Raw genomic sequence first — 57,671 nt, forward strand, 5'->3', positions numbered from 1 at the left:
GTGTATAGAATAATATATAACAATATCGGCATACAATTTGCTTTAATATAATTAATATTAAAAAGAGCGGCAAAGATTGCCGCTCCCTTTTGAAAATAGGATTGAAAATGAAAAAGACACTTTTAGCGTTAGTTCTAGCGAGCGTTTCTACAACAGCGGCTGCTGATTCTTGGATTTACGCTGGTGCACAAGTGGGTTCAGCTGATTACAGAGGCGAAAGTTCAACAGTATACGGTGCGCACGTTGGTACTGGTATTTTGCCTTTCATCGGTGTTGAAATGGGTGCTTGGAACCTAGGTTCTTACGATTACGGTAGCCAATCAACAGATGTAACGTCTGTAAACTTTGCAATTAAGCCAAGTATCGATTTCGGTCCTTTACATGTTTACGGTAAAGCAGGCATGCACAGCTGGGAAGCTGATGGTTACCGTAAAGATGACGGTGTTGATCCATTCTTTGGTTTAGGTGTTGAATACAATATCTTCCCAATGTTCACTGTTGGTGCTGGTTATAACAACTTCACAGTAGGTGACGAAAACATTGATTTCGCTTCACTTAACCTAACGGTTCATTTCCTATAATCACAACATTGTTTGTTTTTATTTGAAATAGAGAGATACAAAAATGGCGACCAATGCGGTCGCCATTTTTATTAGTAATCAATAGAATCGTTAGTTATGATTATTGTTATTAATCAACCAGTTGATACTGCTCTTTTAATACTTTAATTATTTCTGCTTTTGGATTATCACTTAACATAATTGGCGCACCAGTGATTTTAGCGGCAATGTCTAAGTATGTTTTTGATAAGTCCATCATTGCTTCGAGTGGCAATGAGTTCTCAGTTGCTAACGCAAAGCGCTCATCCATACGGTTCTTATTCAAAAGAATGTCAGGTTCAGGGAAGTGGTTCAACAAGAACTGACGGAAACCTTCTTTTGAATTTTCAATAATATGACCAGAACGGTAGGCGTTTTTATCCCAAATACGTGATGAATCAGGCGTACCAACTTCATCCATGTAAATTAATTTTTCGTTGCCTTGTGCGTCATTAACATAACCAAACTCAAATTTTGTATCAACAAAAATTTGGTCAATGTCATTTAAGGCTTTAGAGATAACCGCAAAACCTTCTTTTAACAGTTTTTCGTATAAGGCGATATCTTCAATCGAAGAGAAGTTGAAAGCACTAAAATTGTTTTCAATGTCCTTACGGGTAATGTTTACATCATCAACTTCAGGAACGCCTTCAATGCCTTTTAAAACGCCTTTTGTTGATGGCGTTAATAAAAGATCAGCCAGTTCTTCGTCTTTTTCTAGGCGTTCAGGGATCTGAATACCACAGAATTCACGTTCACCATTGGTGTAAGCGCGCCACATTGAACCCGTAATGTATTGACGGCAAATCGCTTCAATCATGACTGGTTTTGCTTTTTGAACAATCCAAACAAATGGATGAGGAATATCTAAAATATGGCTATCCGCTAAATTATTATCTTTAAATAATTGGAACCAATGGTTCGAGATAGCATTTAGAGCCGCGCCTTTCCCCGGAATCCCTTTAAGTCCGCCTTCACCGTGCCAAATACAATCAAATGCTGAGATGCGGTCACTGATCACCATAATAGCAAGAGGGGCGTCAGGTGCCACGTTATAGCCTTTCTCTTTGATAAGACGACGGCTATCTTCCTCTGTTAACCAATAAACTGAACGGACTTTACCGCTATGCACCGGCTTGTCCGTACGGATTGGTAAATCATCATTCACGGCAAGTACTTGTTCGGAAAGGCTCATTATAGAATTCCTATATAAACTTATGTGTAAAAACAGAGAGCATCATACCAGAACTCGGGAGCTCTGCCAGTATAAAAAGCAAACGATTGCTTTTTATGTTTGTTTTTTTCTATTGTCGAAAGGATGTTGAGCAATAGAGTCGGTATCAGTTACACTGTCTGATTAAGAAAAAAGAGTTCAAAAGAGGCTAAAATGTCATCAAATAAATTACTAGCAATGGCGATGCTATTCGTATCAAACAGCAGTTTCGCTAGCATGTGTCCAGTGACGATCGAAAACGATGTTTTGTTAACTCCTAAAGGAGAAATAAAAGTCGAAAAAGCGCAAGATAAATTACGCATTGATGGCAATGGCAACGTATTTGTTAATGGTGATAAGTTAGCGCTTTCTTCAGAGCAAAAACAAGCGATCGAAGAATATCAGAAGCAGGTGTCTGGCTATATTCCAGAAGTGGTTGATTTTACAGATAAAGGCATTCTTGCTGCTCAAGATTTTGATAGCGAAATTGAAACGTCATTTAATGCAGAAGGATCATTTGATTCTGTTAAAACGAAAATTAATGATTACGGTGATGTTGCAAAACAAAAATTCTATCGTGGCAAAGATATGATGCTAGAGCATGACTTCTTTAAAGAAGTAGATACGTCATGGAAGCAAGATTTTGAAGTCATGATTAAGAGCCTAGACAAAGAATTGTTTGCAAGTGTGTTTAACTCTTTGTCAGATAAAATGCAGAATGGCGAACTTAATTTCACAGAGTTACAGCAACAATTTGTTGATGTTCAATCGTCAATTAAGATGAAGATGGAAGAACATAAAGTCGATATTAAGAAAGATGCTCAACATTTATGTGATTCTGCAAAAGACATTGCGATGGACGAAGAACAACTACATAAAATTGTTCCTGAGCTACAGTTGTATCCAATGTTTTCTATTTAGTGTTAATTCATCGAATAAATAGTGATGAATGACGGCCCCTTATTTATATAAAAAGACGAGTAAACACATGTTAACTACCTATCAAAATATTATGTTCTCTAAAACAGTATGCCCATTTTGTGTTAAAGCCAAAGCGATTTTGGACGATAAAGGCATTAAGTATAAAGTATTAACCGTTGGTGTTGATTTAAGCAAAGAAGAAATGGTTGGCTTGATTCAAGATAAAGAGGGCATTTTAGTTAATACTGTGCCTCAGATCTTCCTTGATGGTAAATTTGTTGGTGGTCATGACGATTTAGTGGCGCTTTTTGAACGTCAAGACACCGACATGGATTTAGATGATTTTGAACTGTAGAATGTCGTTCAATTAAATACGAAATAAAGTCACAACAAGATTTTTTGTTGTGACGATATAATATATAAGAGTGATGAATATGTGGGCTTCTCTTTTAACTTTAATACAGGATGACGGCACAGTAGTGTTATGTTTTCCTGATAGCTTTCAGCCGGATGCTGAACCCACCTTAAAAGGGTTTAAAGATTCTTTAGAAGAGATTGGGGCATTGGATTTTTTCTTTGATGAAAAAATCATAATGACGATCATTAACGATGTTAAAAGTGGCATCGTTGCTCATCACCAAAATAGAAAAATTGCAGAACGTCGTAATGCCGAAGTGTTCCTTGCTGTAGAAGAGCGCGATATGAAAGCAACGATGTCTGTTATTGGTGCCTATGGTGGTCGAGATGTACAAAGTACGGACATCATAGCGGCATTAACCAGCATGGAAGTGACTCGCGGTATCAGTCGAAATGCCTTAAAGAAAATAATGGTACTAGGTCGAAACTTAGCTGCTGGAGAGCGAATTTCTCAATTGGTCGCAAAAGGCAAAGAGCCTATTGATGGTTCTAACGCTATTTTTACTGCACTGGTTGAAGATTTTCGTGAACAAGCTTTACAGCCTCAAGAGAAAGAGGGTGAAGAAGATAAAGTTGATATGCGCGATCTTGGTGAGACAATCACGGTGGTTGAAGGTGATGAATTAATCCGTCGAACGCCTCCCACAAAAGGCATTGATGGTTTTACTGTAAAAGGTGAAGTGATTCATGCGACGGCAGGAAAAAACAGTAAATTACGAGCAGGAAAAGGTGCGGGGATTTCTCCTCAAGATCCTGAATTGTTAATTGCAACAACCTCTGGCATGCCTTGGGTAAATGCAGAAGGTGCTGAAGTTGATAATGCGCTTTGTTTAAATGCGGTTGATATCTCAACGGGCCATGTCAAGTTTAAAGGGTGCGTGATTATCAGTGGTGATATTGCACCGGAGATGATTGTTAGAGCGACAGGCAGTATTACCGTTGGCGGGTTTATTGAATCTGCAGATGTGCAAGCTCATGGTGATATTATTGCGATGAAAGGGATCATTGGTCATCAAGTAGAAGCTGGTGAGGACTACTCTTGTTTTGTTAAAGCCGGTGGTAAAATAACGGCTAAGTTTGTTCAATCGGCTAATTTACAAGCGTCTGGCGATATTGAGTTAGGTTTACACGCCATTCAGAGTTTTATAAAAAGTAAAAATGCAGTTTCCGTAATGGATAGCTCTGGGCGTAATGGCTCTATTGTTGGTGGAGAGATTTATGCAGGTTCTACAATTACAACTGTGAATCTTGGGGCTACCGCTGGCACTGAAACGTTAGTAAAAGCATTTACACGTTTTGATAAATACAAAGAAAACATTGCAGATTTAAATGCGAAATATAAAGCAGCGCAAGAAAACACAATGAAAGTCGTTCGTGCTGAAATGGAGCTAGCAAAGATCCCTAAATCAGAAAGAACAGAAGAACAGACAACGCGTGTTAAAACGATGAAAGAAGAATCAAGTAAAGAGATAACACAATCAATGACTCGATTCCAATCAGCAGAAGAAGAGCTAAGAAAGCAATTAGCAGAGAACGTTGTTAAAGTTACTGAGCGAGTGTACCCAAGAGTGACCATTCAATACTCAGATGAACAAGTCACAACGAAACGTGAACATAGTCCATGTAAAATATATTTTAATGAATATGAAATTAAGATAGATCCGATTATCTCAAAAAATCCCCATTTAATGGACAGTTAATTCAATATTAACGATAAAAATAATAATAAAGTCGCTCATTGTAGCGGCTTTTTTGTTGCCAAAATGTATGTGTGTAAACCATGTGTTATCACTATGATAACGATAAGAGTTGATAATTCCTAACTGTGATCTGCATCGATTTTTCTACTTGCGATAGGCTTAATATTGGGGATACTTATAATAGTTAGTTTGAAAATCGTGCTTTTCAATAGGATGTTGAAGGTCGATGTTGGAATATATCGAGGGCAATTATGAGTAATGTTATTGAGTTTAATTATGGTTCATTTCTCGTTGACTCAAGTAATCAAAAATGGACGTTTTCTCAAGCGTTAAAAAGTATTATTCCCACGTTCGGAACAGTTTGGAATGCATCTGTACATGACAAAACACCATTAAAAGAACGATTACGTTTAGAAGCATTAAACGTACTCTCGACACACATAAATGATGAATCGAATATTATTCGGTTAATCCGTTTAGCTCGAATTGAAGGTATTTCTGATTTGAGAGTCATGCTTCCTTATTCTTTAGATGAAGAGCAGATCAACTATATCCTTGCAAATACACACACGACTATTTCCCAGAAGGGAGAAGGGATTGATCTTCTTATCATTCATCTTAAAGAAAAAGAATAAAGGTTAATGTAAAATTGTTAATTTTCGATTTAATGTTAACCATTGTTCATCTGTAAAATAATAGCAATTATTGTTTGATATAATGGCACTTGCGGTGCCTAATTGTTGAGCTTTATTGATTGTTTCTTGCTCTGTTAAATTACTTGAAGCCTTTAAGCGGATGAGTCTGTTTAACTCAACCCCATTTTGTAATAACACATCACAGCTCGGCATCATCGTATTTGCTGTAATAAAGATCCATTTCTTCTGTTTAGATAAACTTTTAAGTAATTGAATGAAGTGCTGCTCGCATTGTTCATTAGTCTCTTGCGCGATGTGAGAAATACGCTGTGCAATATGTTGCGCGTATGAGTTTGATCGAGTTGTGAATGCCATCGTTACGTTCATAATATTTACCTGTTTATCCATACAGTGTGTATTTATACAGTACTTTTATTTTGATTAACGATCAAGCTATTTTTGATTTTTTAATCGATTTATACACTCGTAAAGTAGAGCTAAGCCAAAGAAAATAGCCAATAGCTAAGCAGGGTAGGCTTTTAATCAAACAGAATGTGTTTCATTTGGTATCATAGAAAGCATACGAGTTTAAAACTGATAGAAACTAAATTATGTATGAGACGTCATTGCTAGAACCCATTTATGCATTTCTACACTGTGAAACGCCTGATGAATGGATTGATGAAGCGAAGAAGCCAGAGAATTTATCGATTATTCTTCGTGATCATTTATTGTGTGAATTGAAAGCGGCACAAAGTGCGATGTATTTAATTCGTAAATACGCAGTAGATAAAGAAAGTGCAGCCACGTTATTGGAATGGTTTAAACCTTATGAAGAATTCGTTTATAAGAAAGTAGGATCATTAGAGAGCTTGAAAGGCAAAAGTAATATATCAAAACGTATTACGGCACGAGCAGATGCAGTTTATAGCCAAGAGCTTATTGATAAAATGGTGTTATTGATAAAAGAAGAATTGCATCATTTTTATCAAGTGCTAGAGATAATGGAAGAACGGAATATCCCCTATGAAGCAATTACAGCCAGTCGTTATGCTAAAGGGATGCTAAGTAATATTATTACTCATGAACCGCACACGCTTATCGACAAGCTTATTATTGGTGCTTTTATAGAGGCACGTTCATGTGAACGTTTTGCTAAGTTGGCACCTTATTTAGAAGATGATTTGGCTAAATTTTATATTTCACTATTACGTTCAGAATCTCGCCATTATCAAGATTACCTTTCCTTGGCAGAAGAAATTTCAGGGGGGGATATCAGTAAGAGAGTTGCTGTTTTTGCAAAAGCTGAAGCCGATTTAATTCAGTCACCAGATCATGATTTTAAATTTCATAGCGGAAAACCAATAACAATAAATTAATAATCTTAGTGTTTTTAATAAATAACAGATAATAAAAAAGGTCGCATTGTGCGACCTTTTTTATTTGATGTATGTTTCGGCCATTAGCGTGTGGTTATTACCATTTCTTTTTCGGTTGAAATAAGACATCAATCTCATCATCTTTATTTTTATCTAATTGGTCTTGAAGTTCTTTATCTTGTTTTCTCTTTGTTTTGTTATTCAATTCATCAAGCATATCTTGCAGTTGAGTTCGTGCTTTATTTGAATAACCATCATTTTTACTTGATAGGGCATCAATCCCTTTTTTAAGTAATTGACGAGCAGTACCTGCTTGGCCACGTTGAGTTGCTTCTTTGGCTCGCTTTACTACGTTTTCGATATTAATTCGAACTTGAATTGATTCAAGACGCGCGTTTTCAGCAACAAAGACTTGGGTATTTACACGGCCTTTTTTATGTTCCGCACGAAGCGTATCTCGTAAACGTTTAACTAATTTCAACATAACGATGGCTTGTTTATCATTGCTTGGCACTTTGAAATTCGTGCTGTCGCCGCCAGTATAATTTGTTTTTAGCTGTTGAAGTTGTTGTTCCATGTTTTCAATGCGCGCAGGGTACGAACGATCAGTGGGTGATAATTCAGCGATTGAGCGTAAAGCGTCTAGAATTCGTTGATTTAAGCAGACTAATAACTCTTTACTGTAAGGTAAATGGTGGGCATTACTGATTAACTCTTCGGTAGAATCAATAATCATCATGTGTTTTGCAGATTCTTGTTTTTTAGCGGATTCAATTTTTGTTCTGTACTGAACAATAACATTATAGCCAATAATCAAGGTTAGTAGAATTGCAAACAGTCCAACAATAAGAGCAATATTCATAGTTTAATCATACATCCAGTAGTAATAGTTGCCAGTGTAACACCTTGTAAACTAAATGAATAGAAGGCGGCTAACTCCAAATAACAAATTAGCGCAAAGGGCTTTTAGATACTAGGAGTACATTAAGATTTATCGACATGGGATGGTATTTCTTTAATGAATTGTTATTAAACAAAAATTAAAGTTGATAAGGCTTTGAAAATAGGACTAAATAAGGATATAACTATATCGAATAAGTGACATAATTTTCGATGTAAAGGATTACAGGAATAAAATAATGAAATTACAACAACTGAAATACATTGTTGAAGTGGTTAATCACAGCCTTAATGTGTCTTCAACCGCAGAGTCTTTGTATACCTCTCAGCCTGGTATTAGTAAGCAAGTTCGATTGTTAGAAGATGAACTGGGTGTGCAAATCTTTGAACGAAGTGGCAAGCACCTTACTCGAGTTACGCCGTCGGGTGAAGAGATCGTAAAAATATCTCGCGAGATTTTATCCCGAGTTGACAGTATCAAAGCGGTGGCTGGTGAGCATACTCACCCAGAGAAAGGGTTGTTGAACATTACGACGACGCATACTCAGGCTCGTTATGCTTTGCCGGATGTGATTAAAGGTTTTACTTCTCGTTATCCTCAAGTTTCTTTGCATATGCACCAAGGCACGCCAACGCAAATGTCAGATGCAATTGCAAAAGGCACGGCGGATTTTGCAATTGCAACAGAAGCGCTTCATTTATATCACGATGCCATTATGTTGCCTTGTTATCACTGGAACCGCTCGATAGTAGTAAATAAAGATCATCCACTGGCACAGAAAAAACACGTGACAGTTCAAGATCTTGCTGCTTATGAATTGGTTACTTATGTGTTTGGTTTTACTGGACGCTCGGAGTTAGACAGTGCGTTTAATAAAGCAGGGTTAACACCTAAAATTGTCTTTACGGCTACCGATGCTGATGTCATTAAAACTTATGTTCGTTTAGGTATTGGTGTTGGTGTTATAGCAAGCATGGCAATGGATCCTGAAAGAGATTCAGATCTAGTTGCTATAGATGCAAGTCATATATTTGATGCAAGTACAACAACGATTGGCTTTAAGCGTGGTTCATTCCTAAAGAGTTATATGTATGACTTTATGGAACGTTTTGCACCACATCTCACTCGCCCAATCGTAGAACAAGCAACCATGCTTAAAAATAATTATGAAATAGAAGAGATGTTTAAAGACATTAACCTTCCTGTCCGTTAAGATCGCCTCGATTTAATTTCTAGGGTGTCATCGGATGCAATCTCAGTTTTTACATATCGACCGTTTGTTAACTCAGACGGTCTTTTTTTGGCAATTTTCTGCGTTTCATTGCGCTGATTATCCATGGAGAGAATCACACCCAACACTTGTTGAATGGTTAGAGTCACTTTCTTTAGAAGAAATACGACACCTAAAAAACACCCCCTTAGCGCTTGCGCTTGCATTATCTCACTATATTCCTGAAGTAACGGAATTATCTCATTTTACTCAATTTCCTCTTTTGGCTGCGCCATCACAATGCATACCTAAAGGATTTAATTCAGGAATAAATGGTCGTAAGTGGCAGCAAATAACCAATTTAAGTGCGTTAAGTTCTGATTTTTACTCTCCAGAGTCTGAATGGCTAGAGTGGTGCGGTGGTAAAGGCTATTTAGGTAGAGTATTAAGCTCTACAACGAATAAAAAAGTAACTACATTAGAATGGCAACAAGAGCTCTGTGATAGCGGCCAACATTATGCAGACAATCATTCCCTTTCTATGCGTTTTATTCAAGGGGATGCGTTATCTAAACAAGCATATTCATTGATTAAACCTCAACAACATGCGGTTGCTTTGCATGCTTGTGGTGATTTGCATTTGAGTTTAATCGAAGCAGGCATAGAGAATAACATTGAGGCATTGACGATTGCGCCTTGCTGCTTTCATTTAACTGAAAATGAAGAATACCGCCCATTATCTTTCTCTGCTCAAGATTCATTATTACGATTAAGCCGTGTTGATTTGCGTTTACCATTGCAAGAAACGGTGGTTGCAGGGAAGCGAACGCAACATCATCGTGAACAAGAGATGTGTTTTCGTTTAGGGTTTAATGAATTACAAAAATGGGTAACAGGAAGTTCGGAATATATTACGGTTCCGAGTATTAAAAAATCACTACTTGCCGAAGGGTTTGAAGCGTTTTGCCATTGGGCTGTGGCGCACAAAGGCATTAAGCTAGTAGATAATATTGATTATTCAATCTGGTTAGAGAAAGGAGAGGCTGCTTTTATTCTGATGGAAAAATGTGACCTTGTTCAGCATCTTTTTAAAAGACCATTAGAAATGTGGTTGTGTTTTGATAGAGCGTTGTATTTAGAAGAGTCAGGTTATGAAGTAAGAATTGGGGAGTTTTGTTTGAAAGAAGAAACGCCAAGAAATATCGTGATCCAAGCAAAGTTAGGATGAGAGCCACTCCTGTCATTATCTATTCATTTTTATTGGTTGAATGATAATAAAAAAAGGCGCTAAATACCTTGTTTACACAAACGTATTTAGCGCCTTTTTTGATATTTACTCATCGTTAGACTTAAAGAACAGCAGCAATGCCTTTACATAATGGCAGCATGTTGTCTTTCGTCATACCAGCAACACTGATTCGACCTGAACCAACGATGTAAATTGCAAACTCATCTTTTAGGCGATTCACTTGTTCTTTAGATAGACCAGAGAAAGAGAACATGCCATTTTGACGTTCAATAAAGCTGAAATCAGCGTCTACGCCTTGCTCTTTTAGAGTCGTAACAAACAGAGTTCGCATCTCTTGAATACGAGCTCGCATTTCTTGTACTTCTTGCTCCCACTCAGTACGCAACGCATCATCATTTAAGATGTAAGTAACGACAGCGGCACCATGAGCTGGTGGGTTAGAGTAAATAGAGCGAATAATTGCTTTCACTTGTGAGAACGCAGTAACAGAAACTTCAGGGTCTTTAGCTACCAGCGTAAATGCACCGACACGTTCATTGTATAAACCGAAGTTTTTAGAGAACGAACTCGCAACAAGTAATTCTGGGCAGTATTGAGCAAAAGTACGAAGACCAGAAGCATCTTCTTCAACGCCTTTAGCAAAACCTTGGTACGCAAAATCAAACAGTGGTAATAATCCTTTATTTGCACATAATTTTGCTAGTTCTTCCCATTCAGCATCTGTTGGATCAATACCTGTTGGGTTGTGACAACATCCGTGCAGTAATACAACATCACCAGATTCTGCTTGTTGTAAATCTGCCATCATTGCAGCAAAATCTTTCGATTTAGTTTCTGCGTTGTAGTAGCTGTATTGTGCAGTTTCGATACCAGCAGCAGTAAATACACCAATGTGGTTTGCCCATGTTGGGTTACTGATCCAAATTTTCACATCGCCTAATTGGCGTTTAATAAATTCACCAGCTACACGAAGTGCACCAGTACCACCAGGCGCTTGTGCTGTTTGAGTGCGTTTTTCTGTAATGACATCAGCGTTATTGCCAAACAACAGTTTTTGAACAGCTAGGCCGTATTCTGCAGTACCTTGGATGGTTAAATATGACTTTGTTTTTTCAGTATCAAGCAATACAGCTTCTGCTTTTTTTACTGTTTTCAATACTGGAGTCTGACCCGCTTCGTTCTTATAAATACCAACACCTAAGTTGATTTTTTCAGCACGAGGGTCATTTTTAAATTCATCAGTTAGGCCAAGAATTGGATCAGCTGGAGCGGCAGAGATTTTTTCAAACATAGTCATCATCCATGGTGAGATTAAAATAAAAAGTTTAAGAACGGTTTAGTTATTTATACCCGTTTACCTTGTAAGTTTGCAACGATTAGATAACGAAAAAAGTGATTTTTAATCGTAAAAAGGAAAAAGAGAGGCAGAATGGTAATAAATGACAACAGAACGGCATTTAAATACCGTTCTGCTGAATGAAAGAAAGGTTAGTAATTGATTTTAATTTTGTTTGACGCTGCGATAGCATCTTCAATTGCCGACTCAAGATTGTCTCTGCGTGTTATGGCGACCCCTAAGCGACGACGCCCATCAATTTCAGGTTTACCAAATAATTTTATTTGAGTTTGTGGTTGGCTCAATGCCTCTGCCAGTCCATAAAAACGAATATTTGTAGAGGTACCTTGGCCTAAGATCACAGAAGAAGCAGAAGGACCATATTGAACGATGTTATTGATGGGCATTCCCGTAAACGCACGAACATGCAGAGCAAATTCAGACATTTCTTGAGAGATTAACGTTACTAATCCAGTATCGTGTGGGCGAGGTGAGACTTCATTGAAATAAATATCATCGCCTTTAATGAAGAGCTCTACACCAAATAAACCATAACCGCCTAATGCGTTAACGACTTTTTCTGCCGCGTCTTGTGCTTGTTGTAATGCCGCTTCCGTCATTACTTGAGGTTGCCAAGACTCGCGGTAATCACCATCTTCTTGGCGATGACCGATAGGATCACAGAAATGAATGCCATCAACCGCACGGATAGTTAACAGTGAAATTTCGTAATCAAAATCCACAAAACCTTCAACAATAACGCGACCTGCTCCCGTTCGTCCGCCATCTTGCGCGTAGTCCCATGAGGTTTTAATATCATCCTCGGTCTTGATAACGCTTTGTCCTTTGCCTGATGAACTCATTACCGGCTTAATTACACACGGCATACCTACAAATTTAACGGCGTCGACCAGTTCTTCATAGCTGTCTACAAAACGATAAGGAGACGTCGGTAATTTTAATTCTTCAGCGGCTAATCGACGAATGCCTTCACGGTTCATGGTCAATTTAGTCGCGTTAGCGGTTGGAACAACGTTAAGGCCTCGTTTTTCTAATTCAACGAGTTTGTCTGTGGCAATGGCTTCAATTTCAGGCACGACATAATCTGGTTTTTCTTTTTCAATGACTTCTTGAAGTGCATCAGCATCTAACATATCAATGGCATAGCTACGGTGTGCGACTTGCATTGCTGGGGCATTTAAATAGCGATCAACCGCAATAACTTCCAAACCAAGGCGTTGGCATTCAATAGCCACTTCTTTGCCTAATTCACCGGAACCAAGCAATAATACTTTTGTAGCTGAAGACGATAGAGCAGTACCAAACATAATGAATTCTCATGATAGATAGTGAAATATGCCGCTATCATACTAAAATTAGATAGATACGCAAACGATTGCTTTTGATTTTTTATGGGTCTTTTATGCATCAATGTGGAAGAGAGCTCACACTACTGATTTGTTTATTGATACTGTGAATACCTTGGGTTGTATTCACTACCTCTACTGGTATGCTATTTTTTTTATATTAGCAGCAGTACTTCATTATGGATGTTCAAACCACTTATGTGCCTCACTCAGGACCTGTACAGCAATGGGCTTTTTATGGACTTTTAGAAAATAAGAAATTTGTTGTAAGCGATTGTATTGATATTAAAGATACGCCAAATGGCTTAGGTAATCCGGTATGGTTAGCGCAACAGAAAGTGGCCAAAGATAACGCGCCAGTGGTGGATCTTTTATTAAAGAAAGGGGCAATATTTGTGGGTAAAACTCAAATGGATGAGTTTGGTTTTGGACTTCATGGTAATAACCCACATTACGCTGCGATTAAAAATCCAAACAGTGAAGGGCGATTAATTGGTGGATCATCTTGCGGAGCCATTGCGGCGGTCGCGAATGGCTTGGCTGATATCGGCTTAGGCACGGATTTAAGTGGTGGAATACGAGTCCCTGCGGTATACGCTGGTTTATATGGTTTTAAATCGTCTTCTTGTGCCGCTAATATGAAGGGGGTTTATTGCATTGCAAAAGAAGAAACCTCTTTAGGCTGGGTTGCGAAGAGTTTGTCGGACATTAGAAAAGTCGCAACGACATTAACTCCGATGTCTCCATTAATGACGGTCGATCGTATTGTCGTGCTAGACAGCTTGTTTCTTGATGTTCCAGAAGAAGCAAAGGCAAAACTAGAACAATTACTTGAGGCATCCCCTTATAAAGTCGTTCGTAGTAAAGCGATCAGTAAAATAATAACCATGAAAGCTGCCGAAAGTTTTAAAGTCATTACCGCGACAAGAGGGCTACGTAACATAGAACCGTGGGTTGAAAAAAACCACCCAATGCTCAGTAATGAAATTAAAATGCAACTTAAATGGTTATCTTCATTAAAGTACAAAGATGAGCGAATTGCCCTAGAGCAAAGGGATCTTGTTAAATCGGTTTTAGAGTCACTTTTAGATGAAAAAACACTGTTGCTACTGCCAACGACCGCTAACATTGCCCCACCAGAAACGGCAACGGATGAGCAGTTATACAAACTTAACTCATTGATATTAAAATACACATCACTAGCCAGTTTAGCTGATTTACCTCAATTGCATCTTCCGTGGTTTACTGTGAATAATTCACCTTGGGGAGTGTCATTAATCGGTAAAAAAGGAATGGATAGACAATTAATTGATGCGGCTATTCGATGGAAAGGGAACCAATAAACAGAGATAAAAATAGAGGAGGCTGATGCATCCTCTATTTTTTTAAGTCAAAATCTATAAAGACACGTATTCTAATATCATGTTTGGACTCAGATCTTTAAGAGTACAGGTCGTAATCGCTAAATGACTGATTGCCCCTTTGTGATCTTCAACCAATGCCGCTTTTTTGATTTCAGACAAGGCTTCGCGAGACATATTCGCGTGAACTAATGCCACTTGAAGTGGGGGTAAACTCGGGTTAAATGCTGCGTTTTCCGCGTACATACCGTGGTAGATATTACCGTTATTCATTTCTAAAGCGACACCACTAAAGTTTTTTGAATAAGGGGCGTGGCTACGATTTGCAGCATCGAATGCTTGCATTAGTAATGGAGATGTCGATTCAAAGCTCAGTTGATGTGATGTTGTGGCTAACAAACCACCTTCAACACCTAAGTCTTTAGGACCAAACGATTCTGGTAAATACGCTTGCAGAGATTTTTCATCACGTTCTGGTAATTGCACCATTAATGAATCGGCCGTTGTTAGCTCATTCATAAATTGACGACAATGCCCACATGGGCTGAAGTTGATCGTGATGTCTGAAATCCCTGTTTCACCATGAATCCATGCATGACTGATTGCAGATTGCTCAGCATGAATGGTTTGGCCTAATTGAACATTACTGAATTCCATGTTGGCACCAAAATATAAGTGTCCAGAGGTGCCGCGAGCAATCGCTCCAACATAGAAATTAGAAATAGGAGCAACAGAAAATGCCGCGGCTAAGGGAAGCAGCGCCAATCTTAATTCTTTATCCGTTAATTGACTTTGAGCCAATAATGCTTGGAATTTATCTTTAGTGATAACACCAGTGAATTGGTCATTAACTAAAGGGGTGATCGCTGTATTGAGAGAAGAAGGAAGGGCATCCATGGCTTCTTGTAAGCGTTGTTGTAGGGCGTTCTTATGTAGAGTGGTCATTTGTATGATCCTTCTTAAGTTTTATGGGATCATTTTAGAGGGAATAAGAAATGAAACATAGATCAATCTCACACTCAATGATGCAATTTTTCATTAATTACATCATTGAGAGAGAGGTCACACCATATTTGGTGATATTTTACTCAGTAGTTACTGCATCATTAGCATTAATGAGTAAATGATTGGAGCCACAAGCGAAGTAATTATCCCGCAGATAACCAAGGCCAACGAGCTAAATGCCGCATCTTGAGGGTTGACTTCAGCCGCTTGAGCCGTGCCTAGCGCGTGAGACACGTTACCCATGGTAAGGCCACGGGCCAGTGAACTTTTTATGCCAATTAAGTTGTAAATTGGGTAAGCGAATATAGCGCCCATTAAACCTGCTAACAAAACCAAAATAGCAGCAATAGCGGCTTCACCTTGAAGTTGAGATGAAATAGCCATCGCAATCGGTGTAGTCACCGATTTAGGAAGAATACTTGCCACTAGCTGCATATCAGCGCCCATCCATACTGCCAAAAATGCACCAGACAGCATAGAAAAAAGAGAACCAACACTACAAGCAAGTAGAATGATTTTCCAATTTTCGCGTATGTGCGGAAGCTGCTCATACAATGGATAAGCGAGCGCGACAACAGCAGGTTGAAGCAAATAACTTAAAAACGCATTATCAGCATAGTAAGTTTCATAAGGCACTTTTAATGCCATTAAAATGGGAATAACAATCATAACACTCAACAATAGAGGGTTATTTAATGGGTGAGGGTAGCGCTTTGCAAACCAACGAGCAGAATAGAAAACAATAACAGTCAGAATTACCCACATTAGTGCTTACCTCTTTCAAGGCGATCAATAAATAATGAAAGACAAACGAGCACTAATAGCGAACCACCAGCAGTGCTGACAATAATGGGTATTGCATTGGTCAGCAGTAAATCGAAATGCGTCATTAAACCAACCGAAATTGGAATAAATAAGATTAACATATTACGCATAAAGAACTGACAGCCAGTGGCCGTCCAATCTGGCTTACAGACACCAACCACCATGGCGGTAAATAATATCAGCATCCCAATAATGCTGCCGGGTACCGATATGGATAACCAAGATTGAATGCCATTTCCTGCAAACAAAGAAGCAAAGATCCAAGCAAAAGAGTAAATATATTTAATCATGATACTAACTGTTGTACGTAATTATAAACGGCGCGAAGAATCGCAGTCTTTTTCTCATTACCTTCAGACTCAAGGTATAAGCTTTCAAAGCGTGTTTCGTAATCAGACATGTGCGTCTCAAAATAATCTTGTAGATGCGCTTGCCAACGTAGTTGTTCTGATTCATTTAACGTGTGCGGGAAGTTACGAGCACGATAGCGGAACAATAATGGCTTGATACGAGGATCACTCACATTCGGTTCAAAATCAATAAGCTGTTCAGGCGTTGATTGACGGATCATATCAATGGCTGTTTTATCTGCATGAGAGAAAAAGCCATCATAAAGTAAAGTATCTACATTTGACGATTTCTCATAGCCAGGATCAATACTGTATAAGTCGATCAACTTTTGGCGAATTTCTGGGTTTTCACGAATCACTTTCAAGTTTCGCAAACACGCTTCACGATCAACATTAAGCGCGATAGCATTTTCAGCCGTTAACGTTTTTGCTGGGGCAAGAATAGGGCATTTGTTAAGATGAACAAGCTTAACAGGGACCGGTAATTCATCAGGACCCAATTCAGAACGCTTGGTATACATACGTTGGTGTAATTGTTCTGCATCTAGTTCAAGAAAAACCGCAGGGTCTAACGCTAAATCAATCGTGATCACCGCATTGTTGTTGGTTGGATGCCAAGCAACAGGCACAATCCAACTGATGTTTCCTCTATCGACGCCGAACATACCAGATACGTGCATCAATGGCGTCATTTCAATAATGTCGATTAATGTCGCCGCTTTCTTTTTATGGCGCATAGAAAGTAGGTAGTTAAACATTTTAGGCTGTGCTTTTTTCACAACTTTAGCGAGCTCAATTGTCGCAATAACATCGGCCATCGCATCATGGGCGTTTTCATGCTCAATGCCGTTTGCTTGAGAGAGTTTTTCTAATCTAAAGCTTGGCTTGCCTTCTTCGTCTTTTGGCCATTCAATACCTTCAGGACGTAGCGCATAAACAGCACGCATCACATCAAGTAAATCCCAACGTGAATTACCATTTTGCCAGCTCCAACCATACGGTTCGAAGAAGTTGCGATATAAGGTGTAGCGAGAAACTTCATCATCAAAACGAATGTTGTTATAACCTAAAGAACAGGTGTTTGGTTTTGATAGCTCGTTATGGATTTGAGCAATAAACTCAGGCTCAGACAGACCTTTACTGACCGCCGTTTGCGGAGTAATGCCAGTAATCAAACACGCTTCAGGAGAAGGTAAGTAATCGATAGGAGGGCGACAATAAATGACTAATGGCTCACCAATAATATTAAAGTCTTCATCGGTTCGCACACCTGCAAATTGGCAAGGGCGATCTAAAGAGGGACTTGTTCCCCACGTTTCATAATCAAAGAAGAAGAAACTTGGTGCGTTATCCTGCGGCATAAATGTGTCCAATTAATAGCAATGCATTAATTATCAGAGATCTATCACATAATCGCAAGGCATTAGAAGAATAAGCGAGATGAAAATTTACAGAGGGCTTTGTTTGATTGATGTTCTATTTATTGAATAGATAGTATTGCGATATAAAACCACAGAAAGACTGTCATTTAACGCTTTGAATCCGCATGCAATCGCAAGGCATTCGAAAAATAAACTAAATAAAAGGGATTATTGAATTGATATCGAGGCGAGATCATAATCCTCGTAGGTTAATGATTAAGCAAATTGTTGTAATTTAAAGGTAATTTCTGTTCCATCTTTAAAAATTATGTCTTAAAAATGCAAATTTGAAATAATTTGAAATATTTAGGTGTCTAATTTGCAAATCATAACCTATATTTATGTTGAACAAGAACTTGGTTCGAGATAAAAATTTTCATTTAAATCAAGTAATAATAAGGATATAGGGATAATTATGAATAAATATATGGCAGAATTTATAGGCACGTTTTGGCTCGTGCTAGGTGGTTGTGGTAGTGCAGTATTGGCGGCGGGCTTTCCTGAGCTAGGTATTGGCTTTGTCGGTGTCGCACTTGCGTTTGGTCTAACAGTATTAACGATGGCGTTTGCTATTGGACATATTTCTGGTTGCCATTTAAACCCTGCCGTTTCTATAGGCCTTTGGGTTGGTGGACGTTTTGATGCAAAAGACCTCGTTCCTTACATTATCTCACAAGTTTTAGGCGGGATTGCAGCGGGTGGTATTTTATACTTAATCGCAAGTGGTCAAGCTGGCTTTGATTTGGCGGGTGGTTTTGCATCAAATGGTTTTGGTGAACATTCTCCTGGTGGCTACACAATGATGTCAGCACTGATTATCGAAGTTGTCTTAACTGCGATGTTCCTAATTGTGATTATGGGTGCGACAGATAGCCGTGCTCCAGCAGGTTTTGCTCCTATTGCGATTGGTTTATGTCTAACACTTATTCACTTAATCAGTATCCCTGTAACAAACACTTCTGTTAACCCTGCGCGTAGTACTGCTGTTGCAGTTTATGTTGGTGATTGGGCTACATCTCAACTTTGGTTGTTCTGGGTTGCTCCAATTGTAGGTGCCATACTGGGTGCGTTAATCTACAAAGTAATCGCTAAAGAAGAAGCATAATCTAGAACGTATTTTTTAGATGTAATATGTAAACACAAAAATGCCGATGTTTATCATCGGCATTTTTATATCTACTGCTTTATTTTCTGCACGTTACTTTTGATTCATCTGTTCCATTTCAGCTAAATCGTATTCTCGAATATCGATTTTAGCGTAATCATTGCAGTCCACACACGCGTAGTATTTCGCACCGTCACAATATTGATGCTGTAAAACCATTGCTGGCTTTTTACACCAGTCACAGTGACCTTCTAAGTTAAACATAATACCTTCTCTTTTTTATTCTTTGAATTTCACATGAATTATATTTTACATTTATTTAACATGTGAAAGTGTGGTGAATTATATAGAGAACTTATTGTTTGTAAAGGAACCTATGTGTTTATCGTCGGTTTCATTTCTTAATCTTTTTATACGCTTTGTTAATTTCGGTAAGCATCACACCATCGGTTCCGTGATCGGGGTGGTGGAGTTGAGCTAATTTTCGGTATTGTTTTTTAAGATCATCAAGAGAGCTTGAAGAAACAACCCCTAATAATTGAAAAGGAGTAAAGTGGGGGAATGAAGCTTGCTTTGAGGCATCAAGTTCAATGCTTAATCGTTTTATGGTGACTTCTTGTGCTTCAGCTCGGATTTTAAGGTTGTCGTTGCTGTCTTGCAGATGTTTGATTTTTTCATTATGGAGCGTTTTTTCAAATGTGCTGTTGGTAGGTACATTCTTTTTTTGTAATAGGAATGTTCGTCTTAGTTTTATGAGTAAAAATCCAAGAATAACGAGCATGATTGAAATTAACAGATAACCGGCCAACATGATCAATCTGGTTGGTTTTTCCATTTGTGTGATGATAATTGTTTTTGGTTCTGGAGTAGGTTCGGCAACTTTAGGTGCTATTGGCTCTGCGAGTGTCGGATCTGCAATTTCTTTAGTGGTCTTAGGATTATGCTGTTGTGCGGCTAATTCGGCTAGCACACGTTTATAGCCAAGCATGGCTTCACCGTGACCATTATGAGAGGCAATTTGGTACCACAGAGAGGCATTATATAAATCGACTTTGCCTGCTAAGCCGTATTCGTAAATCTCACCTAAATAGAATTGAGAAGGCGGGTGATTTTGTGTGGCTGCACGAGTAAACCAATAAATTGCTTGTTTGGAATCTTGAGCAATGCCATAGCCGTTCTTATAGATCTGACCAAGGTTAAACTGCGCTGTGGTGTTATCTTGCATCGCCGCTTGTTTATACCATTGAATGGCGTGATCAATATTGATAGGGCGGTTTGTTCCTGCTTCATATTCCATAGCCAATTTTACTTGTGCGCGAGCATCACCTAATTCAGCTTTTTCTTCGAGAGAGTCAGCATGGGCGGTAAAACTAAGCAGTAAAACAACAGTAAGTAGAATTGAACGGATCATAAATATAAAATTATTAACAATAAAAAGACGGCAACAGTGTAGCTATAGGGTGATAGGAAAGTAAAGATAAAAGGGTAAGTGAAGAGGCATGTCATTTATCGCTTTAGGATTATCAGCCATTGATGAAAGGCTATGGTAATGTATTTCTTTAAGAAAAATACAATCTAACGGCAATGTAGAGGTAGAGTAAATATGGATGAGCAGACAATAGAGCAGGGATTAAAAGCACTCTGTCTGATAGATAAGGATCTTGAAGCCGCAGTAAAAACTCAAGGTTACCCATCGCCAAGAGTGAATCCTCATGGATTTGAGGCTTTTTTATCTATTATTGTCAGCCAACAACTGTCAACTAAAGTGGCGGCGGTGATAATGGGTCGTTTGGTTGCGTTATTAAAAGAAGTCACTCCAGAAAAGCTCTTGAGTATTGAAGATCAAAACCTTCGTGATGTTGGTTTATCTTGGCGCAAGATTGAATATGCAAAAGGGCTAGCCTTAGCCGTTCAATCGGGAAACCTTGATATTGATGGCTTAGAGTCATTAAGTGATGAAGATGCTATCAGTGTTATAACCAGTTTAAAGGGATTTGGTCGTTGGAGTGCTGAGATTTATTTGATGTTTTCATTAGGACGACAAGATATTTTCCCTGCGGATGACTTAGGGGTATTGATTGCATTAGGAAGACTGAAAGGACTTACTGGTAAACCAACACCAAAACAAGCGAGAGAAATGGTAGGGCATTGGCAACCATGGAGAAGTGTCGGTTCGTTATTTCTTTGGCAGTATTATCATCAAGATGCTTAAATCTCCAAGCAAATAATAGGACGGCTAAGTGTAGGCGTTTTTTGTGGGGAGAGTAGGTTGAGCGGTAAGAAAAAGGGCGTATGAGTTTCCTCTATACGCCCTAAATTCACTTCTTGTTTAGTGAGCCTTTATGTTGAGTTAAGGTATTATTTTACCTCTTCAAACTCAGCATCAATGACATCATCTTCTTGCTTGGGTTGTGCTCCTGCGTCAGCACTTTGTTGTGCTTGGGCTTTTTGCTGAGCGATTTCCATTAGCTTTTGTGCTGCTTGACCTAGCTCTTGAGTTTTCGTATCGATTGCGTCTTTATCATCACCAGATTTAACGCTTTCTAGTGCTTTGATTGCCGCGTCGATTTTTTCTTTCTCGTCAGCTGGAAGTGCATCGCCTGCTTCTTCAACTTGTTTCTTAGTACCGTGGATCATCTGATCCGCTTGGTTGCGAGCAACAACTAATTCTTCGAACTTTTTGTCCGCGTCTTTATTCGCTTCGGCTTCTTGTACCATTGCTTCGATTTCTTCAGGTGTTAGACCGCCAGACGCTTGGATAGTGATCTTTTGTTCTTTACCCGTTGTTTTATCTTTTGCTGATACGTTTAAGATACCATCTGCATCTAGATCGAAAGTGACTTCGATTTGTGCCATGCCACGCGGTGCTGCTTGGATCCCTTCTAGGTTAAATTGACCCAGAGATTTGTTGTAGGTCGCCTGCTTACGCTCACCTTGAAGTACGTGAATAGTTACCGCACTTTGGTTATCTTCAGCCGTTGAGAACGTTTGATCCGCTTTCGTTGGGATCGTTGTGTTTTTCTCAATAAGCTTCGTCATAACACCACCCATCGTTTCGATACCGAAAGACAGAGGAGTTACATCTAGAAGAAGTACATCCTTAACATCACCAGACAATACGCCAGCTTGAACGGCTGCACCCATTGCGACGGCTTCATCAGGGTTTACATCACGACGCGCTTCTTTACCAAAGAATTCAGCCACTTTAGCTTGAACCATAGGCATACGTGTTTGCCCGCCAACGAGAATAACATCAGTGATCCCATCGATTGATAAACCCGCATCTGCTAGAGCCACTTTTAGCGGTTCAAGCGTACGAACCACTAAGTCTTCAACTAGAGATTCGAGTTTTGCACGAGTCACTTTAACATTCATGTGCTTAGGACCCGTTGCATCAGCCGTAACATAAGGAAGGTTTACGTCCGTTTGTTGAGCTGAAGACAATTCAATCTTCGCTTTTTCTGCCGCTTCTTTCACTCGTTGCATAGCCAGCGGATCAGTTTTAAGGTTGATACCTTGTTCTTTTTTGAACTCGTCAACTAAGAAATTGATCATACGGTTATCGAAATCTTCACCACCTAGGTGAGTATCGCCGTTTGTCGCTAACACTTCGAAAGTTTGCTCGCCATCAACATTATCGATTTCAATAATTGAAATATCGAAGGTACCACCACCAAGGTCGTATACCGCGATAGTGCGATCTCCGCCTTTTTTGTCTAGACCGTAAGCTAATGCTGCTGCTGTTGGTTCATTGATGATACGTTTCACTTCAAGACCGGCAATACGACCTGCATCTTTCGTTGCTTGACGCTGAGCATCGTTAAAGTAAGCAGGAACCGTTATTACGGCACCAGTGACTTCTTCACCTAGGAAATCTTCGGCTGTTTTCTTCATTTTCTTCAGAATTTCAGCAGACACTTGAGGAGCCGCCATTTTTTGGCCTCGCGCTTCAACCCAAGCATCACCGTTATCAGCTTTAACGATTTTGTACGGCATGATTTCGATATCGCGTTGTACTTCTTCGTCTTCAAAACGACGACCGATAAGACGCTTAATCGCAAATAATGTATTTTGTGGGTTAGTAATTGCTTGACGTTTTGCAGGTTGGCCTACAAGTGTTTCGCCATCTGTGTAGGCAACTACCGATGCAGTTGTGCGTTCGCCTTCCGCATTTTCTAAGATACGTGGAGTGTCGCCATCTAAAACCGCAACACAAGAATTCGTTGTACCTAGGTCGATACCAATGATTTTACCCATAATAATTTTTCCTTTTGATTCGCATTAGTTATTTTAATGCAAATAATTTAAATTTGATGTTTTTAATAAGCGTAAACCGAGTGTGTATTTACAGGTTTACGCTATTCTCAATGAAATATGATGATACTAATTACCGTTAATCAATAGGTGAGGGCTGTATTTTTAATTGTAAATACAACGCGTTATTACTGCCTACGATTAACGGAAATAGGTGTTATTGATTGATTAAAATCTTACGTGCTTGCACGGCTTCTGGTACTTCTCGAACAAGATCGATATGAAGCAATCCATTTTCCATGCTTGCGGCAGAAACAGTCATATAATCAGCAAGTTGAAATTTTCGTTCAAAGTTGCGCTCTGCAATGCCTTGATAGACGTAAGTGGGTTTTATTTCAGATGAGGTAATTTCACCTGACACAATCAGCATATGTTCATTTTGAGAAATCGTTAACGAATCTTCAGAGAAACCAGCAACAGCCATTGTAATACGGTAGTTGTTCTCGTCTTTCTGTTCGATGTTATAGGGTGGGTAACCACTTTGAGATGGTTTGTTAGCGCTGTTCTCTACAAGATTAAACAGGCGATCAAAACCAATGGCATGACGGTATAGGGGAGAGAAATCGATATTACGCATAATACTATCCTTTTAAATAAGCAATAGTTCTCGACGCATTAAGCGAGGAGAAAGAACTCATATTCAGAGTCTGTATATGACTCATTAATGACATATGGTTCAACAGTTAAATTGTAGAAACCTCATCTCTGTTTTATCAGTATGAGTGTTTCAATCTGATAACGTTTTGTTCCCTGTATAAGGCGAACCAGTTACCAATGAACTCCAAATGGCAATTCATGTAATCAATATATGCTTCCGAAACTTCGGTGTCAATACTTAGATTAGAAAATTTAATGATTATTTTAAAGTAAATTATCGGTTAAGTTCGGAGGGCAGGGTAGGAAGAGGTATTTATAAGTAGAAAACGGGACTTGAATAGGCCCGTTTGTGATTTAGTTGACGTCATGACTAAATAAAAAATATTATGATTCATACGCCTAACTCAAGTAAGTCATTTTATCTGTGTGTTTTAAATACCAACGCTTTAAAAGAGCATTAAGATTAACGACAAACTGGACTGTTTTTATCCCCCATAAACCAAGAGATCCATCTTCTCTTTGAGTTTAGAACAAAGCCCTCTTTCGGTGCGACTCCATTGATAATCAGGCCATCGATGCTATCATCGTTTTTTTGTGTTGTGAGATGCCAATCTTCACTGGTTATACGTTTCCCTTGTATAAGGGCGTCATTAAGTTGCTGGCTTACAACAACGATAGTTAATCCTTTCGTTTCACTAATGCCTAAATTGGACTCTGAAATACTGCCTACGGCAACGGCAACGGCAACGGCAACGTTAATGGTACACGTTCTTTTGTCTTGGTGAATGAAAGTATAGCGACCTTCTCCGACTCTGCCTTTAAGCCAAAGGAATTCTCCTTGCATCATATTATCGACAGTGAGAGTTCCAAGCGTCTCTGACGGTGATGCTATTGAGGGATAACTGAATATTGAGATAAAGAAGGAAAAGAACAGATTAATACATAGTCTCTTCTTCATGCAAACCCCGCCTCATTTTCGAGGCTATTACTCGATTGGGCCAATAAATACAGCAACCAAAACTGGCCGATTATCGGAATAAAAAAGATAAATCCCCAATAACCAGACTTATTGATATCGTGTAGTCGACGAACAATGGCTGAAAGCATCGGAATGAAACTGATAACACCATAAATGGCATCAAACCAAGTGGTCATATCCATCATAATATCTGCCACAATACAGCCAATAGTCACGAATGTATGAATTAGTATAAAGAGCCAGAATGCTTTTTTAGATGAACGTCCCGAAAAGTGTAAGCTTTGTTTCCACGCGAGAAAATAGAACTGCATAAATGTAACCTCTGTAATTAATTAGAGGTATATTTTGCTATCAATAATAGGAATAAACGTCCTTAAACCTGTTTTAGGGCGCCCTCAAACTGGTATTTGTCTATATTTAGGTTTGAATTATATTTCATAGAGTTATCCTTACTAATACTCAATAACATACCACTTTCTTAATTTTGGATCAGATATGCTTGCGATTCCCGTTCCGTTTATTGTCTCTATGCTAATTGGATTATTGGCGATAACACTTTATGTCCGATTCTCACAGCAAGTGAAAGCCACTTGTTTATTTTTAGGGTTATGCTCTGCGACAACAGCAATGGTCGGTTTGCGTTGGACATTTGATCTTGGAGTTTTTAGTATCGTACCGCTTATTTTGGCGTCTATTATTCCTATTGTTGCGTGGTATACGTTTGTACACACAAGTCGAGACCAAGGTTTTTTGTCAATAAAACATTTTGTTGTTCCATTATTTGTTGTTGGTAGTGCTGTTACTCAGCCTTGGTTCGCGCTTCCTCTTGATGAAGTCCTAACCTTAATGTATGTCGGTTATGGAGTTGCACTGATTCGTTTTTCGACGAAAGAAACAACACTGATAAATATTTCATTAGGAAATTGGGAAGCGGTTCAGAAGGCGGAGTGTATTGCTGGATGGACACTGATCTTTTCAGCATTGGTCGATACATTTATATCTTTGGATTTTACGTTTAATCAAGGTGAGTTTTCAGTTTACATACTCACAGCCACACACTTGATTCTTTTACCTGTATTATCGGTCGCGGTTGTCGTGGTAGGTATTAATACGCCGGTTTCTGAGGCGTCATCATCGGTCAAAATAGAGAAAAGCAGTGAAGACACAGTTAACCCCTCTGCCATGACGAAGGAGCGAGCTCAAGACATTACATCGATGCTAGATGTTTTAATTCGCCGCCATTCACTTTACCTTGACCCTGAATTAACCCTTTCTAAATTGACTCGTAAATTGGGTGTGCCAGCTAAACAGATTTCGATAGCTGTTAACCAAATCCATGAAAAGAATATTTCTAAGTTGATTAATGAGTATCGTATTGAGCATGCCAAGCATTCGTTGATTACATCACAAGACAGCATTACTCAAATATTTATGAACTCAGGCTTTCAAACTAAGTCTAATTTCAATCGTGAATTTTTAAGAATAACGGGAATGGTGCCGAGTGAATATAGAAAGAGTAACTTGGATCATTCTAAATCATTAAGTTCAGCTCTGTAGAGCCTATAAATATTGCTCATATAGTTGTACCGATATTACTTTTAAAACGTAAGGATAATTTATGACAAGAAAAATAGTATTGGTGATTTTAACTGTTATTTTGTTAGTTGTAGCGGCTGGGATTTATCGTTTTAATTTCACTAATGATGATATTTATGTAGTGCAAGCTGATGATCAAGTTGTTCCTTTTGATACAACAAATAACGTAGATCCGGAGAATAACGTCATGCTAATGTTATTTAGCTTTGATATCGATCGCTACTGGCAGATCCAATTGCCTGATTCTGAAGCGAAAGCGCCTTTAACCGACCTCAGAGAGTATGACGATGTTCACCTTGCTACAGGGAAATACCAAGATGGTGATGAGCATGGCTTAGTCAGTTTAGATTACTATAACATCACCCCTTTACATCTTGGTAATATTGGCTATGAGATGGTTTTCTCTGCGCCATTTTCTGTTTCAAACCAAGGTTCTGGAATATTTTGGTACTTGGGGCTATTTAACTTAAATACGAATACAGGCGAGATTGAGCAAATAGACACCTTCTTTCTTGGAGACAGAATAAAAGTGAATGAATTGAAAACAGATGAACCGTTTGATGTGACTTCGAGCCTTTATGTCTCCTATTTTAAGCATGATCAAAAACAAAGCATGGCAGAGAAACCAAGTGAAAAAGTAGAGCAGCGTATAAGAGTATCCATTGAAGGCTTTCAGGATAAACCGTGAATGTAATGTCAGATACTAGGGGTGATTAAGGTAAGAGTTAAGTGTGGCGTAAGAGGGATGTAGCTCATTTACTGAGTTTTCTGTCACGTTGTAAACTGAATCTGGACTAAGTTCAGCGTAAAGGGCTGCGTCTGCTTATCCGCAATTAAAAAACCGACTTGTTTTATCTCGTCTGCAGCAAGTTCAGGCGCTTCGCTGAGTAATCGTCCTCTAAAGACCGCCTGAAAGTCTTGTAAGTTAAAGACCTTCTTCTGCGGCTTTCCCTTTATGGTGGAAAACTCGTGTTTGTAGTGAATGGGTGAGCCGTCTTTCCACATTGTGAGCCTTAATTGGTAGGATCGCCCATCACCAACAACCACAAGTTCTACAGTGTTTACTTCTTTGGGTAGTGGTTCAAGCGAGCGTTTTATCGAACTGAAGCCACCATTATTGACTCGCGATAATTCCCCTTGAAATTGACTTGATTCGCCGGCATAAGTGAATCGTCCAATGGAAATTCCGCTCATCACATTGTCATTTACCACTAACCACTTTTGATACTCTGTAGGCTTTGTAAAATCAATCATGCGAATTCCTCGTCCATTTATCTCTAACTCTCTTTATCACAATGATTTGCTGTAATCATTGCCAAGCATTGTTTAGTAAAATCAGAGTAGTTTGATGACTTGTCGAATTCTATTTTAAGTGAGCCATGGAACATTAGCGTGACGGTAACATCTCTGTAGCCTAACCAGCAGGTGTAACCATCATAATCATGCCACGCATACACTTCGCCGACGAAATATTTATCATCCAGTAGGTCGCCAGATGAACGAATACAATCGAATGCTCTGAGAAATTCTTTCGTGGTAAGTTTGCTGTCCATAGGCAACTCCTGTCTCGTATGTGATTGGAACAATATGTTGTTCTAAACTAACTACGATTGATCGCCATATTTAGATCACCAAGAGTATGTAGGTTACTAATAAAAAAATGGATGCTGTCTAATCAACGGCATCCATTACTATTTAAAATTACAGGTACGTATTTAGGCTATTTCTGAGGCGTAATTAAGTACTTTTCACCTGTCGCTTGTTTAGAATAAGCGGCCAATGATTGTAATTGTAATACTTCAGCTAATGACACTTCATGTGTGTAGTTACTAGCAAATGTGGTGGTGATTTCATCTGCAACACGTTTACGCATTGCCATTGCTGTTGTCGTCCCTAATTTACCTAACGCATTGAATAGTAAGAATCCATTGACACCCCAAGCAAAACCAAAATTACGATGTAAAGTAATAGGGCCACGGTTTAATGCGCCATAAATATACACTTGTTTGAAAGTGGCAGAACCATAAACGCTGTGTTCTTTCATATCACGAGCCGCAGCAACTTCCATGCAGTTAAGAATATCACTGGTTAATTGACCGCCACCAATGGGATCAAACGCAATCGTTGCACCCGTTTCAATAATCGCAGCCGTTAAATCAGCAAGGAAAGTTTCACTGCTTGAGTTAACAATGTATTTTGCGCCCATATCTCGTAATAGTGTTTCTTGTTCTTCTTTACGTACAATGTTAATTAAATCGACGTTATCGGCAATACAAATACGGTTTAACATTTGACCAAGATTAGACGCAGCGGCGGCATGAATAATGGCTTTATGGCCTTCGGCACGCATTGTTTCTACCATCGCTAATGCAGTAAGCGGGTTAACAAAAGACGATGCGCCTTCTTTCGCTGTCGTGCCTTCTTTTAATTCTAAGCAGCTTTGCACATTGGCACAGATAAATTGACGGTAAGTTCCGCCGCCAATTACCGCAACGGTTTTACCCATTAACGCTTGTGCTGCAGGTGATGATCCCGCGGCTATAACGGTTCCTGCGCCTTCATTTCCAACAGGAATTGCTTTACCCACACGCTTTGCAAGCGATGGCATAAACTGAGCAGGAACATCAGCAGTAATCATAGGATGTTGAGAAGTACCTGATTGCTCTGCGGTAGTCATATCAGCGGCACTGAATAAAACGCCTAAATCAGATGGGTTTAATGGGGCAGCTTCAATGCGAATAACGACTTCATCGGCATTAGGTTGTGGCATGTCGATGTCTTGTAGGGAAAGCGTGAGCTTATTGTCTTCGCTAATTGTTGAAATAAGTTGGATATTTGTATTTGTCATGGGGTTTCTCCGGCAAAGAAGTAAATTTGTTGAGTCAATAAGGTAGCTGCATTGACCATAGTGTGTTCGTAGCTGAATTCAAGTAGACATTTCGTATTGGTTGTTTTTATCACTGCGTATTATTTAGTCTTTGTTGCTTGAATTTGAGCTTTTATCTTTTGGGTAAATTCAGGGATGTTTGCCTGGTGATCGGCTTCTACGTTTTGAGCAATGATCGACTGGCTCATAGAATCGTTCCATGCTTTCATTCCTGGTACTTCTGCAAGTATGTCCCAGTCAAGTTGGCTAGAACCAAAAGTGCTTACAATGATGTTGACATAATAAACGTAGATATCAGCCATCGTTAATTTGTCTCCTGCAATCCAAGGGGAGAATTTACATAAGCGACTTAAGGCTGTGACTCCACGTGTTAATACTTGGCGTACTTCGGCTTTAACGGGTTCTGGAACGTCAGTACCTGACAATACATAGGGTATAAATCGTCTGCTTGGTAATTCCAAATAAAGCTCTGCTATTTTCATTATTTGACGGACAACAGCACGTTCGCCTGCATTTTCAGGGTATAGCGGAGTTGCAGGGAATGTCTCTTCTATAAAGTCACAAATAACACTCGATTCTGAAAGATGAAGGCCTTCTTGCGTTGTGATAGCAGGTACTTTTCCCGCAGGACTGATTGTTAATAGCTCATCACTACCACCGTAAATGAGGTTTTCTTGGAATGGCAGTTGCTTGTATAGAAGTACATGTTTCACTAGGTTGTAATAGTTACTAGCGGCAAAACCGTGCAAAGTAATCATAATCAGTTTTCCATCATTAACGTGAAGGGTGCAATGTGTAAGTTAAACGTATTATTACTTGTTTTAATCCGGTTATATATAAGGTAAAACGTGAATCACTATTGCTTTTAAAGCAACAATAAATCGTAATAGAGAAATGAATAATGCCGTTTTTTAGATCAATATTGATGAGCTATATAAAAGAAACGGTGTCGAAATGAGCGTTAAAACTGACTAAACCAACTATTATCAGTGGATAAAATAGGTATTTTTCTGGTTGTTTTGTGAACCATAACGCTTCTTTTTACGTAATTATATTGATGAGTATGGGTAGCCACAAAGTACACGATTTCGACTATCTGTAGTGAAGTCGAAGAAGAGTGAAACGTTGTTGTTACGATAGGTTTGGTGAGTAGGAAACGATGAAAAAATCACAGTTACCAGAAAAGATATGTGTCGTTTGTCAAAGGCCGTTCAGTTGGCGAAAGAAATGGGAGCGAGATTGGCCTATAGTTAAATATTGCTCCAAACGCTGTCAGTCTTTACGGCATCAGAATAAAGAAGAGATCGCCATCGATAATTTAAGATAGAGGATGATTATGAACGCCACCTCTTACCGTTTACGACTCATTTTAGGTGACCAATTGAATGCCAGTCACTCTTGGTTTAGCCGAACCGATCCACAAACACTCTACGTCATTGCTGAAATGCATCAAGAAGCAGTCTACGTAAAACACCATGTTCAAAAGGTGTGCGCTTTTTTTGCTGCAATGGCGCAATTTGCAACAGCGTTAGAAAGCGCGGGGCATCGGGTAATACAGTTAACCTTAGATGATACTGAGCGATTTGAAAAAATAGACGATCTATTAAATCATCTTATTACTGAGCATCAAATTACTCACTTTGAATACCAACTCCCTGATGAATATCGTTTACGTAACATGCTTGATAAATATTGTTTGTCGCTATCGATATCTTCTCAAGTTTATGAAAGCGAACACTTCTTTCTCTCTGAAGCACAAATTGAAAAAGACTTTAAGCCAGAACACCATCACCGTATGGAACCCTTTTACCGTAAGATGAGAAAGCGCTTTAATATTCTGATGGAAGAGGGAGAGCCCGTTGCAGGGAAGTGGAACTTTGACAGTGCAAATCAAAATAAATTAAAGCGTACTGAATTTGATAGTGTGCCTACGCCTTTATTATTTGCGAATGATGTCACTGATATTCTTGAGCGTTTAGAACGTCATAATATTGAGACGATAGGCCAAGCAGATAAGCAATTATTGTGGCCTGTGAATCGGCAGCAAGCGAGTGAGTTGTTGGTGTTTTTCTGTCGTTATTGTTTGCCGTTGTTTGGTCAATTTCAAGATGCGATGACGTGCAAGCTTGATGACATGCTCACTCAAAAGCAATGGAGTTTGTTCCACAGCCGTTTATCTTTCGCATTAAACGCAAAAATTCTCAGTCCTAGGCAAGTGATAGATGCTGCCATTATGGAATTTAACCAACGACCTGATGATATTAATATTGCACAGATTGAAGGCTTTGTGCGTCAGATATTAGGTTGGAGAGAGTTTGTTCGCGGGATCTACTGGCGGAATATGCCAACTTATCAAAACTTGAATAAGCTCAAAGCTTCATTGTCATTGCCGAGTTGGTTTTGGACAGGGGAAACAAAAATGAATTGTATGCATCATGCGATTAAACAATCACTTGATTTTGCCTATGCACACCATATTCAACGGTTAATGATTACCGGTAATTTTTGTTTATTAACAGGCATTAAACCCGATGAAGTAGATGAGTGGTATTTAGGGATTTATATTGATGCGATTGAATGGGTAGAAATGCCCAACACGCGAGGCATGAGTCAGTTTGCAGATGGGGGCATTGTTGCTTCTAAGGCGTATGCAGCCAGTGGTAACTACGTGAATAAAATGAGCGACTATTGCTCAGATTGTCACTATAACGTGAAGCAGGTGAGTGAAGAGACAGCGTGCCCACTAAATGCGCTATATTGGCACTTTATGCATACACACATTGAGCAGTTTACTAATAATCCACGCACTCGAATGGTTTATGCTAATTGGAAGAAAAAATCAGAAGAGCAGCAGCAAGCGATATTAGATAAAGCGAAACTGTTGCTATTGAATATTGAGGAGTTATAGGTTTTTATTTTTCAAAGCCTATTTTCATAATTGTTCTATTATCTATGTGCTTTTATCTACATCCGCTTGACGCTGTAAGTGTGCAATGAATATCGCAATTTTTTTTGGTGAATGTTTTCTAGAAGCATAAAAGGCATATAAAACTAAATCTTCAGGTTCGTATTCCAACTCTATAATTTCCAGAAAGCCTGCGTTTATTTCACTATGACAGAGTTCAATTGGTAGTATTGCGAAACCCAAACCAGCCAATGCTCCTGACTTGGCAAGTTGTCCACTATTTACCTTGAATGAGGACTGTACCCTTTGGGTAATAGGCATACCATCTGTATTTTTGAAAATCCAAGGAGTTCCATTTAATGCGGTAAAACTATTAATACACGGCACGTGTTTTAAGTCCGCAATCTTGAAAGGTCTAGGGGAAGTTTGTAGGAGTTTAGTTGATGCAACAACAGCACTTGGCCAGCGTTTAATCTCCTTAGCTACCCAATTATTGTCTTCGAGCTTTCCGCGATGAAAACTTAAAATAACATCAAATCCATCAAGAAAATCCTCTTTAGGGCTAATGTTCGTATCACAACATAATGAAATCAAAGGATTTTCAGTACAAAAAGAAACGACTGCTTGAACTAAATCAGGCGAGTCAGGCATTAGAACATTGAGTTGTCCCATTACCTCATGAGAGTGTTGCATTACTTCCTCAATTGCACCATTGAGTTTTTCTAGCAAAGGTTGTGTTCGCACATAAAGGTGCTCCCCAGCATCTGTAGGTGCTATTCGGCGAGTTGTTCTGTCAAATAGTCGTGTATCCAATTGCTCTTCTAGTAATGCAATATGACGACTGATATTTGATGTTGGCAAGGACAAAAACTCAGCGGCTCTCTTAAAGCTGTTGTTTTCATAGACACAGTGAAAGCTTTTTAACCATTGCTGGTCAATCTTTTCAAGCATATCCATTTATCCCATTAAATTGGATTATAAAGCCAACAAAAGGCTCTTTATCATTAAGAATAGGATTGTACAATCTCCTTACTAAAATTGCATGAAAAAGAGTGCCCATGAGTTGGTTAGAAAAACTATTAGATAAAAAAATTATAATCAATACACGTAAAACGCAGGTCCCTGAAGGGGTGTGGACTAAATGTCCCTCATGTGACTATATTCTTTATCGCGACGATCTTAAGGCGAATTTTGAGGTGTGTTTGAAATGCAATCATCATACGAGGATGGCGGCACGTCACCGCTTAGAAAGTTTCTTGGATAAAGGTGAACAGGTTGAGATTGCCACTGACTATGAGCCGAAAGATGTGCTGAATTTTAAGGACCAGAAACGCTATAAAGAGCGCTTTGCTCAGGCTCAAAAAAATACAGGAGAGAAGGATGCGTTAGTTGTGATAAAAGGAAATCTTTTTGGTTTACCTGTTGTGGCTTGTGCTTTCGAATTTTCTTTTATGGCAGGAACAATGGGTTCTGTTGTCGGTGCTCGTTTTGTTCATGCTGTTGATACTGCGATAGACGCAAATTGTGGATTAGTTTGTTTTTCCGCTTGCGGGGGAGCCCGTATGCAAGAATCATTAATGGCTTTAATGCAAATGGCAAAAACTAGTGCTGCTTTGAATCGTTTATCAAATGCAAAATTACCTTATATATCGGTACTTACCGATCAAACTTTTGGGGGTGTATCTGCCAGTATAGCGATGTTAGGTGACATCAACATTGGTGAGCCTAAAGCGAGGATTGGATTTGCAGGACGCCGTGTGATTGAACAAACTGTTCGAGAAAAGTTACCTGATGATTTTCAACAAAGTGAGTTTCTTCTGGAGCATGGTGCTTTAGATATGATTGTTGATAGACGTGATATGCGTAAGCGAGTTGGAGGGCTGATAGCTAAAATGACGAATGTAACTATTTAGTTGGAGTTCCTCATCAATCGGTAACTGCTTCTAAATATGATCTTTCATGTTTTTTGAATACGAGACATTACTTAAAAATGGCATTCTAGTTAACTAACTTCTTTAACAAGATTTTGTTAAAGAAGTTAGTTAACTAGATGAATGGATGCAGTCAATAACTGCATCCATTCTTTTGAGTTATTCAAAGCAACAAATAAACGTCTAGATCTTACCTGAAACAATGCTTTTCTAAATGTGCTTTAAAGCAAGTAGCATTTAGTGCATCAACTATACGTTTTGGATACTCTCTGATTATCGAATGAAGATAGATCTTAAATCATCGTCCTACAAAACCTTATTCAAGCGGATTTTACTTATCATTCTCAATGTATTACTGAATATGCTGTCAGAGATTCTTTTTGGAAAACCGTTTGGTAATTCTGCTTCTAATTCTTTAATGGCATTAGGTATATTTATCGCAAATTCTTTCATTATCTCTTCCATCCTCACAGTATCAAATCCAACAGCTTTAGCGGTATCAAGAAAATGACGAGTGTATATTTTATCTATAGGGTATTTCTTTCCTTTTGATGCTGTTAGTCCCATTGCCAGTTTTAATGAGCGAATATTCATCCCTTTACCACCTAAGATTGGGTAGGCGGATAAAATGTCATAAAAGGGCGTAAGGTGATAACTGCCTTGTGCATTAATAAAAATGGAAAAGTTTTTTGCGTGTCCGTCTGTTGCACCAATTAACCATTGAAATACCTGAAATCGCATGAAAGCATCACGGTCTTTTAGTGATTGGCTTGAGCCCATTAGAAGATCCATAATGGTTTTTATACTTGGGCCTCCATCAGCTTCATATTTGATTGATGAGGGCAATCCAAATGCTTGACACATATCTTCTTGCGGTAATCTTAATAGCTTGGTGTTATTTTTAATCCATCGCCTATCAAATCGTTCTACAGCAATGGCCTTTATTCCATCACAATGAATTATTTCAACATTAGGTACATTGAATCCTAACTTCTTAGCTAATTGGATGCACAGGTATTCATTTTCGACACTATCACTCATATCGAGAGTGGTATTAGGCTGCTGAATTTTACCAATGGGTAATTTGATAATATGTGTTGTTGGCGTCGATGCCTTCGGTATACACCATTTATTATTTATTCTGAGTAACGCTGTTTTTTCTTGTGCTCCGGCAACCGAAATTCGAAAATCTGATTCATCTTCTAGCATTCCTAATGGGATATTGGATTGATAGGCTGAGAGTACCTGTTTGAGGCGTTCAGGAATTAGTATTTCATAATCAAGTTGTTTGGTATTTGGTTCTTCATCGTTAGTTAATAAAGAAATGGCACCGACGCTGTCTTTACCAACTTCGTGAAGTAAATCGAACGTTTGATGAGATTTAGCTTGGTATCTGGCAACGATGCGGTCTCTGACTTCTGACAAATCAGGTAATAAGTTGTCGAAGTAGTTAATAACGCAATCACTGGTTATCTTTGGATATTGTAGGGGGAGGGATAATGACAGCGGTCTTCCTACCGTACTTTCAATCCATGATTTATCGTATTGAAACTGATGTGCACCGTTACTGAGTTTAGTAAATTCTCCAACACGCTCACCATTCATGTATGCAATTAATACAGCCATTACCATACCTCATCATCTGGATTATCATCGAGACTTGTTGGGACTTGCTCTTGAATAATACAATGAACTTCTAACGCATGAAGGATCTTAAAGAGAGTCTGTAACTGAGTCGTTTCAGGGTGATTTTCAAAGCTAGATAGGGTGGATTGTTTTACACCGACTTTTTTAGCAAGCTCTGTTTGAGTCAGGTTGTGCTTGGTTCTAATAAGCTTTAAGTAGTTAGCTAATTGTTTTGGATTATAAATCATCATATTACCCCATCATATTATGTGATATCCCCGATAGAGGATAATTGATAATATATCCCCTATCGGGGATAAGTCAATATATATCCCCGATCGAGGATAAAGTGGTTATTATCCCTTGTCGGGGATAAAATGGTGATTAAAATTCAAATACAAAAAAATGGATGCAGCCAATAACTGCATCCATTCTCTTAATTACTCAAAATTAAAAATAAGCTTCTCGCTCTTACCCTAAATAACGCTTCTCTAAATGATCTTTAAAGAAATTAGCATTCAGTACATCACCTGTCGCTTGCTTCACTAACTCATCGGTTGAGAACAGCGATGCTTTGTTCCAGATATTGTCTGATAGCCAAGAGAATATAGGGTTTAAATCACCGCTTAATGTGGCTTTCTCTACATCTACGGTTTGCTTCATTGCTGCCATAAATTGGGCTGCGTACATTGCGCCGAGTGTGTAGCTTGGGAAGTATCCGAAACTTCCGTCTGTCCAGTGAATGTCTTGCATACAGCCATTTTTGTAATTGTCTTTAGTTGATAAGCCTAAGTACTGCTGCATCTTTGTATCCCACAACTCTGGGATGTCTTTATAGCTGATTTTACCGTTCATCAAATCTCGCTCAATTTCATAACGAAGAATAACGTGAGCAGGATAAGTTGCCTCATCAGCATCAACACGGATGAAATCAGGGTTTACGCGCGTGTAAATGGCTTGTAGGTTAGTTGGTTCAAAGATGGCTTGGTCAGCATTGCTAAAGTTCTTAGTTACTAACGGAGACAGTTGAGAGATAAACTCTTGACTACGACCTAATTGCATTTCAAAGAACAAGCTCTGAGACTCATGAATACCCATAGAGCGAGCTTGGCCAACAGGCAGCCCTGCAAACGTTTTTGGTAAGCCTTGTTCATAACGAGCGTGACCCGTTTCATGAACGGTGCCCATTAAGGATTGAACAAAATCATTTTCATCATAACGTGTGGTAATACGAACGTCTGTCGGAACACCACCACAAAAAGGGTGCATGCTGACATCTAAGCGGCCATGATCGAAATCGAATTTAAGCAACTGCATTACGTCTAAACTTAATTGGCGTTGTTGCTCTGTAGGGTAGTGGCCTTTTGGAAGATAAATAGATTCAGTTGCTTGTTTCTCTTGGATTTGTTGAATAAGAGTCGGAAGCCATGTTTTTACATTATCAAAGACGATGTCTAATTTTGCCGTGGTTGTGCCCGGTTCATACAAATCAAGCATGGCATCGTAAGGTGTTAATCCTGAAATGTCGGCTCGAATTTGTGCTTCTTCTTGAGAAAGAGCCACAACTTCGGCAAAGTTTTTACTGAATCCTGCCCAGTCATTTTCTCCACGCTGTGTTCGCCATGCATGCTCACATTTAGATCCTGCAAGGGATTGAGCTTGAACCAGTTTCTCTGGTAATGCTGTGGTTTGTTGCCATTGAGATTTCATTTCACGCAGACTAGCGAGTTCATGTTCAGAAAGAGATTCTGATTCTGCGTTAGTAAACCATTCAGCTAATTGTGGGGCATTACCAAGTTGATGTAGGTGAACAGACAGCTCTGCCATGGCTTCTGATCGTGCTTCATTACCGCCCGATGGCATAACAGCGGCTTGATCCCAACCACAAATAGCGGAGAGGTGTTCAAAGCGAGAAATTTTCAAATGATGTTGAACGAGTTTCTGATAATGGCTCATGAGGCGTCCCTATTTTTATTATTAGTAATATCGTTAAATTGTAACTCCCTAGTTGGTTATTTTTCAAATAAAAAAGCCTCATCATTATGACGAGGCTTGAAAATTTGGTTATGAATATGAAAGTAAATTAGCTTACTTTTACTGGCCATCCATAAGATTTGTATTCTTCCGCGAGTTTGTTTGCGATTTCAGCGGATACCGTTGCTGAAACCCATTTGCCAATACCCATTACTTGATATTCTAACGTTACGTGATGCATTATTTGTCTCCCCCGATTGATGTGCGTACTTTATCGATCTTGGTTCCAAATAACTTTCGTATTCAGGTCAAATGGTTCGATATTTGGGTTATTTTATATAAACGAGACAAATAAGTTAAATGTAAATATATGTGTCGAGTAATTACTCTGTTTTATAATTGATATTAATTTTAAGTAGTAATTAAAAGAAAAACCGATATATTAATTAATCTCACAATTAAATGGACATTAACGTGATTCTTGATTTTTGGGCGTTTTTTATCGCTATTCTCTTATTAACGATGACACCGGGGTTGGATACTGCTCTGGTTATTCGTAATACCACGCGTGGTGGCTGGAAAGACGGCATTACTTGCAGTTTTGGTATTTGTTGTGGCTTGTTTGTGCATGCCACTATGTCAGCCATTGGTTTGTCAGTGTTGCTAGTCAGCTCTTCTGAGTTGTTTACGGTGATAAAAACCATCGGTGCTATCTATTTGATATGGTTAGGCATTCAATCAATAAAAAGTACGTTTAAAGCAGGGGCAGGGCTGACGATAGAAAAGAACGTGTCGCATGAAGACATACCTTTAACGCTTTCGTTTAAAGAGGGGTTTTTATCTAATATTTTAAATCCCAAAACGGCGGTTTTCTATTTGGCATTATTGCCTCAATTTATTAACCCTGAATATAATGCGTTTCTTCAATCTTTATTGATGGCGAGCATCCATTTTATTATTGCGATGTGTTGGCAGGGAGGGATTGCGTTGTTGGTTGAAAAAGCAAAGCAGTTTATGTCTAGCCCAACAGTTACAAAAAGAATTGAAAGGATCACGGGGGGAGTATTAATTGCCTTGGGTTTCAATTTGTTGGTTTCAAAATAAATTGATGATGTCGATAAAATAAGAATGCTATTCTTGAAAAGAGCACCTAATTTAAGATGCTCTTTTTTATGGGATGTTAGCTGTCTTTTGATCGAACAGAGTCAATGACGTTACTCAGTTTTCCCGCTATCCCTGTTGTTGCTTTTGGTTTCTTCGCTTTTTTAGCAAAATGTACATGCACATCTTGTTGAGCAAAAGGAATCGAGATCCCTTCTTTATCAAAGCGTAATTTCACTTCACGAGTCACATCCCAATACACATCCCAATAATCTTCGGTTTTTACCCAAGGTCGTACAATAAAATCAACCGATGAGGCACCAAGAGTATGTACTCGAATATTGGGCTCTGGTTTTTTTAAGGCCGCAGGGTGAGCATCAATAATTTCGGCTAAGATTTTTTCAGCGTGTTCGATGCTGTCTTCGTAGCCAATGCCAAACACCATATCGACACGGCGTAATCGTTCGTGAGTTACGTTTTTTATTACGTCTCCCCAAATTTTACTGTTGGGTAAGATGATAATTTGGTTATCAAACGTTTTAATCGTGGTGTTTACTAAACTCATGTGACTCACTTTTCCTGATACGCCCCCTGCATCCACTAAATCACCCACATCAAACGGGCGATAAATCAGCAGCATCATGCCTGATGCAAAGTTGGATAGCGTATCTTGCAATGCAAAACCAATAATAATACCAGCAACACCGAAACCGGTGAGAACCGGAGCCAAATCCAAGCCAATTTTAGAAAAGGCAATGAGAATACCAATGAAGAAAATCAGTTTACTCGACATCGAAACAAAGAAATCTTGCATCAATTTACTCATACGTAAATGAGGTTGAACAACGGCTTTGAGTACCACGCGTCGAGTCAGCCTTGCTAATAAACGAGTGGCAAAAATGATTAAGATAAAGACAAAGAATTTTAAGAGTTGATCAGGTGCGTGTTTGAATAACCAGTTACTGCCGTCGGTGATCCAATTACTTAAAATCGCGGCAATCACGGGAAAGCTTAAAATATCTTCCGTTAAATTGCCCGTAGTGGCAAAGACCTGACGTTTGTAGTTTGTCGTGCTGATATTTAATTGGTCAGCAATGTTAATCAGTTTAATTAACCCATCCGTTGAGTTGGTCACTTTTCTTTGAAAGAAGAGGTGCTCTAAGGTCAGAGAGGATTTCTCTGAATCAGACGAACGCTGAAGCTGATCCGCTAATAGCTGTTCTCTGTTTGAATCAAAACTCAAAGAGGCAGACAGAAACTTAATTTTTTGGTCGATAACTAACTTGAATGCATCGACTTTTGCTTGGTTTGGTTTGCCGAGCTTGTTTAACCAGCGGTAATTTTGAAGTTGATCTGAGAGGGAAGTGTAATAATAACTTCTTGATTCATTTAATGTGTTTTGTAAAGCGAGTTTATGCTCGACATCCGCCGTATCTATTTTATCTTTTTTTGATTTTAGCTCTTTGCCTAAATAGAGAAAAGAACGATCAGCATAACGAATTTGATCTTCAACTTCACTCACCAACAGTGGCGTATTTTCTGCGGTGTGCTTGTTGATTAACTCAGACAGAACGATTCTGAGTTCATTGTTTTTTTCTACTTGCTGTACGCGAATAACCGCTAAGTCATTGCCTTTGAATGAGGCAGACTCTTGCTTTAGTCGTGCAATTTCAGCATTAATATTTTGTAATTGCTCGATGTCTTGAGTTTCATTGGCATAGGTAAGGGATGAAAATAAAAGAAGAAAACAAAGTAAATAGCGCATATTACCTCTATGACCGTAAAGGGTGGGTCAATGTAACTTAAAGTACTATTGTAGATAAAATGCATCGGGAGTGGCAGGTATTTTTGATAAAGCTTTGTCACAGATGTGAAAAAGCAGCAATTAATGCTGCTTTTGAAGGGTTCTGTTTTCTTGTTAACACGTTACTTAGAGTCGCTTGAGTTCAGTAATAATGGCTTTGATAAATGAAAAAGCAAAGCCAGCAACCATAACAAGAATAACAGATCCAAGTACCAGAGTTAATATTTCCATATATCACCTCGTTCAGTAAGTACGAGGTGATCATAACAAGTTTAGATGATACTTTGACCAACTAAAGGTTAAGGAAATGTGTCAAATAACAGTTAAATAATCACACTGTGATATATGCATCATTTCTATGCGTTAGTTAATACCGATTTCTTTTTCTTATTGTCTGTTTGATTAAAGAAAAGGTGCGTTTCTTCAATAATTATATGGCGAAGCGCGATTAAACCAATCAAATTTGGGATCGCCATTAAGCCATTTACAATATCGGCAATCACCCAGATAGTGTCTAAATGCATATAAGCACCTGAAGCCACTAAAGAGATAAAAATGATTTTGTAAGGTAAAACCCCTTTATTACCAAATAAATAGGTAACACAACGTTCGCCGTAATAGTTCCAACCTAAAATGGTCGTAAAGGCGAAGAACATCAAACCGACAGACACAAGGTAAGGGCCAATTTGGTCTGAGCCTAAACCAATAGCAAAAGCTTGTGTGGTCATTAGTGCACCCGCAGCATCACCTTGCCAGACTCCGGTAACAATCAATGTTAAGCCTGTCATTGTACAGATAATCACGGTATCAAAGAACGTACCGGTCATCGATACTAATCCCTGCTTAACACAAGAATCTGTTTTTGCAGCGGCAGCAGCGATAGGAGCACTACCCAAACCCGATTCGTTTGAGAATACACCACGAGCAACACCAGATTGAATGGCCAGCATAATAGAAGCACCGATAAAGCCACCAGTGGCTGCGGTTCCTGTAAATGCAGACGTAATGACTAATTGAAGAGCCGCAGGTACGGCTTCTGCTTGCATCACTAATACCGTAAGACAAGACACAACATAAACCACCGCCATCGTTGGGACGACTTTCTCTGCAACTTTAGCAATCGATTGAATACCGCCAAGGGTCACAATCGCTACCAATACGGTTAAAATACCGCCAGTTAACCATGCGGGTGAATTTAAGGTTAATTGCGCGGATTCAACAATGGCGTTAATTTGTGGAAAAGTGCCGATACCAAAACAAGCCACGCCTAACGCGAATAAAGCAAAAAGTTTAGCGAGCCATTTATTGCCCATGCCATACTCAATGTAATACATTGGGCCGCCAATCATTTGGCCGTTGCTGTCGGTTTTTCTGAATTTTACCGCCAGTAAACATTCTGCATATTTTGTTGCCATACCAAAAACGGCAGCAAGCCACATCCAAAATAGAGCGCCTGGGCCACCCATTTTAATCGCGGTTGCAACACCAACAATATTACCCGTACCAATAGTGGCAGAGAGTGCAGTACATAAAGCGGCAAAGCTTGAAACATCGCCTTTCCCCTTGCTTTCATTTTCTTCTTTTGAGAAGACCATTTTAAGCGCGGTTGGCAAATGACGTAGTTGGAATATACGAAGTCGGAACGTAAAGTAGATACCTGTACCAACCAATAATATCAATAGAGGCGGACCCCAAATGAAGTTATCAACGGTAACAAGTGTGTTGTGAAAGGTGTTCATGGTTTCCCCTTAATAAAGCATATAGTAAGGAGAAGAGAGAGTGGTGTACCAAAACCGAAAGATCGGCAATAGTATAGAGCCGAGATTAATCGGATCACTTTCTCCTCTGTCCTTTTGCCTGAGAGTTTCACCTTTACCATTTTTCAGATAAGGGCTTGCTCCTTCGGCGGTCGATTTAACGACTCTCTCCAGAGATTCCTCCAACTACAGTCCTCACCTTATTCATGGTTTTGAATTAGGCACCTGAAAGATTTACTTCTTCGGTGGGCGTTGCCAAATAATGGCGTTGCCGCTCTCCTGCAGTCTTCATCGGATCAACAAATTGTATAAATTTCTATCTGTACGACTCAAAATTTATGTGTGAACTCTATCATGTTTTTTAGCCAAATCAATGGGATTTTTGTTAATCAAGATCAGTTATTTAAATATAGAGTTAAGAAGAAGGATGGAATCGTTTGCTTAATTAGGGAAACCGCTAAAACTCAAACAATTAGCAAGGCAAAGTGTGCTAAAGTAGAAGAAAAGCGAGGTGTACTATGTTACGAATTGCGGTCATTATTTTACTGTTTGCATTAGCGATATTACTTTTTAAATTTAGAAGTAACGAGAAGGTGCAAAAATCGGTGGTTTATACATCAATATCAGGCGTTGTGATTTATGTGGCATATATCATGATTAGTGAATTGATTCGGTAAATTGTCTTGTCATTAACACAAAGTGTGGTGTTTATAGCTACACTAGAAAAATATCCATTGTTCGAGGTTAGCGCGTGAGTGTAGAAAATAAAAACAATAATGAAACTGAGCACGATGATGAGGTAATAATCATTGAAGAGAAATCTAAATCAAGCCATTGGGTTGCTGGCGTAACGTTAGTGATTGGCTTGATTGCGGGTGGATTAATTGGTTCAAGTGTTTCTGATAACAAATGGTCAGAGACTTACACTCAACTCGAATCTCAATCAAAAGACTATCAAGGTCAATTAAAAGACGCGAGCACGAAAAGTGCCGAAGTTGATGTGTTGATTGAACAAGAAAAACAAAAAGCGTTAGAAGCACAAAAACAAGAATTAGACGAGCAAAAAGCACAAGCAGTCGCTGAAGAAGCAAAGAAATACACGGCATTAAGCAAAGAAGTGAAAACGCTTAAATCGAAGAAAACCTCTTTATCTATGCAAGTTGAAGAGCAGAATAAACAAATTGACCAATTAACAAATCAAGTTGATCTGCAAATCACAATGCTAACGCGTTCGAAACAGCTTTTTCAACGTCAACTGCAGTTGAAAGAAGAAGCGGGTGATTTACAAGTTAAGATTGATGTCATTAGTGGTAATGAGAAGAAACTCGCGAAAGATTGTGCCGTTTACCTTGAAGGTAAAAGCTGGGACGCAAAATCTGATGTGTGTAAGAAGCAAGAGAAAGCAAATAAACAAATTTCTCAATTGAAAGACGAACTGCAATTGCTGCAAATGGACATTAAAGAAATTGATAGTATTAGTGAAAGTATTGGTATGTGATTCACTTCGGTACTACTAATGCTACTGACGCATAGAAACCACAGTTGCTGTGGTTTTTTTGTATCGTAAATTTGAGATGAGAATGACTTGCATTTAAGTGATTCGCACATATTTTAAAAAATATACTACGCTGTAAGTTGTAATGAAGGGAGAGGTGTATGAGCAATCAATCCGCTAAATTTGTCCAAGGGTCTACCATGAGACATATTTTAGTGATGTCAGGAACGTCTTCCGTTGGGTTAATGGCGCTGTTTGTCGTTGACTTGTTAGATATGTTTTTTATCAGTTTGTTAGGGCAAGTCGAACTTGCTGCCGCTATCGGTTTTGCCGGAACCATTATTTTCTTTTCAACGTCAGTCTCTATTGGTTCTTCTATTGCGATGGGAGCGTTGGTTTCAAAAGCCTTAGGCGCAAAAGAAAATGAAAAAGCGAAACAACTTGCCAGCAGTACATTGGCCATCGCCTTTATTGTAAACACGATTATTACGGTCATCATGTTTTGTTTTATTCCCGATCTGTTGGCGATGATCGGAGCAAAAGGCGTGGTGGCTGAGCGCGCTCAAGCGTATCTCTCTATTTTATTACCAAGTACGCCAATTATTGCGATTGCAATGGCGGCAGGCGCTGGATTGAGAGCGGTTGGGGACGCTAAGCGTTCGATGCTAGCGACCTTATACGGAGGTATTGTGAATGCGATACTAGACCCCATTTTTATCTTTGGTTTTGGGATGAATGTTGAAGGCGCGGCGATAGCGTCTGTTATCTCTCGGATCACCGTGTTGGCATTTTCATTGTACCCATTAGTGAAGACGCACCATTTAGTTAAATTACCGGAATGGTCAATGATCAAAAGGCATACGCCAGCCATTTTAACCATTGCCGCGCCTGCCATTCTCACCAATACTGCGACGCCTATTGGCAATGCTATCGTGACTGCGACCTTAGCGCCATTTGGGGAAGATTTTGTGGCGGGCTTTGCGGTTGTTGGACGATTAATTCCCGTTACTTTTGCGGTTATTTTTGCAATGTCAGGGGCGGTTGGCCCTATCATTGGCCAAAACTTTGGGGCGCAACGGATTGATAGGGTGAAAGATACATTGCGTAATTCACTCTATTTCACGGCTATTTATTGTATTTTTGTTTCGTTAGTTCTCTTTTTACTACAAGATTACATCGTCTCTGCATTTAGCTTAGTAGGGGATGCGGCGACAATCATGGTGACATTCTGTAGTGTGATTGCGATTACGTTTATTTTTAATGGCGCAATGTTTGTTGCAAATACCTCGTTTAATAATCTAGGTAAGCCTTTGTATTCTACCGCACTTAATTTGAGCAAAGCGACGTTAGGTACATTGCCTTTTGTTTACTTTGGTTCGCACTGGTTTGGTGGTGTAGGCGTACTTTATGGGCAAGCGGTAGGCAATATTGTGTTTGGGGTAATCAGTTTGATTGCCTTGAGACTGCACGTTATCAGCATGGTAAAAGAGCATTGCGCTGCGGTGTGTACCGAAGACACATTGGCCGATATTAGCGTTACCATGACGCCATTTTGTAATAACGATGCGGTTATTATGCAAAGTGGAATTGAAGATAATGATGATGTAAATAAGCCATTATCTGTAAAATAACAACTTAATAAAAATAAGAATGGCGGCGTCTATGAGTATATAGACGCCGCCATTTTTATTGTTACCTTATATGCTTATTTATTGTCTTTGTTTAGTTTTCGACGCAGATAGCCAAAACCAAAGAGTGAAGATAAAGCAAGTAGGTTGAGTGAGCCTGCATATTCAAGAGAAATAACAACAGGATCGTGGTCAGAAGCCGAATACATATCGTTGTATTTTTCCATGTCACCCGTGTACTTTGAGCTGTATTCAAACAAGTTACTTTCTGTGGCATTAATGTGCCAATCTTCAATTTGAGTGACTCGTTTTGCAAGAGATTCATTAGCAAGTGCGTGATCAAGATTACCTAATTCCCCTGAGTAGGTATAAGAGAAGGTTTCTGTGCTGTGTAACAAGGTATTTAGATTAAGGTATCCGTACCCTTTTTTGATTTGGCTGCCTGTTTCTTCATAAGGAATAGGGTTACCGGCGGCATCGTTTCCAAGAGTGGTATAAGACGCCGTAAAGATGTCGCGATCGTATTTATCTGGGCTGTAATCTGTCAGCGTAAGTAATGGGTCTTCCATGCCATACGCATTCATGTCACCTAAGATCAGAATATCGCCTTCAACTGTACTTAATTCATCACCAATGGCTTTTACTGCTGAGACTCTAAAGCGGTTACAATTGCCTTGTAAGTCAGGCGCTTCTGAGTCTTCATTGAAGTTCTGCCATTGTTCAATACACTCTGATCCTTTTGATTTTAAGTGATTAACGACAACGGTTAGCGGCTCTTTGGCTTCTTTTACAATAAACTCTTGAACCAAGCTGTGGCGTTGGTATTTATCATACGCAGGGTTTGATTCAATAGTTCCGTTGTTATCTCGAGTGACGGTGTTTGCCGTAACGTGTTGCTCCGGTGTTTTTATTACGCGTGCATCACCTTCTAATCTTACTTTGTCAGGACGATACAACAGGGCGACCATAATGGCGTCAGAGCCTAAATACTCACCTTGGTATTTATCCGCAGCGTCTATCTCAACGTATTTATAGTGATCTTCTTTGTCTTCAAATTGTGCATTTAACACGGCAGTGAGATCATGAATGGCACTGTTTTCACCAAAGCCATTATTTTCAATTTCCATCAAACCAATAATGTCAGCATCAATGGCGGTTAAGGCCGATAGAATTTTTGCTTGTTGAATTGCAAACTCATCAGCTGTTGTTGCGCCACGGTTTTGACCTGTTGGGTTTGCATCACCGTTTATAGAAACAGAGGTGAAGTAGTTTAAAACGTTAAAACTGGTAATAGTTAAATCTTCATCATCAATGCTTGGTTTGTCAGTACGTTCTACATTGAAGAGCGTAGAACCATCGGTATTTAAGGCTTTAGTAATGATGTTTTCTTTTGTGATGGTGTTACTTGCAACCAAGCGATATTGACCGTAAGAATAAGCAACCACTCCTTCTAGTCCTTCAATTCTAGCACCAAGACGAAAGTAAGAATCGGCACTGCCATCTTGGTCGATATCAGAGGCAAACTCTGGGAAGTAAGGCACTTTTCCGTTTGCGGCTTTGTTGTCTGATTCTATGGTGATTTGACGCTTAGCATTCTCTTTCGCTAGCTGAATGGCCTCTGTACTTTCTGCTGCAAATAACTGAGTTGGTTTATACAGTGGTGCACCATGAGACAACACCATATTGTTGCGTTTACTGTCGTAATCAAAACTGAAATTACGCGTAATTCGTAAATCGGAATGAGAGGTTAATTTAACGTGCATGCCTTCGTGACGCTCTAATGCATCTGCTAATGTTTCATTCTCATTGATAACCAGTTCAGTGACATCAACAGGAGATTGTGAACCTTGAACAACGACGTTATTGGTGTCTGGTTTTAATTGTGTTTGACTGTAATATTCTTGAACTTTTGCTTTAACACAGATTAATGCACCCGGTTGGATCTCTTGGGAAGGTGCGCTGCCAGTACTGACGAAAATACCTTCAGAGCTGTTTGGATCATTGTCATCGTTTAGGCCTTGCAGGTAAAAGCCTTTTAATAAACTGTCGCCCCGAGCAGTCACAATGCCTTGAACAAAATACTCGTCGTCTGAAATAAAGCCACTCGTGATTAACGGCGATTTATTTCCTGTACCTTGAATCTCATTAATCTCCGTAAAAGTAGGGGTCGTGCCTGAATCGGTTTCACAAGCAAAAGGGGCAGGAGGAGTAATGCCTTCTTGGTAAGTACCAAGGCCATCAATATTGTCTTTTGGTAACTCAAGCCACATTGTTGAATCAAATGTTGTACTTGGACTTAATGTTGAACGGACAAAGCTCTTATCTTTGCCCCAATCTACGTCGCCATCTACCCCAATACGGTCGTGTTCTATCCCATCTTTAAACAGCATGTAAGTGTCATCGCCGTTATGATTTACGATGCTTTCAATAGTATTGGTTACGGCTTTGATCGCATCAGAGGCACGACTGTTTGAGATGACATAAACGCTCTTTGCATCAAGCGTAATGGCAGAAAGATCAAGATCCTTTTGCCATTCGTTTAAACCATTGTATTTTGATTTAAGAACATACCCCGCGAGAGAAACTGAACTGTCTGCTGTGTTGCTGATTTCTAACGATTTATTGTAACTTCCGCCTTCTACGTATTGAGATATAATCACATCCGCGTAAGCGCTGCCTGAGAGTGCTAAGCCAATAGCTGCTGCAAGTGTTGTTTTTAATTGAGTTGTTTTCATTTCACTGCTTTCCATAGTCACGTTATATGAATGATTCACTGTTATTTGTTTTTTCTATCGATTAAACTTCTCATATTGATATGTCACATTCATTTCTTTTACATGAATAGTGAGATCTTAGACGATGTGGAGAGGCGTAAATTTGGCAGAGGTCAATTTACTAACAGGAATCGTTATAGTGAGTATTTGAACAGTTGAGCTCTAATGTAGAGGCTGTGCAAAAGTAATCATGCCAGAAAATTGGTAGTTACATTGAATGTAGATATAGCTCGAAATTGCGTAATAGAAGTGACTGAATTAGGGATAAATCGTTGTCCAACATGCAATGATAGAAAACATCAATATTAAAAACCATTAAGCTAGGTATCTATGAAAGTATCAACATTATCGACACTCATTGGCATCGGATTGTTCTCTGCTCCCGTGCTTGCTTTTGATAAATCTAATACAGTACCTGTTTCTGTATTGTTGGCAACAAGCTATGAAGAAGGGATAGAGGTTGATAAATATTGGGTCAGTGAAAAGCTCGATGGAATAAGAGCGTATTGGACGGGGTCGGAGTTACTTACTCGTAAAGGTCATAAAATAATGGCACCAGATTGGTTTATTGCGCCGCTTCCTAAGCACGCGATTGATGGTGAATTATGGGCCGGACGTGGTGGTTTTCAGCAAGTAGCGAGTACCGTATTAGACAGCCAACCTGATGATGAGTTATGGGCAGAAATTACGTTCATGATGTTTGATCTTCCTCATTCTATTGGCATGTTTCCTCAGCGTTATTCTGACTTATCATTATTGGTGCAAGGCCTAGCAACTCCCCACCTTAAATTAGTCGAACACCACCCAATTAGCAGTGAAGATGATTTACTCAAATCCCTTGAAGAGATGGCAGTGAATAAAGGCGAAGGCTTAATGCTAAGAAAGCTCGATTCTATTTATCGAGCGGGCAGAAGTGATGATCTGATCAAGTTAAAAAAACACTATGATGACGAAGCGATTATTGTGGGTTATACCGATGGAAAAGGTAAATTTGAAGGGATGGTCGGGGCGTTAATATTGCAAATGCCAAATGGACAAGAGTTTAAGATTGGCAGCGGATTAAGCAATGAAGTGCGAGAAAATCCACCAATATTAGGGCAGCAAGTGACTTATCGTTATAACGGGTTTACGGACAGTGGTATTCCTAAGTTTGCGCGATATATTGCGGTTCGTGAAAAATATTAATAGAGTTTCTACATGGATAGAAACTCTATTTTTTAATGCGGCTAGCGGCTTGATATTAAATCGTTTTAACACTGTCACGAATCATTAATGTCGGTTCTAGTTGAATGACACGATTAGTATCAGATTTAGTGGCAATCTTTTCTAACAATGAATCAACGGCTTGTTGGCCTAAACGATGCTTTGGCTGATGAATTGTGGTTAACGATGGTGTGATGTATTTCGCCATATTAATATCATCGTAACCAACCACTGAAATATCATTAGGCACCGAAATCCCTTTTTTACTCGCGCAATTAATCATGCCCATTGCCATCATGTCATTACACACAAAGAGTGCGGTTGGTAATGCCCCTCTTGCATGAAGAGCGTTAAATGCACTTTCACCGCCTTCACATTCAAAATTTCCTGAGGCGATCCAGTTTTTATTGATGGTTAATCCTGATTCTTCCATTGCTTGTACAAAGCCACTTAAACGCTGTTGTGCTTGCAGTTTATTCAATGGACCCGTTAAACAGCCAATGTCTGTGTGTCCTTGTTCTATTAAGTGTTTTGTCGCTAAATAACCGCCGTGATGAGAATTGTCTTGGATCTTATCGCTTGGAAAATCAATCAAGCCCCAATCCATCACCACCGTAGGAACGGCTTGATAACGAGAAAATAATTCAAGTACTTGATGCTCTATTTCGGTACACATTAGAAGCAAACCATCAACGCGCTTTTGAAGTAGGGTATCTAAGCTTGAATGAACACGTTCGGCATCGCCTTCGGTATTACATAAAATAAGGTTATAACCTTTCTCATAACAACGACGCTCTACGCCTTTTACCACTTCCCCAAAAAAAGGATTGGTTGATGTCGTCACGAGCATACCAAAGGTTTTCGTGTGATTTACTTTTAAGCTGCGAGCTAATGCGGATGGGGCATAGTTGAGTTCTTTAACCGCAAATGCGACACGATCTGAAATGTCTTCACTCACAAAACGCGTTTTATTCAATACATGGCTGACAGTAGAGGTTGAAACGCCGGCATGTTTGGCTACATCTTTGATCGTTGCCATAAAATCCAATCCTTTGTTTGTGTCTTTGACTGCGTTATTAATGGCAGTCAAAGGCACTGAAATAGAGAGTAATGATCAATGCTCTAATAGAAAACGCTCTACTTCAGTGATAGAAGGAATAGAGGTTTGAGCACCCATTCGTGTTACTGAAATTGCCGCTGCCGCGTGAGCGAATTTAATCGCATCATCCAATTTACGACCAGACTGTAGGCCAGTTAAAAATGCACCATTGAAGGTATCGCCTGCGCCTGTGGTATCGGTAGCTTGTACTCTAAAGCCTTCCACTTGACGGCCTTTGCCATTTTTACTGATCCACACACCTTTGCTACCTAGGGTGATCATCACGGTTTCAATGCCTTTTGCATGAAGCGCATCTGCTGCGCGTTGTGCGCTTGCCATATCCGTTACTTCAATGCCTGTTAATAATTCGGCTTCAGTTTCATTTGGCGTAATCATATCAACAAGTTGTAATAAGTCATCACTTAATTGCTGAGCAGGGGCTGGGTTTAATACGACTTTTGTTCCGGCCGCTTTTGCAATTTGTGCTGCTTTTTCGATGGTTTCAATAGGGGTTTCAAGTTGCATTAATAAGGTATCAGCCGCTTCAATTAACCCATGATGAGGTGCAATGCGTTCTGCGGTTAAACGTGCGTTTGCTTCTGCTGAAATACAAATGCTGTTTTCGCCCGTTGCTGCGACTTGGATCATAGCGATACCTGTTGGGGTGTTCTCTTCGATCATTACCGCTTCGGTATTAATGCCATCAAACTTGAATGCTTCAATCATTTGTTGACCAAAACTGTCATCACCAACACTGGCAATAAAAGCAACATCTGCGCCTAATCGAGCGGCAGCAACCGCTTGGTTTGCGCCTTTACCACCAGGAATAACGGAATAGCTGTGACCGTGTAACGTCTCGCCCGGACGAGGGAAAGAAGCCACTTGTAGAACGTGATCTGCATTTACGCTACCTAAAACAACTAATTTATTCATAATGTGCCTTTGTTTCTTATTTTAAAATTGCCGGAAAATTGGCCTTAAAACGTATGGATAAATGGGTGAGAAGACTCTGTCATTTAGCGATACATTTTCTATGAGATTGAAGAGAGAGTGGAGCACTGATACTACGTTGTGAGCGCATCAATGCTCCAGTTGTATTATGTTGTTACGGTTTTATTTAGTGATAACTTTTAGCTCAACAGGGATATATTTAGCAACCGTTTCGCCTTTAAGTACTTTATCTGCCGTTTCAACACCCAGTGCACCGATTAAATCGGGTTGTTGAGCGATAGTTGCGCCCAAGATGCCACGGTTAACGGCTGCAATGCCATCTTCAGTGCCATCAAAGCCGACGATTAATACGTCTTTACCTGACGCTTGCACAGCGCGAAGTGCACCCAATGCCATTTCATCATTTTGAGCAAATACCGCTTGCACATCAGGGTTTGCAGCAAGCATGTTTTCCATTACGTTTAGACCTTTAGTGCGGTCGAAATCAGCCGGTTGGCTACCAAGTAGCACTAAATCACCGCTGTTTATTGTTTTCATGAAACCTTCGCCACGTTCACGCGCAGCAGACGTACCTGCAATACCTTCCAGTTGGATAACGCGCGCTTTTTGGCCCACTTTTTCCATGATGTATTTACCCGCCATTTCACCACCAGCCACGTTATCAGACGCAATATGGCTCACTACATCACCACGGCTTGCACCACGATCAAGCGTTAGGACAGGAATTCCAGAACGGTTAGCCATGCGAATTGCATTTGATACCGCATCTGAATCGGTTGGGTTAATCAAAATGGCTTTAACACCACGAACCGTTAGATCTTCAACGTTTGAAAGCTCTTTACTTGGATCATTTTGAGAATCCAGAACAATCAGTTTGTAGCCTAGTTCTTTTGCTTTTGCTTCAGCGCCTTCTTTCATTGTTACAAAGAATGGGTTGTTCAAGGTAGAGACGACCATTGCCATTGTATCTTGAGCCGAAGCCGTCGATGAGAAAGAGGCAGAAAGTAGTGCCGCAGAGATTAAGGTTGCTAACTTTTTCATTCTATATTCCTTATAAGGGTGTAGGGCGGCACAATTCAAACAGGGTACGTTTGGTTGTGCCTTTTTATAAAAATAATAATATTGATAGAGCTAATTTTTAGTACAGCTAACGAGTTACAGGGTGGTTCTTTTGGATTTATTTGTTTTTATTATCGACTAATACGGCCAGTAAGATAACCACGGCTTTTGCGATCATTTGGTAATAAGACGATACATCTAATAAGTTAAGTGCGTTGTTCAAGAAGCCGATAATCAGAGCACCAACAAGCGTACCCATAATACGACCTTTACCACCAGCAAGGCTTGTACCACCAAGAACAACCGCAGCGATAGCATCTAACTCATAACCCATACCAGCGGTTGGTTGAGCAGAAGAAAGACGAGACGTTACGATTAAGCCAGCCAAAGCAGCAAGTAGACCACAGATAGCGTAAACACCGATCTTAACGCGATCAACATTGATGCCCGATAAACGCGTTGCTGATTCATTGCCACCTAGTGCGTAAACATAGCGACCAAAACGTGTGTGATTTAATAAGTACCATACCGATGCGAACACGATAACCATTAACCAGATTGGCACTGGGATACCAAGTGCGTAACCCGTACCGAACCATGAAAAGCTATCAGCAACATCAGTAAAGCCAGTAGAGATAGGGCGACCTTCTGTGTAAACCATGGTTACACCACGGAGCAACGTCATCGTTACCAACGTTGCGATAAAGGCTTGAACTTTACCTTTGGCAATGATAATTCCGCTAATCGCACCAAGAATCGCACCTGCAAGTAAAGAGGTCGGAACCGCAATGATTGGGTGGATCTCAAGGCCAATCATCGTAGCGGCAAAGGCACCACAAAGCGCCAATACTGAGCCAACACTCAAATCAATGCCAGCGGTCAAAATAACTAATGTCATACCAACAGCGATGATCGCGTTTACCGAGGTTTGACGTAAGATATTTAGAATATTGTCGACAGTAAAAAAGTTGTCGTTTAAAAAAGAAACCACGACAATGAGTAGCAATAGCGCGATTAACGATTTTTGCTCAATCAGCCATTCTTTTGAGAACATGCCGCCTTTCTTTTTTTGCGATTCAGATGGAGTCATAGATTTAGTGCTCATGCTGTTACCTCGACGTTTTGCTGAACAGTTTTACCTACTGCACAAGCCAATAATTTTTCTTGATCGGCATCTTTAGCCATGAATTCACCACTAATATGGCCTTCATGCATCACTAAAATGCGGTCACTCATTCCTAACACTTCTGGCATTTCAGAAGAGACTAAAATAATGCTCATGCCTTCGGCTTTAAATTGATTAATTAATTGGTAGATCTCTTTTTTCGCACCGACATCAACACCACGTGTTGGCTCATCTAAAATAAGGACTTTAGGGCGAGTCATAAGACCTTTGGCAATCGCTACTTTTTGTTGATTACCACCAGATAAGTTACCAATGATTTGGTCACGAGAAGGGGTTTTGATATTAAATAAGCGAATGAAATCTTCAACCGCAGTCACTTCTGCTTGATGATCAAGTTGAATGCCTTTTGATAATTGATCCAAAGAACATAACGACATGTTTTCTTTGACAGATAGACCTAATACTAAGCCATCGCCTTTGCGATCCTCAGAGATATAAGCAATGCCATTTGCCAGCCCATCACGAGGAGAGATAGGGTTAATCATTTTGTTATTAAGTTTGATTGCGCCACACGTCATTGGTGCAGCACCGTAGATGATTTTCATTAACTCAGTACGACCGGCACCCATTAAGCCAGAGATACCAAGGATTTCGCCGCGATCTAATGAGAAACTAACATTCTCAACACCAGGACCAGACACATCGAATAATTCTAATGATTTATCACCGTGTGTTGCATCAATACGAGGGTATTGCTCATCTAATCGACGGCCTACCATCATTTCAATTAAGGTATCTTCATCAATCTCGGCAACCACACGTTCACCGATGAATTTACCATCGCGAAGTACGGTAATGTCATCACAGATCTCAAAGATCTCTTTTAGACGGTGAGAGATATAAACAATGCCACACCCTTCATCACGTAATTCATTAATCACTTTAAACAGAGATTCGGTTTCAGTATCCGTTAAAGCATCCGTTGGCTCATCCATAATGATAACTTTAGATTTGAATGATAACGCTTTGGCTATCTCAACCATTTGTTGCTCACCTAAACTCAGTTCACCTAACAGTTGGCGAGAGTGGTGTTTTACATTCAAACGTTTAAGTAGGGCGTCAGCATCGCTGTACATCTCAGCCCATTTGATGCCACCAAAGACATTGGTTTTCTCACGGCCTAAGAAGATATTCTCAGCAATCGTTAATTCAGGAATAAGATTCAACTCTTGGTGAATAATACTGATACCAGATTCTTGAGAATGCTTAGGACCATTAAAGTTAACCGCTTTACCTTCGTAACGTATTTCACCCGCGTCCATTGCATAAATGCCAGTGAGAGATTTCATTAAGGTCGATTTACCGGCGCCATTTTCGCCCATTAATGCCATTACTTTACCGGGATAAACATTAAGGCAAGCGCCATCCAATGCTTTCACACCGGGGAAGGCTTTTTCAATCCCTTTTAGTTCGAGAATGGGTTGATTCATGAGTGATCCTTTCATTATTTAATACTGTGTAAGTTGCTTAATCATCGATACTAGGGTGACTTAAAAAACAACGCCAGATTGAAAAATAACATTCGCGTAAGGAGTGCATTCACCAGTACGAACTATCGCTTTACTCTGGTGAGAATGCGCTTTGAATTCTTCGTGAGGGATATAAGAAATCGTGATTGGTTTACCACGCAATTCTTCTTCGATTTGGACAAGAGTCATTAGCTCATCATGCAATTGTGGGCTAACCGTTTTGAATTCTTGGGCAACAATTACACCTTCAATTTGCATCTCAGCAAGCGTTGCTTTTACGGTATCAATGAAGGTTGGTATTCCCTGAATTAACGCTAAATCGATTCGTTGTGATCTGTCTGGAATAGGTAAGCCAGCATCACAAATTGTAATTTCATCGGTATGGCCTAGAGAGGCAATTATGTACGATAATTCAGCATTTAATAGTGTGTTTTTCTTCATGAGAATACCCTTGATTAATAATTGATGAGCATTTACTGCGTGTTTTATACCCATCGAAACGTTTGCGTAAACGTTTCGATGGTGAATTTAGAGCAATAAATGGCTTTTTGCATCAAGGAATGTAACTAAGTGTGATCGAGCGCAGAATTCCAATTGATAGAGTGGTAAATAGGAGATCTTGGTCAAATTTTGGTGAGTGAATTAGTTATGAGGAGGGGGCATTACTCAACAATAATTTCAATAGTTTATTTTTAATTTGTTATTGATTAAGACTAGAATGCGTATTGTGTGCTTTATGATATTATGGTTAATCGGTGTTGTTCAGCACCAAAAGTAGGATTAATGTAAAACCAAACTCTTCATCGCTAATTAAGGTATCACAATGAGAAAACGTTACACGACGGAAGGCGATACAACGTCTAAAAAAGAGAAAGAAGCCTATCCAATACTCGCATTGTGTGAAAATTGCGTAGGCAGTTATACCGTTATCAATGAGAGCGAACGAACTCATGTTGCATGTGCTAAATGTGGCGCGGATGATTAATCGTTTTATCTATGTATAATCTGGCATTGTATGTTTTATCGGTATCTCAAATTTATAAGTAAGGAAATAAAATGAGCGCAATTGGTAATTTAATCTGGTTTCTTTTTGGTGGCGTGTTTATGGGGCTAGCGTGGTGCTTTTTTGGGCTTATCGCTTTTATCAGCATTATTGGTATCCCTTGGGGAAGAGCGTGTTTTGTTATCGCGGGCTTTTCATTTTTTCCTTTCGGTAAAGAAGCGATCCGTCGTGATGATTTAACGAAATCTGAAGATATAGGAACGGGTAGCCTTGGTTTTTTAGGTAATGTTCTGTGGTTTATTTTTGCTGGCTTCTGGTTGGCGATTGGTCACGTAATATCGGCAATTGCTTGCTTTGTTACTATCATTGGTATTCCATTTGCGATACAGCATTTAAAACTTGCTGCTATTTCAATTGCACCGATCGGTCAGACTATCGTTGATAAAGAAGTGGCTTCTGTGGTTCGCAATGCGAATGCAAAAATAGAAGCGGATAAGTGGAAGTAATTCTGTTCTAAAAAAGGACATCAAGTAATAGGTATGTACTTATTCTATGTCCTTTTTATTCCTACCCCCGTTCTTCATTATCGCGCGTGATTTATTAAGTTTGCGTAAACTGCGAAAGACAATACAAATCTGCTGTCATTCATTTGATTTGGCTTAAAAATAGACAATAATTAGATTGATTCTCAATTTAGTTATATTTGTTTTTTATTCGAGTACATGAGGTGAATAATGGCTCCAATGGCGATATCAAATTATCTTGGGTGGCTAATTATATTATTAGGCAGTTATCCTTTTCTTTTAGTTGCGATTAATATTTGTACCTACGAACCAATGCGTAGAAAAGTGAATATCTGGTTTAATATTCTCTGTATTTTATTAGTGGTTTTTCTTTTGGTTATGCATATGAATATAGACATTGTTTACGGTAAAGAACTGCTTGATGCTTGGTATAGTAATAATCCACGTAAGTAGAGGTTTATCCGTAGATAAGCACTTTTAGTCCTATAGTTCTAAGGTAAATGTATGATGAATAGATCAACGTTGCATCATTAGCATTTACAACGGAAAGACTTGATGTTTCTTATGTTGATTTATATATCGCGTCACTAACACCAGATTTATTGGCTTCTATTGTTGATTTACTTTCTCCTTCGGTTGTTCAAGATCTTCCTCCCTATTTTTAAAACATGAATACTCACTCTGATGCTAATTTTGGTTGACTGAAATGATCTCCGAAAACTATTTATTAGGTGAGATCTTCTGGCGGTGAGTTGTTTACGGATGAATAAACAGTTGCATTGAAAGGGCGTTAATAGATACGTTTATTGTCGGCG

General features: G+C 39.3%; 56 protein-coding genes and 1 riboswitch. Of the genes, 23 read left to right on the forward strand and 33 right to left on the reverse strand.

Translation table 11 applies throughout. From position 1 onward, the window contains the following. Nucleotides 1-107: 107 nt before the first annotated feature. A complete protein-coding gene (locus tag AACV33_RS07670) occupies nt 108-581 on the forward strand; it encodes an outer membrane beta-barrel protein (protein WP_023603452.1) in 474 nt (157 codons plus the stop codon). A 109-nt stretch (nt 582-690) separates the two neighbouring features. On the opposite strand, the gene AACV33_RS07675 is transcribed toward AACV33_RS07670, so the two are convergent. After that, nucleotides 691-1,794 (reverse strand): phosphoribosylaminoimidazolesuccinocarboxamide synthase, encoded by a 1,104-nt coding sequence (locus AACV33_RS07675; protein ID WP_017021266.1) that lies wholly within the window; start codon nt 1,792-1,794, stop codon nt 691-693. Nucleotides 1,795-1,986: 192 nt separating this feature from the next. On the opposite strand from AACV33_RS07675, the gene AACV33_RS07680 reads away from it, so the two are divergent. The 4 genes from AACV33_RS07680 (at nt 1,987) to AACV33_RS07695 (ending at nt 5,485) form a co-directional block, all read left to right on the forward strand. Further along, nucleotides 1,987-2,733: a DUF2884 family protein gene (locus tag AACV33_RS07680; protein WP_182700072.1), complete on the forward strand. Its 747-nt coding sequence runs from the start codon at nt 1,987-1,989 to the stop codon at nt 2,731-2,733. Between the two features lie 67 nt (nt 2,734-2,800). Continuing rightward, on the forward strand, nt 2,801-3,088 hold the full coding sequence (locus AACV33_RS07685; RefSeq protein ID WP_026025374.1) for a glutaredoxin: 288 nt from the start codon (nt 2,801-2,803) through the stop codon (nt 3,086-3,088). A 79-nt stretch (nt 3,089-3,167) separates the two neighbouring features. Further along, the gene (locus AACV33_RS07690) at nt 3,168-4,850 is read left to right on the forward strand and encodes a DUF342 domain-containing protein (RefSeq protein WP_026025375.1); all 1,683 of its coding nucleotides are present in this window, start codon (nt 3,168-3,170) and stop codon (nt 4,848-4,850) included. 251 nt (nt 4,851-5,101) lie between these two features. Further along, the gene (locus AACV33_RS07695) at nt 5,102-5,485 is read left to right on the forward strand and encodes a hypothetical protein (protein WP_012550311.1); all 384 of its coding nucleotides are present in this window, start codon (nt 5,102-5,104) and stop codon (nt 5,483-5,485) included. 3 nt (nt 5,486-5,488) lie between these two features. On the opposite strand, the gene AACV33_RS07700 is transcribed toward AACV33_RS07695, so the two are convergent. Beyond that, on the reverse strand, nt 5,489-5,872 hold the full coding sequence (locus tag AACV33_RS07700; protein WP_026025376.1) for a SulA-like leucine-rich domain-containing protein: 384 nt from the start codon (nt 5,870-5,872) through the stop codon (nt 5,489-5,491). Between the two features lie 224 nt (nt 5,873-6,096). On the opposite strand from AACV33_RS07700, the gene miaE reads away from it, so the two are divergent. After that, a complete protein-coding gene (gene miaE, locus AACV33_RS07705; protein ID WP_017021270.1) occupies nt 6,097-6,864 on the forward strand; it encodes a tRNA isopentenyl-2-thiomethyl-A-37 hydroxylase MiaE in 768 nt (255 codons plus the stop codon). A gap of 97 nt (nt 6,865-6,961) precedes the next feature. Here miaE and AACV33_RS07710 read toward each other — a convergent pair whose 3' ends face one another. Beyond that, nucleotides 6,962-7,726, reverse strand: a complete 765-nt coding sequence (locus tag AACV33_RS07710) for a hypothetical protein (RefSeq protein ID WP_012550309.1) — start codon at nt 7,724-7,726, stop codon at nt 6,962-6,964. A gap of 277 nt (nt 7,727-8,003) precedes the next feature. Here AACV33_RS07710 and cysB point away from each other — a divergent pair, with 277 nt between their 5' ends. Both cysB and AACV33_RS07720 read left to right on the forward strand, forming a co-directional pair. Further along, nucleotides 8,004-8,978 carry an HTH-type transcriptional regulator CysB gene (cysB, locus tag AACV33_RS07715; protein ID WP_017021271.1) on the forward strand — a complete coding sequence of 325 codons (975 nt, stop codon included), beginning with the start codon at nt 8,004-8,006 and terminating at the stop codon, nt 8,976-8,978. A 34-nt stretch (nt 8,979-9,012) separates the two neighbouring features. Next, complete coding sequence (locus tag AACV33_RS07720; RefSeq protein WP_182700073.1) at nt 9,013-10,203, forward strand: methyltransferase; 1,191 nt, start codon at nt 9,013-9,015, stop codon at nt 10,201-10,203. Nucleotides 10,204-10,324: 121 nt separating this feature from the next. Here AACV33_RS07720 and AACV33_RS07725 read toward each other — a convergent pair whose 3' ends face one another. Together AACV33_RS07725 and purT are read right to left on the reverse strand one after the other, a co-directional pair. Beyond that, on the reverse strand, nt 10,325-11,515 hold the full coding sequence (locus AACV33_RS07725) for an amino acid aminotransferase (RefSeq protein ID WP_026025377.1): 1,191 nt from the start codon (nt 11,513-11,515) through the stop codon (nt 10,325-10,327). Between the two features lie 197 nt (nt 11,516-11,712). Next, nucleotides 11,713-12,888, reverse strand: coding sequence for a formate-dependent phosphoribosylglycinamide formyltransferase (purT, locus tag AACV33_RS07730; protein WP_182700074.1), 1,176 nt, complete (start codon nt 12,886-12,888; stop codon nt 11,713-11,715). A 218-nt stretch (nt 12,889-13,106) separates the two neighbouring features. On the opposite strand from purT, the gene AACV33_RS07735 reads away from it, so the two are divergent. Next, a complete protein-coding gene (locus AACV33_RS07735; RefSeq protein ID WP_017021274.1) occupies nt 13,107-14,270 on the forward strand; it encodes an amidase family protein in 1,164 nt (387 codons plus the stop codon). A gap of 54 nt (nt 14,271-14,324) precedes the next feature. Here the strand turns inward: AACV33_RS07735 and cdd are convergent, their stop codons facing one another. From cdd to sbcB, 4 genes are all read right to left on the reverse strand, one after another. Next, complete coding sequence (gene cdd, locus AACV33_RS07740) at nt 14,325-15,233, reverse strand: cytidine deaminase (protein WP_023603444.1); 909 nt, start codon at nt 15,231-15,233, stop codon at nt 14,325-14,327. A gap of 150 nt (nt 15,234-15,383) precedes the next feature. Further along, nucleotides 15,384-16,058: a CidB/LrgB family autolysis modulator gene (locus AACV33_RS07745; protein ID WP_017021276.1), complete on the reverse strand. Its 675-nt coding sequence runs from the start codon at nt 16,056-16,058 to the stop codon at nt 15,384-15,386. Next, on the reverse strand, nt 16,058-16,408 hold the full coding sequence (locus tag AACV33_RS07750) for a CidA/LrgA family protein (protein WP_065610094.1): 351 nt from the start codon (nt 16,406-16,408) through the stop codon (nt 16,058-16,060). Before AACV33_RS07750 ends, AACV33_RS07745 begins: the two co-directional genes overlap by 1 nt. Beyond that, nucleotides 16,405-17,829: an exodeoxyribonuclease I gene (gene sbcB, locus AACV33_RS07755; protein ID WP_017021278.1), complete on the reverse strand. Its 1,425-nt coding sequence runs from the start codon at nt 17,827-17,829 to the stop codon at nt 16,405-16,407. The genes AACV33_RS07750 and sbcB overlap by 4 nt, the downstream gene beginning before the upstream one ends. 475 nt (nt 17,830-18,304) lie before the next feature. Here sbcB and aqpZ point away from each other — a divergent pair, with 475 nt between their 5' ends. After that, nucleotides 18,305-18,994, forward strand: coding sequence for an aquaporin Z (gene aqpZ, locus AACV33_RS07760; protein ID WP_012550297.1), 690 nt, complete (start codon nt 18,305-18,307; stop codon nt 18,992-18,994). A 93-nt stretch (nt 18,995-19,087) separates the two neighbouring features. Here the strand turns inward: aqpZ and AACV33_RS07765 are convergent, their stop codons facing one another. Together AACV33_RS07765 and AACV33_RS07770 are read right to left on the reverse strand one after the other, a co-directional pair. After that, nucleotides 19,088-19,258: a hypothetical protein gene (locus tag AACV33_RS07765; RefSeq protein ID WP_012550296.1), complete on the reverse strand. Its 171-nt coding sequence runs from the start codon at nt 19,256-19,258 to the stop codon at nt 19,088-19,090. A 130-nt stretch (nt 19,259-19,388) separates the two neighbouring features. Continuing rightward, nucleotides 19,389-20,405, reverse strand: a complete 1,017-nt coding sequence (locus tag AACV33_RS07770) for a J domain-containing protein (RefSeq protein ID WP_017021279.1) — start codon at nt 20,403-20,405, stop codon at nt 19,389-19,391. A 192-nt stretch (nt 20,406-20,597) separates the two neighbouring features. On the opposite strand from AACV33_RS07770, the gene AACV33_RS07775 reads away from it, so the two are divergent. Then, the gene (locus AACV33_RS07775) at nt 20,598-21,206 is read left to right on the forward strand and encodes a DNA-3-methyladenine glycosylase family protein (RefSeq protein WP_182700075.1); all 609 of its coding nucleotides are present in this window, start codon (nt 20,598-20,600) and stop codon (nt 21,204-21,206) included. Between the two features lie 146 nt (nt 21,207-21,352). Here the strand turns inward: AACV33_RS07775 and dnaK are convergent, their stop codons facing one another. The 4 genes from dnaK to AACV33_RS07795 form a co-directional block, all read right to left on the reverse strand. Then, nucleotides 21,353-23,251, reverse strand: coding sequence for a molecular chaperone DnaK (dnaK, locus tag AACV33_RS07780; protein ID WP_065610187.1), 1,899 nt, complete (start codon nt 23,249-23,251; stop codon nt 21,353-21,355). 214 nt (nt 23,252-23,465) lie between these two features. After that, the gene (locus AACV33_RS07785; RefSeq protein WP_182700076.1) at nt 23,466-23,885 is read right to left on the reverse strand and encodes an Hsp20 family protein; all 420 of its coding nucleotides are present in this window, start codon (nt 23,883-23,885) and stop codon (nt 23,466-23,468) included. Between the two features lie 483 nt (nt 23,886-24,368). Then, nucleotides 24,369-24,863, reverse strand: a complete 495-nt coding sequence (locus tag AACV33_RS07790; protein ID WP_182700077.1) for a hypothetical protein — start codon at nt 24,861-24,863, stop codon at nt 24,369-24,371. Continuing rightward, nucleotides 24,860-25,195 carry a DUF805 domain-containing protein gene (locus tag AACV33_RS07795; RefSeq protein WP_023603385.1) on the reverse strand — a complete coding sequence of 112 codons (336 nt, stop codon included), beginning with the start codon at nt 25,193-25,195 and terminating at the stop codon, nt 24,860-24,862. The genes AACV33_RS07790 and AACV33_RS07795 overlap by 4 nt, the downstream gene beginning before the upstream one ends. 184 nt (nt 25,196-25,379) lie before the next feature. Between AACV33_RS07795 and AACV33_RS07800 the strand changes: the two genes are divergently transcribed. Both AACV33_RS07800 and AACV33_RS07805 read left to right on the forward strand, forming a co-directional pair. Further along, entirely contained in the window at nt 25,380-26,441 is a 1,062-nt protein-coding gene (locus AACV33_RS07800) for a helix-turn-helix domain-containing protein (protein WP_182700078.1), read from the forward strand. 61 nt (nt 26,442-26,502) lie between these two features. Then, the gene (locus AACV33_RS07805; protein ID WP_182700079.1) at nt 26,503-27,168 is read left to right on the forward strand and encodes a hypothetical protein; all 666 of its coding nucleotides are present in this window, start codon (nt 26,503-26,505) and stop codon (nt 27,166-27,168) included. Nucleotides 27,169-27,251: 83 nt separating this feature from the next. Here AACV33_RS07805 and AACV33_RS07810 read toward each other — a convergent pair whose 3' ends face one another. The 4 genes from AACV33_RS07810 to AACV33_RS07825 all read right to left on the reverse strand — a co-directional run bounded on the left by AACV33_RS07810 (nt 27,252) and on the right by AACV33_RS07825 (nt 30,125). Beyond that, nucleotides 27,252-27,734, reverse strand: coding sequence for a CIA30 family protein (locus AACV33_RS07810; protein ID WP_065610193.1), 483 nt, complete (start codon nt 27,732-27,734; stop codon nt 27,252-27,254). Between the two features lie 23 nt (nt 27,735-27,757). Next, a complete protein-coding gene (locus AACV33_RS07815; protein ID WP_065610195.1) occupies nt 27,758-28,033 on the reverse strand; it encodes a DUF3081 domain-containing protein in 276 nt (91 codons plus the stop codon). Nucleotides 28,034-28,200: 167 nt separating this feature from the next. Further along, a complete protein-coding gene (locus AACV33_RS07820) occupies nt 28,201-29,328 on the reverse strand; it encodes a zinc-binding dehydrogenase (protein WP_182700080.1) in 1,128 nt (375 codons plus the stop codon). Between the two features lie 119 nt (nt 29,329-29,447). Further along, nucleotides 29,448-30,125 carry a glutathione S-transferase family protein gene (locus AACV33_RS07825; RefSeq protein WP_182700081.1) on the reverse strand — a complete coding sequence of 226 codons (678 nt, stop codon included), beginning with the start codon at nt 30,123-30,125 and terminating at the stop codon, nt 29,448-29,450. 401 nt (nt 30,126-30,526) lie between these two features. Here AACV33_RS07825 and AACV33_RS07830 point away from each other — a divergent pair, with 401 nt between their 5' ends. Both AACV33_RS07830 and AACV33_RS07835 read left to right on the forward strand, forming a co-directional pair. Continuing rightward, nucleotides 30,527-30,694 carry a DUF2256 domain-containing protein gene (locus AACV33_RS07830; protein ID WP_182700082.1) on the forward strand — a complete coding sequence of 56 codons (168 nt, stop codon included), beginning with the start codon at nt 30,527-30,529 and terminating at the stop codon, nt 30,692-30,694. Between the two features lie 9 nt (nt 30,695-30,703). Continuing rightward, nucleotides 30,704-32,275 (forward strand): cryptochrome/photolyase family protein, encoded by a 1,572-nt coding sequence (locus AACV33_RS07835; RefSeq protein ID WP_182700083.1) that lies wholly within the window; start codon nt 30,704-30,706, stop codon nt 32,273-32,275. Nucleotides 32,276-32,317: 42 nt separating this feature from the next. Here AACV33_RS07835 and AACV33_RS07840 read toward each other — a convergent pair whose 3' ends face one another. Beyond that, complete coding sequence (locus AACV33_RS07840; protein ID WP_182700084.1) at nt 32,318-33,229, reverse strand: LysR family transcriptional regulator; 912 nt, start codon at nt 33,227-33,229, stop codon at nt 32,318-32,320. 101 nt (nt 33,230-33,330) lie between these two features. Between AACV33_RS07840 and accD the strand changes: the two genes are divergently transcribed. Beyond that, nucleotides 33,331-34,185 carry an acetyl-CoA carboxylase, carboxyltransferase subunit beta gene (gene accD / locus AACV33_RS07845; protein ID WP_182700085.1) on the forward strand — a complete coding sequence of 285 codons (855 nt, stop codon included), beginning with the start codon at nt 33,331-33,333 and terminating at the stop codon, nt 34,183-34,185. Nucleotides 34,186-34,509: 324 nt separating this feature from the next. Here accD and AACV33_RS07850 read toward each other — a convergent pair whose 3' ends face one another. The 4 genes from AACV33_RS07850 to AACV33_RS07865 form a co-directional block, all read right to left on the reverse strand. Next, complete coding sequence (locus tag AACV33_RS07850; RefSeq protein WP_182700086.1) at nt 34,510-35,829, reverse strand: type II toxin-antitoxin system HipA family toxin; 1,320 nt, start codon at nt 35,827-35,829, stop codon at nt 34,510-34,512. Then, on the reverse strand, nt 35,829-36,080 hold the full coding sequence (hipB, locus tag AACV33_RS07855) for a type II toxin-antitoxin system antitoxin HipB (RefSeq protein WP_012550387.1): 252 nt from the start codon (nt 36,078-36,080) through the stop codon (nt 35,829-35,831). Before hipB ends, AACV33_RS07850 begins: the two co-directional genes overlap by 1 nt. Nucleotides 36,081-36,300: 220 nt before the next feature. Then, nucleotides 36,301-37,785: a carboxypeptidase M32 gene (locus AACV33_RS07860; protein WP_182700087.1), complete on the reverse strand. Its 1,485-nt coding sequence runs from the start codon at nt 37,783-37,785 to the stop codon at nt 36,301-36,303. A 127-nt stretch (nt 37,786-37,912) separates the two neighbouring features. Then, entirely contained in the window at nt 37,913-38,044 is a 132-nt protein-coding gene (locus AACV33_RS07865; RefSeq protein ID WP_023603374.1) for a hypothetical protein, read from the reverse strand. A gap of 221 nt (nt 38,045-38,265) precedes the next feature. Here AACV33_RS07865 and AACV33_RS07870 point away from each other — a divergent pair, with 221 nt between their 5' ends. Then, nucleotides 38,266-38,907 (forward strand): LysE family translocator, encoded by a 642-nt coding sequence (locus tag AACV33_RS07870; RefSeq protein WP_182700088.1) that lies wholly within the window; start codon nt 38,266-38,268, stop codon nt 38,905-38,907. Nucleotides 38,908-38,983: 76 nt separating this feature from the next. On the opposite strand, the gene AACV33_RS07875 is transcribed toward AACV33_RS07870, so the two are convergent. Together AACV33_RS07875 and AACV33_RS07880 are read right to left on the reverse strand one after the other, a co-directional pair. Then, a complete protein-coding gene (locus tag AACV33_RS07875) occupies nt 38,984-40,669 on the reverse strand; it encodes a mechanosensitive ion channel family protein (RefSeq protein ID WP_182700089.1) in 1,686 nt (561 codons plus the stop codon). Between the two features lie 395 nt (nt 40,670-41,064). Then, the gene (locus AACV33_RS07880) at nt 41,065-42,447 is read right to left on the reverse strand and encodes an alanine/glycine:cation symporter family protein (RefSeq protein WP_182700090.1); all 1,383 of its coding nucleotides are present in this window, start codon (nt 42,445-42,447) and stop codon (nt 41,065-41,067) included. Nucleotides 42,448-42,543: 96 nt separating this feature from the next. After that, a riboswitch (glycine riboswitch) is annotated at nt 42,544-42,649 on the reverse strand. Nucleotides 42,650-43,216: 567 nt separating this feature from the next. On the opposite strand from AACV33_RS07880, the gene AACV33_RS07885 reads away from it, so the two are divergent. Then, nucleotides 43,217-43,963 carry a hypothetical protein gene (locus AACV33_RS07885; protein WP_182700091.1) on the forward strand — a complete coding sequence of 249 codons (747 nt, stop codon included), beginning with the start codon at nt 43,217-43,219 and terminating at the stop codon, nt 43,961-43,963. A 158-nt stretch (nt 43,964-44,121) separates the two neighbouring features. Then, complete coding sequence (locus tag AACV33_RS07890) at nt 44,122-45,591, forward strand: MATE family efflux transporter (protein ID WP_182700092.1); 1,470 nt, start codon at nt 44,122-44,124, stop codon at nt 45,589-45,591. Between the two features lie 74 nt (nt 45,592-45,665). Here the strand turns inward: AACV33_RS07890 and AACV33_RS07895 are convergent, their stop codons facing one another. After that, nucleotides 45,666-48,323: an ExeM/NucH family extracellular endonuclease gene (locus AACV33_RS07895; protein ID WP_182700093.1), complete on the reverse strand. Its 2,658-nt coding sequence runs from the start codon at nt 48,321-48,323 to the stop codon at nt 45,666-45,668. Nucleotides 48,324-48,692: 369 nt separating this feature from the next. Here AACV33_RS07895 and AACV33_RS07900 point away from each other — a divergent pair, with 369 nt between their 5' ends. Then, nucleotides 48,693-49,547, forward strand: coding sequence for a DNA ligase (locus tag AACV33_RS07900; protein ID WP_182700094.1), 855 nt, complete (start codon nt 48,693-48,695; stop codon nt 49,545-49,547). 55 nt (nt 49,548-49,602) lie between these two features. On the opposite strand, the gene AACV33_RS07905 is transcribed toward AACV33_RS07900, so the two are convergent. The 6 genes from AACV33_RS07905 to rbsD form a co-directional block, all read right to left on the reverse strand. After that, nucleotides 49,603-50,604, reverse strand: a complete 1,002-nt coding sequence (locus AACV33_RS07905) for a substrate-binding domain-containing protein (protein WP_012550063.1) — start codon at nt 50,602-50,604, stop codon at nt 49,603-49,605. Between the two features lie 75 nt (nt 50,605-50,679). Next, the gene (gene rbsK, locus AACV33_RS07910; RefSeq protein ID WP_017022797.1) at nt 50,680-51,597 is read right to left on the reverse strand and encodes a ribokinase; all 918 of its coding nucleotides are present in this window, start codon (nt 51,595-51,597) and stop codon (nt 50,680-50,682) included. Nucleotides 51,598-51,777: 180 nt separating this feature from the next. Further along, complete coding sequence (rbsB, locus tag AACV33_RS07915) at nt 51,778-52,656, reverse strand: ribose ABC transporter substrate-binding protein RbsB (protein WP_182700095.1); 879 nt, start codon at nt 52,654-52,656, stop codon at nt 51,778-51,780. Nucleotides 52,657-52,792: 136 nt separating this feature from the next. Continuing rightward, nucleotides 52,793-53,779: a ribose ABC transporter permease gene (gene rbsC / locus AACV33_RS07920; protein WP_017022796.1), complete on the reverse strand. Its 987-nt coding sequence runs from the start codon at nt 53,777-53,779 to the stop codon at nt 52,793-52,795. Further along, entirely contained in the window at nt 53,776-55,290 is a 1,515-nt protein-coding gene (gene rbsA, locus AACV33_RS07925; protein WP_023603367.1) for a ribose ABC transporter ATP-binding protein RbsA, read from the reverse strand. Before rbsA ends, rbsC begins: the two co-directional genes overlap by 4 nt. A gap of 60 nt (nt 55,291-55,350) precedes the next feature. Continuing rightward, on the reverse strand, nt 55,351-55,770 hold the full coding sequence (gene rbsD, locus AACV33_RS07930) for a D-ribose pyranase (RefSeq protein ID WP_017022794.1): 420 nt from the start codon (nt 55,768-55,770) through the stop codon (nt 55,351-55,353). A gap of 382 nt (nt 55,771-56,152) precedes the next feature. Between rbsD and AACV33_RS07935 the strand changes: the two genes are divergently transcribed. The 3 genes from AACV33_RS07935 (at nt 56,153) to AACV33_RS07945 (ending at nt 57,309) form a co-directional block, all read left to right on the forward strand. Beyond that, nucleotides 56,153-56,314, forward strand: coding sequence for a hypothetical protein (locus AACV33_RS07935; RefSeq protein ID WP_182700096.1), 162 nt, complete (start codon nt 56,153-56,155; stop codon nt 56,312-56,314). Between the two features lie 71 nt (nt 56,315-56,385). Then, complete coding sequence (locus AACV33_RS07940; protein ID WP_012550070.1) at nt 56,386-56,838, forward strand: YccF domain-containing protein; 453 nt, start codon at nt 56,386-56,388, stop codon at nt 56,836-56,838. A 228-nt stretch (nt 56,839-57,066) separates the two neighbouring features. Next, the gene (locus AACV33_RS07945; RefSeq protein ID WP_017022792.1) at nt 57,067-57,309 is read left to right on the forward strand and encodes a hypothetical protein; all 243 of its coding nucleotides are present in this window, start codon (nt 57,067-57,069) and stop codon (nt 57,307-57,309) included. Nucleotides 57,310-57,671: the final 362 nt, after the last annotated feature.

Source organism: Aliivibrio sp. SR45-2 (assembly GCF_963890165.1).
GTDB classification, from domain to species: domain Bacteria; phylum Pseudomonadota; class Gammaproteobacteria; order Enterobacterales; family Vibrionaceae; genus Aliivibrio; species Aliivibrio salmonicida.

Excerpts from the sequence above, each read along its gene's own strand:
- AACV33_RS07670 (WP_023603452.1), top strand. The coding sequence starts at position 108 with ATGAAAAAGACACTTTTAGCGTTAGTTCTAGCGAGCGTTTCTACAACA.
- AACV33_RS07675 (WP_017021266.1), bottom strand. The coding sequence starts at position 1,794 with ATGAGCCTTTCCGAACAAGTACTTGCCGTGAATGATGATTTACCAATC.
- AACV33_RS07680 (WP_182700072.1), top strand. The coding sequence starts at position 1,987 with ATGTCATCAAATAAATTACTAGCAATGGCGATGCTATTCGTATCAAAC.
- AACV33_RS07685 (WP_026025374.1), top strand. The coding sequence starts at position 2,801 with ATGTTAACTACCTATCAAAATATTATGTTCTCTAAAACAGTATGCCCA.
- AACV33_RS07690 (WP_026025375.1), top strand. The coding sequence starts at position 3,168 with ATGTGGGCTTCTCTTTTAACTTTAATACAGGATGACGGCACAGTAGTG.
- AACV33_RS07695 (WP_012550311.1), top strand. The coding sequence starts at position 5,102 with ATGAGTAATGTTATTGAGTTTAATTATGGTTCATTTCTCGTTGACTCA.
- AACV33_RS07700 (WP_026025376.1), bottom strand. The coding sequence starts at position 5,872 with ATGAACGTAACGATGGCATTCACAACTCGATCAAACTCATACGCGCAA.
- miaE (WP_017021270.1), top strand. The coding sequence starts at position 6,097 with ATGTATGAGACGTCATTGCTAGAACCCATTTATGCATTTCTACACTGT.
- AACV33_RS07710 (WP_012550309.1), bottom strand. The coding sequence starts at position 7,726 with ATGAATATTGCTCTTATTGTTGGACTGTTTGCAATTCTACTAACCTTG.
- cysB (WP_017021271.1), top strand. The coding sequence starts at position 8,004 with ATGAAATTACAACAACTGAAATACATTGTTGAAGTGGTTAATCACAGC.
- AACV33_RS07720 (WP_182700073.1), top strand. The coding sequence starts at position 9,013 with ATGCAATCTCAGTTTTTACATATCGACCGTTTGTTAACTCAGACGGTC.
- AACV33_RS07725 (WP_026025377.1), bottom strand. The coding sequence starts at position 11,515 with ATGTTTGAAAAAATCTCTGCCGCTCCAGCTGATCCAATTCTTGGCCTA.
- purT (WP_182700074.1), bottom strand. The coding sequence starts at position 12,888 with ATGTTTGGTACTGCTCTATCGTCTTCAGCTACAAAAGTATTATTGCTT.
- AACV33_RS07735 (WP_017021274.1), top strand. The coding sequence starts at position 13,107 with ATGGATGTTCAAACCACTTATGTGCCTCACTCAGGACCTGTACAGCAA.
- cdd (WP_023603444.1), bottom strand. The coding sequence starts at position 15,233 with ATGACCACTCTACATAAGAACGCCCTACAACAACGCTTACAAGAAGCC.
- AACV33_RS07745 (WP_017021276.1), bottom strand. The coding sequence starts at position 16,058 with ATGTGGGTAATTCTGACTGTTATTGTTTTCTATTCTGCTCGTTGGTTT.
- AACV33_RS07750 (WP_065610094.1), bottom strand. The coding sequence starts at position 16,408 with ATGATTAAATATATTTACTCTTTTGCTTGGATCTTTGCTTCTTTGTTT.
- sbcB (WP_017021278.1), bottom strand. The coding sequence starts at position 17,829 with ATGCCGCAGGATAACGCACCAAGTTTCTTCTTCTTTGATTATGAAACG.
- aqpZ (WP_012550297.1), top strand. The coding sequence starts at position 18,305 with ATGAATAAATATATGGCAGAATTTATAGGCACGTTTTGGCTCGTGCTA.
- AACV33_RS07765 (WP_012550296.1), bottom strand. The coding sequence starts at position 19,258 with ATGTTTAACTTAGAAGGTCACTGTGACTGGTGTAAAAAGCCAGCAATG.
- AACV33_RS07770 (WP_017021279.1), bottom strand. The coding sequence starts at position 20,405 with ATGATCCGTTCAATTCTACTTACTGTTGTTTTACTGCTTAGTTTTACC.
- AACV33_RS07775 (WP_182700075.1), top strand. The coding sequence starts at position 20,598 with ATGGATGAGCAGACAATAGAGCAGGGATTAAAAGCACTCTGTCTGATA.
- dnaK (WP_065610187.1), bottom strand. The coding sequence starts at position 23,251 with ATGGGTAAAATCATTGGTATCGACCTAGGTACAACGAATTCTTGTGTT.
- AACV33_RS07785 (WP_182700076.1), bottom strand. The coding sequence starts at position 23,885 with ATGCGTAATATCGATTTCTCTCCCCTATACCGTCATGCCATTGGTTTT.
- AACV33_RS07790 (WP_182700077.1), bottom strand. The coding sequence starts at position 24,863 with ATGAAGAAGAGACTATGTATTAATCTGTTCTTTTCCTTCTTTATCTCA.
- AACV33_RS07795 (WP_023603385.1), bottom strand. The coding sequence starts at position 25,195 with ATGCAGTTCTATTTTCTCGCGTGGAAACAAAGCTTACACTTTTCGGGA.
- AACV33_RS07800 (WP_182700078.1), top strand. The coding sequence starts at position 25,380 with ATGCTTGCGATTCCCGTTCCGTTTATTGTCTCTATGCTAATTGGATTA.
- AACV33_RS07805 (WP_182700079.1), top strand. The coding sequence starts at position 26,503 with ATGACAAGAAAAATAGTATTGGTGATTTTAACTGTTATTTTGTTAGTT.
- AACV33_RS07810 (WP_065610193.1), bottom strand. The coding sequence starts at position 27,734 with ATGATTGATTTTACAAAGCCTACAGAGTATCAAAAGTGGTTAGTGGTA.
- AACV33_RS07815 (WP_065610195.1), bottom strand. The coding sequence starts at position 28,033 with ATGGACAGCAAACTTACCACGAAAGAATTTCTCAGAGCATTCGATTGT.
- AACV33_RS07820 (WP_182700080.1), bottom strand. The coding sequence starts at position 29,328 with ATGACAAATACAAATATCCAACTTATTTCAACAATTAGCGAAGACAAT.
- AACV33_RS07825 (WP_182700081.1), bottom strand. The coding sequence starts at position 30,125 with ATGATTACTTTGCACGGTTTTGCCGCTAGTAACTATTACAACCTAGTG.
- AACV33_RS07830 (WP_182700082.1), top strand. The coding sequence starts at position 30,527 with ATGAAAAAATCACAGTTACCAGAAAAGATATGTGTCGTTTGTCAAAGG.
- AACV33_RS07835 (WP_182700083.1), top strand. The coding sequence starts at position 30,704 with ATGAACGCCACCTCTTACCGTTTACGACTCATTTTAGGTGACCAATTG.
- AACV33_RS07840 (WP_182700084.1), bottom strand. The coding sequence starts at position 33,229 with ATGGATATGCTTGAAAAGATTGACCAGCAATGGTTAAAAAGCTTTCAC.
- accD (WP_182700085.1), top strand. The coding sequence starts at position 33,331 with ATGAGTTGGTTAGAAAAACTATTAGATAAAAAAATTATAATCAATACA.
- AACV33_RS07850 (WP_182700086.1), bottom strand. The coding sequence starts at position 35,829 with ATGGCTGTATTAATTGCATACATGAATGGTGAGCGTGTTGGAGAATTT.
- hipB (WP_012550387.1), bottom strand. The coding sequence starts at position 36,080 with ATGATGATTTATAATCCAAAACAATTAGCTAACTACTTAAAGCTTATT.
- AACV33_RS07860 (WP_182700087.1), bottom strand. The coding sequence starts at position 37,785 with ATGAGCCATTATCAGAAACTCGTTCAACATCATTTGAAAATTTCTCGC.
- AACV33_RS07865 (WP_023603374.1), bottom strand. The coding sequence starts at position 38,044 with ATGCATCACGTAACGTTAGAATATCAAGTAATGGGTATTGGCAAATGG.
- AACV33_RS07870 (WP_182700088.1), top strand. The coding sequence starts at position 38,266 with ATGGACATTAACGTGATTCTTGATTTTTGGGCGTTTTTTATCGCTATT.
- AACV33_RS07875 (WP_182700089.1), bottom strand. The coding sequence starts at position 40,669 with ATGCGCTATTTACTTTGTTTTCTTCTTTTATTTTCATCCCTTACCTAT.
- AACV33_RS07880 (WP_182700090.1), bottom strand. The coding sequence starts at position 42,447 with ATGAACACCTTTCACAACACACTTGTTACCGTTGATAACTTCATTTGG.
- AACV33_RS07890 (WP_182700092.1), top strand. The coding sequence starts at position 44,122 with ATGAGCAATCAATCCGCTAAATTTGTCCAAGGGTCTACCATGAGACAT.
- AACV33_RS07895 (WP_182700093.1), bottom strand. The coding sequence starts at position 48,323 with ATGAAAACAACTCAATTAAAAACAACACTTGCAGCAGCTATTGGCTTA.
- AACV33_RS07900 (WP_182700094.1), top strand. The coding sequence starts at position 48,693 with ATGAAAGTATCAACATTATCGACACTCATTGGCATCGGATTGTTCTCT.
- AACV33_RS07905 (WP_012550063.1), bottom strand. The coding sequence starts at position 50,604 with ATGGCAACGATCAAAGATGTAGCCAAACATGCCGGCGTTTCAACCTCT.
- rbsK (WP_017022797.1), bottom strand. The coding sequence starts at position 51,597 with ATGAATAAATTAGTTGTTTTAGGTAGCGTAAATGCAGATCACGTTCTA.
- rbsB (WP_182700095.1), bottom strand. The coding sequence starts at position 52,656 with ATGAAAAAGTTAGCAACCTTAATCTCTGCGGCACTACTTTCTGCCTCT.
- rbsC (WP_017022796.1), bottom strand. The coding sequence starts at position 53,779 with ATGAGCACTAAATCTATGACTCCATCTGAATCGCAAAAAAAGAAAGGC.
- rbsA (WP_023603367.1), bottom strand. The coding sequence starts at position 55,290 with ATGAATCAACCCATTCTCGAACTAAAAGGGATTGAAAAAGCCTTCCCC.
- rbsD (WP_017022794.1), bottom strand. The coding sequence starts at position 55,770 with ATGAAGAAAAACACACTATTAAATGCTGAATTATCGTACATAATTGCC.
- AACV33_RS07935 (WP_182700096.1), top strand. The coding sequence starts at position 56,153 with ATGAGAAAACGTTACACGACGGAAGGCGATACAACGTCTAAAAAAGAG.
- AACV33_RS07940 (WP_012550070.1), top strand. The coding sequence starts at position 56,386 with ATGAGCGCAATTGGTAATTTAATCTGGTTTCTTTTTGGTGGCGTGTTT.
- AACV33_RS07945 (WP_017022792.1), top strand. The coding sequence starts at position 57,067 with ATGGCTCCAATGGCGATATCAAATTATCTTGGGTGGCTAATTATATTA.